The 54,945-nt window shown below is 66.0% G+C and carries 57 protein-coding genes and 1 pseudogene (2 of these 58 running past the window's edge); 28 read left to right on the forward strand and 30 right to left on the reverse strand.

Annotated features, from left to right (window positions below):
• The 7 genes from BVC93_RS17460 to BVC93_RS17490 form a co-directional block, all read right to left on the reverse strand.
• A protein-coding gene (locus tag BVC93_RS17460) for an ABC transporter permease (protein WP_197687500.1) crosses the window boundary here: on the reverse strand, positions 1-851 show its 5' portion. Its footprint begins 82 nt before the window's first position; 851 of the gene's 933 nt are visible here — the first part of the coding sequence; it begins with the start codon at positions 849-851; the stop codon falls past the left edge of the window.
• The gene (locus BVC93_RS17465) at positions 848-1,993 is read right to left on the reverse strand and encodes an ABC transporter substrate-binding protein (RefSeq protein ID WP_083738575.1); all 1,146 of its coding nucleotides are present in this window, start codon (positions 1,991-1,993) and stop codon (positions 848-850) included. The genes BVC93_RS17460 and BVC93_RS17465 overlap by 4 nt, the downstream gene beginning before the upstream one ends.
• A 24-nt stretch (positions 1,994-2,017) precedes the next feature.
• Complete coding sequence (locus BVC93_RS17470) at positions 2,018-3,169, reverse strand: ABC transporter ATP-binding protein (protein WP_083738576.1); 1,152 nt, start codon at positions 3,167-3,169, stop codon at positions 2,018-2,020.
• Positions 3,166-4,818 (reverse strand): amidohydrolase, encoded by a 1,653-nt coding sequence (locus BVC93_RS17475; protein ID WP_083738577.1) that lies wholly within the window; start codon positions 4,816-4,818, stop codon positions 3,166-3,168. Before BVC93_RS17475 ends, BVC93_RS17470 begins: the two co-directional genes overlap by 4 nt.
• Positions 4,819-4,820: 2 nt before the next feature.
• Positions 4,821-5,465 (reverse strand): helix-turn-helix domain-containing protein, encoded by a 645-nt coding sequence (locus BVC93_RS17480; RefSeq protein ID WP_192860022.1) that lies wholly within the window; start codon positions 5,463-5,465, stop codon positions 4,821-4,823.
• A 478-nt stretch (positions 5,466-5,943) separates the two neighbouring features.
• The gene (locus BVC93_RS17485; RefSeq protein WP_083738579.1) at positions 5,944-6,444 is read right to left on the reverse strand and encodes a lipocalin-like domain-containing protein; all 501 of its coding nucleotides are present in this window, start codon (positions 6,442-6,444) and stop codon (positions 5,944-5,946) included.
• A 90-nt stretch (positions 6,445-6,534) separates the two neighbouring features.
• Positions 6,535-6,858 (reverse strand): EthD family reductase, encoded by a 324-nt coding sequence (locus BVC93_RS17490; RefSeq protein ID WP_083738580.1) that lies wholly within the window; start codon positions 6,856-6,858, stop codon positions 6,535-6,537.
• 198 nt (positions 6,859-7,056) lie between these two features.
• On the opposite strand from BVC93_RS17490, the gene BVC93_RS17495 reads away from it, so the two are divergent.
• The 3 genes from BVC93_RS17495 (at position 7,057) to BVC93_RS17505 (ending at position 9,681) form a co-directional block, all read left to right on the forward strand.
• Positions 7,057-8,475, forward strand: a complete 1,419-nt coding sequence (locus BVC93_RS17495; RefSeq protein ID WP_157516974.1) for a hypothetical protein — start codon at positions 7,057-7,059, stop codon at positions 8,473-8,475.
• A gap of 82 nt (positions 8,476-8,557) precedes the next feature.
• Positions 8,558-9,319 (forward strand): hypothetical protein, encoded by a 762-nt coding sequence (locus tag BVC93_RS17500; protein ID WP_236950007.1) that lies wholly within the window; start codon positions 8,558-8,560, stop codon positions 9,317-9,319.
• A complete protein-coding gene (locus tag BVC93_RS17505) occupies positions 9,316-9,681 on the forward strand; it encodes a hypothetical protein (RefSeq protein ID WP_083738583.1) in 366 nt (121 codons plus the stop codon). Before BVC93_RS17500 ends, BVC93_RS17505 begins: the two co-directional genes overlap by 4 nt.
• On the opposite strand, the gene BVC93_RS17510 is transcribed toward BVC93_RS17505, so the two are convergent.
• Together BVC93_RS17510 and BVC93_RS33175 are read right to left on the reverse strand one after the other, a co-directional pair.
• Positions 9,678-10,406, reverse strand: a complete 729-nt coding sequence (locus tag BVC93_RS17510) for a hypothetical protein (RefSeq protein WP_083738584.1) — start codon at positions 10,404-10,406, stop codon at positions 9,678-9,680. The genes BVC93_RS17505 and BVC93_RS17510 overlap by 4 nt on opposite strands.
• The gene (locus BVC93_RS33175) at positions 10,331-10,786 is read right to left on the reverse strand and encodes a hypothetical protein (RefSeq protein ID WP_157516975.1); all 456 of its coding nucleotides are present in this window, start codon (positions 10,784-10,786) and stop codon (positions 10,331-10,333) included. Before BVC93_RS33175 ends, BVC93_RS17510 begins: the two co-directional genes overlap by 76 nt.
• 161 nt (positions 10,787-10,947) lie before the next feature.
• On the opposite strand from BVC93_RS33175, the gene BVC93_RS17520 reads away from it, so the two are divergent.
• Positions 10,948-12,237 (forward strand): ClC family H(+)/Cl(-) exchange transporter, encoded by a 1,290-nt coding sequence (locus BVC93_RS17520; RefSeq protein ID WP_083738586.1) that lies wholly within the window; start codon positions 10,948-10,950, stop codon positions 12,235-12,237.
• A gap of 7 nt (positions 12,238-12,244) precedes the next feature.
• On the opposite strand, the gene BVC93_RS17525 is transcribed toward BVC93_RS17520, so the two are convergent.
• Complete coding sequence (locus BVC93_RS17525) at positions 12,245-12,469, reverse strand: hypothetical protein (protein WP_083738587.1); 225 nt, start codon at positions 12,467-12,469, stop codon at positions 12,245-12,247.
• A gap of 237 nt (positions 12,470-12,706) precedes the next feature.
• On the opposite strand from BVC93_RS17525, the gene BVC93_RS17530 reads away from it, so the two are divergent.
• The 3 genes from BVC93_RS17530 (at position 12,707) to BVC93_RS17540 (ending at position 15,149) form a co-directional block, all read left to right on the forward strand.
• Entirely contained in the window at positions 12,707-13,594 is an 888-nt protein-coding gene (locus BVC93_RS17530) for a metal-dependent hydrolase (protein WP_236950008.1), read from the forward strand.
• Positions 13,587-14,723 carry a PDR/VanB family oxidoreductase gene (locus BVC93_RS17535; protein WP_083738589.1) on the forward strand — a complete coding sequence of 379 codons (1,137 nt, stop codon included), beginning with the start codon at positions 13,587-13,589 and terminating at the stop codon, positions 14,721-14,723. The genes BVC93_RS17530 and BVC93_RS17535 overlap by 8 nt, the downstream gene beginning before the upstream one ends.
• Positions 14,724-14,864: 141 nt before the next feature.
• A complete protein-coding gene (locus BVC93_RS17540; protein ID WP_083738590.1) occupies positions 14,865-15,149 on the forward strand; it encodes a hypothetical protein in 285 nt (94 codons plus the stop codon).
• 174 nt (positions 15,150-15,323) lie between these two features.
• Here BVC93_RS17540 and BVC93_RS17545 read toward each other — a convergent pair whose 3' ends face one another.
• Together BVC93_RS17545 and BVC93_RS17550 are read right to left on the reverse strand one after the other, a co-directional pair.
• Positions 15,324-15,623: a DUF732 domain-containing protein gene (locus BVC93_RS17545; RefSeq protein ID WP_083738591.1), complete on the reverse strand. Its 300-nt coding sequence runs from the start codon at positions 15,621-15,623 to the stop codon at positions 15,324-15,326.
• Between the two features lie 136 nt (positions 15,624-15,759).
• A complete protein-coding gene (locus tag BVC93_RS17550) occupies positions 15,760-17,292 on the reverse strand; it encodes a helix-turn-helix domain-containing protein (protein WP_192860023.1) in 1,533 nt (510 codons plus the stop codon).
• A gap of 137 nt (positions 17,293-17,429) precedes the next feature.
• Here BVC93_RS17550 and BVC93_RS17555 point away from each other — a divergent pair, with 137 nt between their 5' ends.
• Complete coding sequence (locus tag BVC93_RS17555; protein WP_083738593.1) at positions 17,430-18,836, forward strand: cytosine permease; 1,407 nt, start codon at positions 17,430-17,432, stop codon at positions 18,834-18,836.
• A complete protein-coding gene (locus BVC93_RS17560) occupies positions 18,833-20,353 on the forward strand; it encodes an amidohydrolase family protein (RefSeq protein WP_083738594.1) in 1,521 nt (506 codons plus the stop codon). Before BVC93_RS17555 ends, BVC93_RS17560 begins: the two co-directional genes overlap by 4 nt.
• Before the next feature lie 13 nt (positions 20,354-20,366).
• On the opposite strand, the gene BVC93_RS17565 is transcribed toward BVC93_RS17560, so the two are convergent.
• Positions 20,367-21,380 carry a CobW family GTP-binding protein gene (locus BVC93_RS17565; RefSeq protein WP_083738595.1) on the reverse strand — a complete coding sequence of 338 codons (1,014 nt, stop codon included), beginning with the start codon at positions 21,378-21,380 and terminating at the stop codon, positions 20,367-20,369.
• A gap of 65 nt (positions 21,381-21,445) precedes the next feature.
• Between BVC93_RS17565 and BVC93_RS17570 the strand changes: the two genes are divergently transcribed.
• From BVC93_RS17570 to BVC93_RS17580, 3 genes are all read left to right on the forward strand, one after another.
• On the forward strand, positions 21,446-22,258 hold the full coding sequence (locus BVC93_RS17570; RefSeq protein WP_083738596.1) for an acyl-CoA thioesterase domain-containing protein: 813 nt from the start codon (positions 21,446-21,448) through the stop codon (positions 22,256-22,258).
• Positions 22,259-22,326: 68 nt separating this feature from the next.
• On the forward strand, positions 22,327-23,682 hold the full coding sequence (locus BVC93_RS17575; RefSeq protein WP_083738597.1) for an acetamidase/formamidase family protein: 1,356 nt from the start codon (positions 22,327-22,329) through the stop codon (positions 23,680-23,682).
• 43 nt (positions 23,683-23,725) lie between these two features.
• Positions 23,726-24,580: a peptidoglycan recognition protein family protein gene (locus BVC93_RS17580; RefSeq protein ID WP_083738598.1), complete on the forward strand. Its 855-nt coding sequence runs from the start codon at positions 23,726-23,728 to the stop codon at positions 24,578-24,580.
• A gap of 70 nt (positions 24,581-24,650) precedes the next feature.
• Here the strand turns inward: BVC93_RS17580 and BVC93_RS17585 are convergent, their stop codons facing one another.
• The 3 genes from BVC93_RS17585 to BVC93_RS17595 form a co-directional block, all read right to left on the reverse strand.
• On the reverse strand, positions 24,651-25,421 hold the full coding sequence (locus BVC93_RS17585) for a DUF3060 domain-containing protein (RefSeq protein WP_083738599.1): 771 nt from the start codon (positions 25,419-25,421) through the stop codon (positions 24,651-24,653).
• Between the two features lie 39 nt (positions 25,422-25,460).
• Positions 25,461-25,760 carry a hypothetical protein gene (locus BVC93_RS17590; RefSeq protein ID WP_083741120.1) on the reverse strand — a complete coding sequence of 100 codons (300 nt, stop codon included), beginning with the start codon at positions 25,758-25,760 and terminating at the stop codon, positions 25,461-25,463.
• Between the two features lie 143 nt (positions 25,761-25,903).
• Positions 25,904-27,268 (reverse strand): PE-PPE domain-containing protein, encoded by a 1,365-nt coding sequence (locus BVC93_RS17595; RefSeq protein WP_083738600.1) that lies wholly within the window; start codon positions 27,266-27,268, stop codon positions 25,904-25,906.
• A 730-nt stretch (positions 27,269-27,998) separates the two neighbouring features.
• Between BVC93_RS17595 and BVC93_RS17600 the strand changes: the two genes are divergently transcribed.
• Entirely contained in the window at positions 27,999-29,201 is a 1,203-nt protein-coding gene (locus BVC93_RS17600; RefSeq protein WP_083738601.1) for a YncE family protein, read from the forward strand.
• A gap of 16 nt (positions 29,202-29,217) precedes the next feature.
• Here BVC93_RS17600 and BVC93_RS17605 read toward each other — a convergent pair whose 3' ends face one another.
• Together BVC93_RS17605 and BVC93_RS17610 are read right to left on the reverse strand one after the other, a co-directional pair.
• Entirely contained in the window at positions 29,218-29,517 is a 300-nt protein-coding gene (locus BVC93_RS17605) for a hypothetical protein (protein ID WP_083738602.1), read from the reverse strand.
• A 67-nt stretch (positions 29,518-29,584) separates the two neighbouring features.
• Positions 29,585-30,784, reverse strand: a complete 1,200-nt coding sequence (locus BVC93_RS17610; RefSeq protein WP_083741121.1) for a lipid-transfer protein — start codon at positions 30,782-30,784, stop codon at positions 29,585-29,587.
• 69 nt (positions 30,785-30,853) lie between these two features.
• Between BVC93_RS17610 and BVC93_RS17615 the strand changes: the two genes are divergently transcribed.
• A complete protein-coding gene (locus BVC93_RS17615; RefSeq protein ID WP_083738603.1) occupies positions 30,854-31,915 on the forward strand; it encodes an NAD(P)H-dependent amine dehydrogenase family protein in 1,062 nt (353 codons plus the stop codon).
• Between the two features lie 33 nt (positions 31,916-31,948).
• On the opposite strand, the gene BVC93_RS17620 is transcribed toward BVC93_RS17615, so the two are convergent.
• Entirely contained in the window at positions 31,949-32,194 is a 246-nt protein-coding gene (locus tag BVC93_RS17620) for a UsfY protein (protein ID WP_236950009.1), read from the reverse strand.
• A 122-nt stretch (positions 32,195-32,316) separates the two neighbouring features.
• Between BVC93_RS17620 and BVC93_RS17625 the strand changes: the two genes are divergently transcribed.
• Positions 32,317-33,180: a patatin-like phospholipase family protein gene (locus BVC93_RS17625; RefSeq protein WP_157516976.1), complete on the forward strand. Its 864-nt coding sequence runs from the start codon at positions 32,317-32,319 to the stop codon at positions 33,178-33,180.
• On the opposite strand, the gene BVC93_RS17630 is transcribed toward BVC93_RS17625, so the two are convergent.
• Positions 33,157-34,119 carry a patatin-like phospholipase family protein gene (locus BVC93_RS17630; RefSeq protein ID WP_083738606.1) on the reverse strand — a complete coding sequence of 321 codons (963 nt, stop codon included), beginning with the start codon at positions 34,117-34,119 and terminating at the stop codon, positions 33,157-33,159. The genes BVC93_RS17625 and BVC93_RS17630 overlap by 24 nt on opposite strands.
• A gap of 52 nt (positions 34,120-34,171) precedes the next feature.
• Between BVC93_RS17630 and BVC93_RS17635 the strand changes: the two genes are divergently transcribed.
• The gene (locus BVC93_RS17635; protein WP_236950010.1) at positions 34,172-34,453 is read left to right on the forward strand and encodes a VOC family protein; all 282 of its coding nucleotides are present in this window, start codon (positions 34,172-34,174) and stop codon (positions 34,451-34,453) included.
• A gap of 69 nt (positions 34,454-34,522) precedes the next feature.
• On the opposite strand, the gene BVC93_RS17640 is transcribed toward BVC93_RS17635, so the two are convergent.
• Positions 34,523-36,199, reverse strand: a complete 1,677-nt coding sequence (locus BVC93_RS17640; RefSeq protein ID WP_083738607.1) for a CocE/NonD family hydrolase — start codon at positions 36,197-36,199, stop codon at positions 34,523-34,525.
• Positions 36,200-36,261: 62 nt separating this feature from the next.
• Here BVC93_RS17640 and BVC93_RS17645 point away from each other — a divergent pair, with 62 nt between their 5' ends.
• Positions 36,262-36,861 (forward strand): TetR/AcrR family transcriptional regulator, encoded by a 600-nt coding sequence (locus BVC93_RS17645; protein ID WP_083741122.1) that lies wholly within the window; start codon positions 36,262-36,264, stop codon positions 36,859-36,861.
• Positions 36,862-36,887: 26 nt separating this feature from the next.
• Here BVC93_RS17645 and lpqV read toward each other — a convergent pair whose 3' ends face one another.
• On the reverse strand, positions 36,888-37,298 hold the full coding sequence (gene lpqV, locus BVC93_RS17650) for a lipoprotein LpqV (protein ID WP_083738608.1): 411 nt from the start codon (positions 37,296-37,298) through the stop codon (positions 36,888-36,890).
• Positions 37,299-37,416: 118 nt separating this feature from the next.
• On the opposite strand from lpqV, the gene BVC93_RS17655 reads away from it, so the two are divergent.
• Together BVC93_RS17655 and BVC93_RS17660 are read left to right on the forward strand one after the other, a co-directional pair.
• Positions 37,417-37,968 carry a cysteine dioxygenase gene (locus tag BVC93_RS17655; RefSeq protein ID WP_083738609.1) on the forward strand — a complete coding sequence of 184 codons (552 nt, stop codon included), beginning with the start codon at positions 37,417-37,419 and terminating at the stop codon, positions 37,966-37,968.
• Entirely contained in the window at positions 37,965-38,342 is a 378-nt protein-coding gene (locus BVC93_RS17660) for a rhodanese-like domain-containing protein (RefSeq protein WP_083738610.1), read from the forward strand. Before BVC93_RS17655 ends, BVC93_RS17660 begins: the two co-directional genes overlap by 4 nt.
• Positions 38,343-38,558: 216 nt before the next feature.
• Here the strand turns inward: BVC93_RS17660 and BVC93_RS17665 are convergent.
• The 3 genes and pseudogenes from BVC93_RS17665 to BVC93_RS17675 form a co-directional block, all read right to left on the reverse strand.
• Positions 38,559-40,252, reverse strand: a pseudogene (locus tag BVC93_RS17665) (alpha/beta hydrolase).
• Positions 40,253-40,261: 9 nt separating this feature from the next.
• Entirely contained in the window at positions 40,262-41,035 is a 774-nt protein-coding gene (locus BVC93_RS17670; protein WP_083738611.1) for an enoyl-CoA hydratase, read from the reverse strand.
• Positions 41,036-41,042: 7 nt separating this feature from the next.
• Positions 41,043-42,101 (reverse strand): enoyl-CoA hydratase/isomerase family protein, encoded by a 1,059-nt coding sequence (locus BVC93_RS17675; protein WP_083738612.1) that lies wholly within the window; start codon positions 42,099-42,101, stop codon positions 41,043-41,045.
• 216 nt (positions 42,102-42,317) lie between these two features.
• Between BVC93_RS17675 and BVC93_RS17680 the strand changes: the two genes are divergently transcribed.
• Complete coding sequence (locus BVC93_RS17680) at positions 42,318-43,154, forward strand: Bax inhibitor-1/YccA family protein (RefSeq protein ID WP_083738613.1); 837 nt, start codon at positions 42,318-42,320, stop codon at positions 43,152-43,154.
• A 60-nt stretch (positions 43,155-43,214) separates the two neighbouring features.
• Here the strand turns inward: BVC93_RS17680 and purT are convergent, their stop codons facing one another.
• Genes purT through BVC93_RS17695 form a run of 3 tightly spaced genes read right to left on the reverse strand, consistent with a single transcriptional unit; the run spans position 43,215 to position 46,664 of the window.
• On the reverse strand, positions 43,215-44,417 hold the full coding sequence (purT, locus tag BVC93_RS17685) for a formate-dependent phosphoribosylglycinamide formyltransferase (RefSeq protein WP_083738614.1): 1,203 nt from the start codon (positions 44,415-44,417) through the stop codon (positions 43,215-43,217).
• 37 nt (positions 44,418-44,454) lie between these two features.
• Complete coding sequence (locus BVC93_RS17690) at positions 44,455-45,672, reverse strand: acetyl-CoA C-acetyltransferase (RefSeq protein WP_083741123.1); 1,218 nt, start codon at positions 45,670-45,672, stop codon at positions 44,455-44,457.
• A 38-nt stretch (positions 45,673-45,710) separates the two neighbouring features.
• Positions 45,711-46,664 carry an SGNH/GDSL hydrolase family protein gene (locus BVC93_RS17695; RefSeq protein WP_083738615.1) on the reverse strand — a complete coding sequence of 318 codons (954 nt, stop codon included), beginning with the start codon at positions 46,662-46,664 and terminating at the stop codon, positions 45,711-45,713.
• Between the two features lie 175 nt (positions 46,665-46,839).
• On the opposite strand from BVC93_RS17695, the gene BVC93_RS17700 reads away from it, so the two are divergent.
• From BVC93_RS17700 to BVC93_RS17720, 5 genes are all read left to right on the forward strand, one after another.
• Positions 46,840-47,892, forward strand: a complete 1,053-nt coding sequence (locus BVC93_RS17700) for an alpha/beta hydrolase fold domain-containing protein (RefSeq protein WP_083738616.1) — start codon at positions 46,840-46,842, stop codon at positions 47,890-47,892.
• Between the two features lie 31 nt (positions 47,893-47,923).
• A complete protein-coding gene (locus BVC93_RS17705) occupies positions 47,924-49,318 on the forward strand; it encodes a cystathionine beta-synthase (RefSeq protein ID WP_083738617.1) in 1,395 nt (464 codons plus the stop codon).
• A 199-nt stretch (positions 49,319-49,517) separates the two neighbouring features.
• Positions 49,518-50,189 carry an RDD family protein gene (locus BVC93_RS17710; protein WP_083738618.1) on the forward strand — a complete coding sequence of 224 codons (672 nt, stop codon included), beginning with the start codon at positions 49,518-49,520 and terminating at the stop codon, positions 50,187-50,189.
• A 50-nt stretch (positions 50,190-50,239) separates the two neighbouring features.
• The gene (locus BVC93_RS17715; protein ID WP_083738619.1) at positions 50,240-50,845 is read left to right on the forward strand and encodes an RDD family protein; all 606 of its coding nucleotides are present in this window, start codon (positions 50,240-50,242) and stop codon (positions 50,843-50,845) included.
• Positions 50,846-50,894: 49 nt separating this feature from the next.
• Positions 50,895-52,070: a cystathionine gamma-synthase gene (locus tag BVC93_RS17720; RefSeq protein ID WP_083738620.1), complete on the forward strand. Its 1,176-nt coding sequence runs from the start codon at positions 50,895-50,897 to the stop codon at positions 52,068-52,070.
• On the opposite strand, the gene greA is transcribed toward BVC93_RS17720, so the two are convergent.
• A complete protein-coding gene (gene greA / locus BVC93_RS17725; RefSeq protein WP_083738621.1) occupies positions 52,067-52,561 on the reverse strand; it encodes a transcription elongation factor GreA in 495 nt (164 codons plus the stop codon). The genes BVC93_RS17720 and greA overlap by 4 nt on opposite strands.
• A 232-nt stretch (positions 52,562-52,793) precedes the next feature.
• Entirely contained in the window at positions 52,794-53,228 is a 435-nt protein-coding gene (locus tag BVC93_RS17730; RefSeq protein WP_083738622.1) for a DUF4307 domain-containing protein, read from the reverse strand.
• A gap of 118 nt (positions 53,229-53,346) precedes the next feature.
• On the opposite strand from BVC93_RS17730, the gene mca reads away from it, so the two are divergent.
• The 3 genes from mca to BVC93_RS17745 all read left to right on the forward strand — a co-directional run.
• Complete coding sequence (gene mca / locus BVC93_RS17735; protein ID WP_083738623.1) at positions 53,347-54,213, forward strand: mycothiol conjugate amidase Mca; 867 nt, start codon at positions 53,347-53,349, stop codon at positions 54,211-54,213.
• The gene (locus tag BVC93_RS17740) at positions 54,210-54,470 is read left to right on the forward strand and encodes a hypothetical protein (protein WP_083738624.1); all 261 of its coding nucleotides are present in this window, start codon (positions 54,210-54,212) and stop codon (positions 54,468-54,470) included. The genes mca and BVC93_RS17740 overlap by 4 nt, the downstream gene beginning before the upstream one ends.
• Positions 54,471-54,614: 144 nt before the next feature.
• Positions 54,615-54,945: the 5' portion of a nuclear transport factor 2 family protein gene (locus BVC93_RS17745; RefSeq protein ID WP_083738625.1), read on the forward strand. Its footprint extends 38 nt past the window's final position; 331 of the gene's 369 nt are visible here — the first part of the coding sequence; it begins with the start codon at positions 54,615-54,617; its stop codon lies off the right edge, out of view.

Below are 54,945 nucleotides of genomic sequence, written 5' to 3' on the forward strand. Positions count from 1 at the left end.
ACCGCGCTGGTGCCGAAGATCGCCATCATCAACAACACCGCCATCGCGGAACCGAGCGCCCAGTTCTGAGCACTCTGGAACTGTGCGGCCACCATCTGCCCGACCATGCTGCCGCTGGCACCGCCCAGCACGGTGGGCGTGATGTAGTCGCCCATCAACGGCACGAACACCAGCAGCATCCCGGCGGTCACACCGGGCACTGCCAATGGAAACGTGATGTGCCAGAACGTACTCCACGCCGTTCCACCGAGATCGCGACTGGCTTCCAGCAGCTTGGGATCCATCCGCTCCAGGGCCACGTACAGAGGCAGGATCATCAGCGGCAGGTAGTTGTACACCACGCCCAGCTGCACCGCCGCCGAGGTGTACAGCACGTGCATCGGCCCGTCTGTCAGGTGTATCGCCTGCAGAATCTCCGATATGAAACCGGTTGGGCTCAAGGAGATCTGCCACCCGATGGTGCGCACCAGGAAGTTTGTCCAGTAGGGGATGAGGACCAGGGCCAGCACCACACCGCGCCACTTCGCCGTCAGCTTCTGAGCCATCCAATAGGCCATCGGAAAGGCGATCAGCAAGCACAGCACGGTCCCGAGGGCCGCGATCTTCAACGTGCGGACGAAGATTGCGAAGAACGCCGGCGAGGCGGCCTCGCCGTAGCGGTCGAAGGACAGGATGTCGTTGGCGTGCGTGGTGTAGATGCCCGGCTTGTAGCCAAAGCTGTACCAGACCACCAGGCCGAATGGCAGGATGAAGAACAGCAGGATCCAGGCGCCCAGCGGCAGGGCGCCGAGGCCGCCCGGCAGCCGCAGCCGACGCCGCGGCGCGGCCACCGGACCGTCCACCACGGTCACTGGCCCGCCGCTGCCTTGAGCTCGTCGTAAATGGCGATGATGGTGCCGTCCATCGACGTCATCTGGCTGTAGACCAGTTTGGACATGACCTCATCGCTGATGAACACCAAATCAGGGCGTTCGATACCGGCTTCGGTGGCGGCCTGCTCCACTCCGTCGATACCGGTGTTGTAGCCGATGTAGGTGAGCTCTTTCAAGGACACAGCAGGGTCGAGAACGTAGTTGATGAACTGATAGGCAGCCTCCTCATTGGGTGCTCCCTTGACGATCGCCCAGTTGTCCTGCCACAGGTTGGCCCCTTCGGAGGGCCAGACCCACTTGTACCGCTCGGGTTCGGGATTGCCGAGAATCCCCAGCCGGGCGTCACCGTTCCAGCAGTGGATCAGTGCGCGTGCCGAGGTGGAGATCGAGCTGTTGGTCGAGGACTCGAAGGCCTGGACATGTGGTGCGATCTTGTCGAGGATGAACGTCCGGTAGGCCTCGATGTTCGCTGGATCGGTGGTGTTCGGATCGATCCCGTTGGCGTAGAAGTACGTGAACGCCACCTCGCCTTGATCCTCGAGAAGCGACAGGCTGCCGGAGGCTTCCTTCTGCGCCGCGTCCAGGAAATCGGCCCACGAGGTGAGTTCACGCGTGATGACGGTGGTGTCGTAGACGTAACCCGTTGAGCCCCAGTCTTTGCACACGCTGTACTTGTTGCCCGGATCGAACGGAGTGTCGACCACGCTGGCGTTGAGGTTCTTCATGTTGGGAAGCTTGGCGTGGTCGAGTTCGGTGAGCAGGTCAGCGGTGGCCATCTGTTGGATCGCCGAGTGGGTGGGCACGCAGATGTCGTAACCCGACGTGCCTTTGGCCGCACTGAGTTTGGCGATCATCTCCGGATTGGAGCCGTAGGAGTCCAAAGTGATCGACGGGCCGTTGGCGGCGGTGAATTCCTTGAGTACCTCGGGGTCGTCGTACTCACCCCAGGTGTAGATGTTCAGGGTGCCCGCGGAGGAGTTGCCGCCGCCGGAAGACGAGGAGCACGAGGCCAGGAAGGCGCCTGCGCCCAGTGCGGCGGTGCCTCCCAGAAATGCGCGGCGGCTGATCGAGTTCTTCAGCGCGGCGGGAACGAGAGCACGTACCGGTTGTTGCTTCGTCATGAGCTGTCTTTCCGTTGGCAGGGGTCAGGAGGTGAAGATTCGGACCGCATCGGCAGACCAGGAGCAGGTCACCGTCGATCCGAGTTCGGTGGGCGGGTTGGCGGCGCGGGGTAGGCGGGCCAGGATCTGGTTGTCACCGGCGGTCTGGACCACCAGCTGCAGACTGTGGCCGAGTTCGGACACCCCCAGCAGTGTCCCGGAGACGGAGTTCACCGGGGTGTCGGCACCAGTGGCCTCGGGCGCCTGCGCGAGGCTGACGCCGATCGACTCCGGCCTGATGGCCGCGGTGACCTCGGCGCCGGCCGAGGCCGGCTGCTCGCCCTTGACCGGCCGCGAGGAGTACAGGGACAAGCCCGCGGTGCGGACGCTGACGCCGGCACTGTCGAAGGACGAGATGGTGGCGGGGAACGAGTTCTGGCGGCCGATGAAGCCCGCGACGAAGGCTGATTCGGGGGCGTCGTACACCTGGGAGGCGGTGCCGATCTGTTCGATTCGACCGTCCTTCATCACGGCAACCCGATCGCTCATCGACAGCGCTTCCTCCTGGTCGTGCGTGACGAAGACGAAGGTGGTGCCGAGTTCGCGTTGCAGCAGCTTCAGCTCCACCTGCATCTCCTCTCGCAGCTTGCGGTCGAGGGCACTCATCGGTTCGTCGAGGAGCAGTACTGCCGGGCGGTTCACCAGTGCCCGCGCCAGGGCGATGCGTTGCTGTTGACCGCCGGAGAGCTGGGCGGGCTTACGGCTGGCGTATGCCGTCATCCGCACCATGTCGAGTGCTCGGCTCACCCGTTGGGCCATATCGCTTTTCGATACACCGGAGCGGCGCAACCCGTATGCGACGTTGTCGGCGACCTTCATGTGCGGGAACAGGGCGTAAGCCTGGAAGACGGTGTTGACCGGGCGCTTGTGCGGGGGCAGGTTCTCGACGTTACGGCCGGAGATCTGGATGGACCCGTCGTCGGGGAACTCGAACCCGCCGATCATCCGCAGCGTTGTGGTCTTGCCGCACCCGCTGGGGCCGAGCAGGCTCAGGAACTCACCGGGGTGTACCTGCAGGCTCAGATTGTCCACCGCGATCGCACCGGCGTATGTCTTGGTGAGGGAACGCAATTCGACCGAGGCCGGCGCCGAGGTGGGAAGCGCGGTGTCTTCGGCGGTCACATCGGTGGCGCTCATGCCGGCACCAAGGCCGGGTCGGCCTGGTAGACGATCTCGCCGCCGATGATCGTGTAGGCGACCGTGGCCGCGCCGATCTCGGCGACCGGTGCGGCGAAGATATCCCGGTCGAGAATGACGATATCGCCCGCCTTGCCGATCTCGATGCTGCCCGAGCGGTCCTCGTCGTGGTTGAGGTAGGCGGTGCCGAGGGTGTGGGCGATCAAGGCGTCCGCCAGGGACAGGGCCTGTTCACCAAGGAAGGGCAAGGCGGATGCTCCGCTGGCGCCGAAGGGGGCGCGGTTGACGGTGGTGTGGATGATCTCCAGAGGGTTGGCGGTGCTAACCGGCCAGTCGCTGCCCGACGCCAGCTGTGCGCCGGCGCGGTGCAGCGAGCCGAAGGGGTACTGCCAGGCGGCCCGCCGGCGGCCCAGGAACGGGATGGTCAGGACGTCCATCTGGTCCTCGTGGCGGGCCCAGAGCGGCTGCATGTTGGCCACCACGTCGAGTTCGGCGAAGCGCGCGATGTCGTCGGGGTGTACCACCTGGATATGAGCCAGGGTGTGGCGAAGATCTTGGTTGCCGTTGGCCTTTCGGGCAGCCTCGATGGCATCGAGGGACTCGCGGACCGCCCGGTCGCCGAGTGCGTGGTAGTGCAACTGGAAACCCAGGGCGTCCAGTTGCACCGAGATGTCCTTGAGGCTGGTGGGGTCCACGAAGCTCTTGCCCATGTTCTCTCCTGGGCATCCGCAGGCATCCAGGTACGGCTCGAGCATGCCGGCGGTGAAGTTCTCGGCCACGCCGTCCTGCATGATCTTGACCGTGGTGGCGGCGAACCCGCCGGCCAGCGCACGCGTGCGCTTGTCCACCAACTCCGGGATCTGCTCGAGCCCGCGGTTGCGGTCCCACCACAGCGCCCCGACGACGTGCGCCTTCAGCTCGCCCGAGGCGGTGGCCCGCAGGTAGGAGTCGAGCGGATCCGGGACGTCGTTGGTGGCGCCGACGATGGCGTCCTGCCAGGCGGTGACGCCCCAGGAGAACAGTCTCTGCTGGGCGATCCGCAGAGCCTCGTCCAGATCATCCTGGGTGGGCTGCGGAATGTGCTGGGCGACAAGGCCCATTGCCCCCTCCTGCAGCGTGCCCATGGCGTGACCGTCGGCGTCTCGCTCGATTCGACCGTCGAACGGGTCCGGTGTCGAATCGTCGATTCCGGCGATCTCGAGTGCCTTGGTGTTCGCCCAACCTCCGTGGCCGTCGCGGTTGGGGAAGTACGCTGGTCGATCGGGAACCACGGCGTCCAAGGCTGCTGCCGTCGGGAGTCCGCCAGGGAAGGAGTCCATCGACCAGCCGCCCCCGGTGACCCATTCCAGGTCGGGATTGTCCGCCGCGTACTCCGCGATGCGGGTGAGATATCCGTCGGCGGTGGTGTAGGGCGTCAGGTCGCAGGCGATCATGTCGAGGCCGGCGTGGTACGGATGGATGTGGCAGTCCTGGAATCCGGGCGACACCAGGCCGCCGGCAGCGTCGATCTCGACGGCGTCGGTGGCGGTGAGCGCCTCGGGGCCGATCGCGGCGATGATGCCGTCGGTGATGAGCACGGGTTCCTCGACGATGCCGGCGGGTGTGAAGAGGTGGCCTCCGGTGATCAGCAGGTGGTGAGGTGTGGCCATGGTCAGTCCTTCATCTGGTGTGCGGGTGCGGTACTGAGTGGGTTCGGATCGAGGGGCGGGGTGAAATGCGAGGTGATCCACATCGCCTGTGCTGCAACGGTTCCGACATTCACGGCTCGGTGCGGAACGGAGGACAGGTACTCGACGCTGTCGCGGGGTCCCAACGTCATGGTGTCGGGCCCGATCGAGAACTCGATGTGGCCGGTGAGCACGTAGAAGAGCTCGTGGGCGTTGTCGTGGGCGTAGGGCTCGGGACCGGTTGACCCGCCTACCTCGAACGTGCCTTCGTACACCTCCAGCTGATGGATGGGGGGCCGGGACAACAGGAGCTTCTGCAATCCACCGTCACTGGAGAACACCGGACGTTCGTGAGCACGCAAAACTGGCCGTGCAGAGGGTGTTTCGTCAGCCAGCAGCTCAGCCACCGACACCCCCACTGCAGCGGAGATGCGCTTGAGTGCACCGACGGAGACACCGCACTTGCCGTTCTCCAGCTGGCTGATGAAGCCCGCGCTGACACCGCCGCGAGCGGCGGCGTCGCGCGTGGACATTCTGGCGCGTTCCCGGGCTGCCCGGAGTCGTTCGCCGAGGACGGCGCGTGCAGCGTTGTCCACGTCGGTGACAGCAATAGCGGATTCAGAAGACATGTTCTCTGTTCGCTCACGGGTGCTTAACAAATTGCTTAGTGGCGAAACGTAGACCCGCTGAACCATGTGTGCAAGACGTGGCGCACAGAAGGGGCAACTCTTAACACGGGCGTGATACCGCGCAGGTTGATATCGCCGAGGAAGCCGCCGCCTACACCCACCTGCCGGACTGGGTTATCCAAAGGTGGATTGCACACGGTGGCGGCGGGGTACACAGCTGCGCAGGCACTGGGTAGGAGGGGCAGCGGTGAAATCAACTGTCGAACGTGGTACAGCTCGCTGTCCTCGCTGCGGTCATTCGGCTGAATATGCCTTCGCGACAGGTGGATCCGGTTCCCTGTGGTACGAGGTGCTGTGCAGCGATTGTGGCCATACACACAGCGAGCTCACGGGCACTCTCGACGCTGTTGCGTGAATTCGCCGGGCGACGTTCGCCAAGTGTGTTGGAGTCCCGGAACGCGGTGCGCCGTGGGATGACTCAGCGCACCCTCTCGAAGACGATGGTGATCTTCGTCCCGTCCGGGCGGGTGAAATTCTCCGTCATCCGGTCGCCGTCGACAATGATGCGCAAATCATCGGTGGTTCTGACGTCGCCCACCCAGTTCGGGAAGGTGGAACCCTCGACGTAGTTACCGCTGAACTGACCGTCGGCGTCCACGGTGTAGGTGCCGAACAAGCCGATGCTCCCGGCCATGGCTGCCCGGTTCTCCGCATCGGTGCCCTCACCGCGGGCCCCGGATGCGAAACGTGGGACGGATGAGTCCGTCAGCACCTCGACGAACCGCATGTCCGCAGTGAAGCTGAGCATGCCGTTGGGCCGGTCGCCGTATGCCGGGGCAGTCACCCCATCGCGTTCGGTCTCCGCCGAGACCATCCGCCAGGTTCCCAGCACCTGGTTGGGTCCGGCCGCAGCCTCTGCAGAGAAGCCGATCGCGGTCAGGGTGATCATGACGGCGGCGATGAGGGCACGCAGGAGCATGACCTCGAGTGTGCCGCTGCTTCACCGGCTTGTGCCTGGGACAAACAGTCCCTTGCTAATTCCGGCCTCGGGCGCAACCCGTCGCCTGGATCAGGAGTTGGCGGCAATCTCGATGTCGGAGAACAGAACTCGTACACCGCCGGTGGACAACCGGGCCATGGCCTCGAAGAACGCTCCCGCCTCAGGGGTCGTCACGGCGGCGCTCGCGGCGTCGTAGTCGGCGTAGTACAGGTCGATCATGCGGTAGGCGGGGGTGGGACTGCCATCTTCTTTGGGCCAGACCCGCGAGGTCTCGATGCGTAGATAACCCGGAATGGCGCGAGCGGCGTCGAGTTGCTCTGCCTGATAGGCGGCGTCGAAGGCCGCGGGATCGGTGGGGTTGTCGTAGATGACGGTGATCTTCGTTTCGGCCACGCTCGGATCCTCCCAGGTCCTGTACGACTTTGCGTGTCGAACAGCGTGTCACGCGGCGGCGACCATTGCCTCCGAAACGGGCAGCTGATCCGGGGACACCGACACCCGAAGACCCTTGAATCCAATTTCTTCGTGAAAACGCGTGTGGATGGATACGGTTCTGGGAACAAGGCGCGCGGGTCGGACAAGGGAGTTGGGATGCGGGCAGGCGTTGGTTCGGTGGCGGTAACGGGCGTGGCGATTGTCAGCGTGGGGGTCATCGCCGCTACGCCGATCGAGCCGCCACTGCCCGACAAGGTCGAGCCCGCGGTCCAGCTGGCGGCCGACTCCGACTGGTCGGTGATCTTCAACAACGCAGGTCAGAACGCCGGGAGCTTGGTCAACTCGGCCTTCAACCCGGCGTTCCCGATTCTTCAACAGAGCATCGCGAACCAGATCCGCTACCTCGGCGAACTGCCTGACATCGCCGGTATCGCCGAACAGATCGCCATCAATGTTGCCCGCGGCTTCACCGCCCCTGGCTCACCGTCCACCGACACCCTCGATGGCCAGCACACCTTCCTGTACAACGCGCTGCCTTTCATCACCTCGATCCCCGGGGTCGATCTGTTCTTCCAGATCTCGCCGACCGGGCAGATGCTGCTCGACTTCTCCGCCTCACCGCTCAGTGGTGTGCTGCTGGGGCTGGCGGGACCGATCGCCGGTCCCCTCGCGGTGATGGGTATGAACTTCCAGTCGATCATCGAGGACCTCACGGCCGCGAACCCGGATGCGGCGCGGGCGCTGAGCACCTTCGTCAACACCCCGGCACAGATGGTCGACGCGTTCCTCAACGGCGATGTGCACGTCGACATCACAGCACTGGCTGAGGCGTTCGGGCCCGCCATCGGTGTGTCGTTCCCGGAAGGCACCAAGGTGGGTATCACCTTCGGCGGCCTCTTCAGTCCGGGCGGCTCGATCTTCAACGCCCTCGACATGGATTACGAACGGGACATCCTCGGGCTGCCCCTCATCCGGTTCAATCTCGCCACCGGTAACGGGCCCGGGTTCATCGGATCGCTGATCGAGATGAACAAGATCATCGCCAAGGCCATCGGTTGGGATGGCAGCGGCAACCCGTTGGATACCTCCGACCAGCAGCGCAACCGCAGCACTCTGGCCGCAGTCGACGAGATTCCGGACTCCGGTGCACAGCTGGTGAGTCTCGACGCTCCTGCCGCCACGGCTGAGGCCGAGGTCACCCCGGTGGTCGAGGCCGACGTCGTTCTCGACGAGGACGCCGGCGAAGCGGACGACGTGAAACCCGCCAAGAATCAGTGGAATCCGGGCCAGGACCTGGTGGACGGCCTGCGCTCCGCGGTGGACGACTTCGGCAAGATCATGACCAACGGGTTCGCCAAGTCGGCGAAGAAGGTCTCTGCCGACAAGGACGAGACCGACTCGGACGCCGGGGACTCCAAGACCGACGACGCGGCGGACGAGAAGGAGTCGGCCAAGAAGGACGCGGCCGAGAAGAAGGTCGACAGGAAAGACGCCGCCGAGAAGAAATCTGACACCTCGGGCAAGGCAGACAAATCCGACTCCTCCTCCAGCGACAAAAGCGACGCCGCCGCCTGAGCCGCACGAATAGGGCTTGACGCCTCGGCGCGTCAGGCCGGCATCATGCCGCTGGCTGCGAGAAGATACCAATGTGGCTGATGTGACAAATGTGACTACGGTGAAGTCGGACCCCGACAAGATCGAGGAGCAGACGGAGCCTGAGGCGACCTCCGAGGTGACGGCCGAGGCTGCTCCCGCGCAAGAACCGCAGCCTGCGTCGGCCAGCCCGGCGCCGCAGCAGCGGGTCTGGAAGATGCCCACACCTCCGGCCCACCGCGTCGACCAGTTCGGCCGCGCCGCCGTCAAGGTGTTGACCGCGCTCGGAACGGCCATTGCCGCCGTCGCCCGCTTTGTCGGGCATGGCATTGCGCGGCTGTGGCATGCGGTCGAGGCAATTCCAGCGTCGCTGCAGCTGTTCTGCGCCGCGGTGCTGGCCCTGCTGTTCGGCCTCGCCGGCGCCATCGCCCTGGACAACGCGCTGGGTTTGATGTGCACCGTGGTGGTGATTCCGGTAAGTGCACTGGCGCTCGGCGCGCTGGGGCAGCGTTGGTACGGCGGGAACCGGATCGAATCGGCGGGCCGTCCCGCCGAACCCGCGCACTCGGATCTGCAGCGGTCGGTCGAGTACGTCGACAAGAAACTCGCGGTGGCTCTCAACTCGTTCGGCACCGAACGTCACCAGCAGGCGGTCATCGCCCTGTTCCAGGCCAAAACCGCCGTGGAACTCACGCTGGGGACCGAACAGGACGGTGCCGGAGCCATCGACATCCCGGTGCCCGCCGATGATCTGCGACCGCGTATCCGGGTCGGTTCGGCGTCGAAATCGCTGTTGCGGGAGAGTAATTCGATGGCGGCCTCGTGAGTGGGCCGACGCTGACGGGCCACGTCGCTCTCATCGAGGACGACTACACCCTGGTGATCAACCGTGGGGCCGAAGCGGGGGTGAGGCCCGGAATGGTGTTCGCGGTGTGCGCCGACTCCGGCCAGGTGATCACCGATCCCGAATCCGGCGCCGAGTTGGGCTTCCTGCGCCGCGAGGAACTGCAGGTCCGAGTGTTCGACGTCCAACCGTTGTTCGCCAGGGCACACACGTTCGTCCGGACCGACGACTTCCACGGCCTGCTGCATTTCCCGTTCACCGAGCATGTCGTGACCGTGAACGTCGGTGACAGCGTGACCCTGGTTCGCGGTGGACCCGCAGCGCTTCAGACCGGCAGCGGTTAGGCGGCAGCCTCGCTGTCCGACGCCGGCTCAGCTGCCGGAGACTCGGCTTTCTCCTCGTTGGCGGCGCTGTCGCTCGGCTGCTCGGCAGTCTGCGAGTCGGTCTCCGTCGCCGGCTCTTCGGCGGTGTCCAAGTCCTCGGTGACGGGTTCTTCCGCGTCCTCGGCAGGTGCGTCCTGCTCCAATTCCTCTGCTTCGGTGTCGGATTCAGTGGATTCAACAGCCTGGCGCCCGGACTCTGGATCGGGCTCGGTAAGGGACACGGCCGCAGGGTCCTCGGTCGCCACCTCGGTATCGGCCGCCACCTCGGTATCAACGGTGACCGTCACGGCCGACTCGGCCATCGTCGACTCCACCGCGGGACTGTCGACGTCGGCGAAGGTGGGCGGCACGGGCGGATCAGTGGCCAGCGCGGTGCTGATACCCAGCTGGGCTGACTCGATGCCGTCGATGATCGACCTGGCTCCGTCGCCCAGCGAGACCACGAAGTTCCGCGTCCCGTCCACGGCCGCATCGACGATGTTGGTGAGATTCAAGGTCAATACCGCGGCCACGAAGTCCTGGGTGCCCTGGATCAGTGCGGTGGTGACTCCTCCGCCCGCGGTGAGAAAGCCGTTGACCACGTCGATGAACGCTTGCGGCAGCGCCTCGGTCAATGCCACATCCACCAGCAGGGCCTTCTGATAACGCCAGATCCAGGAGTCCAACAGCGGCTGGCCGACGGCCACGACGGAATCGCGGACCGCCTCGGTGAACGTGTCGAATGCCCCACGAAGTCGAGGGCGACCAGTTGCTCGATGATCTCCACGGTGACTCCGGGAATGGCGATCAGCGACTCAGCCAGGCCGATGCCCGCTTGGGCGAAGCCACCCAGGTACACCACCCAGTTCTCGGCCCAGTTGACCACCATCTGTCGCACGATGGGCAGTGACAGGATGTACGGCCAGTCGACCGCCGCCAACTCGACAGGGGGTGCCGAAACCGCTATCGGCGTCGTCACGCGCAACTCCGGTACCGGGTTGGAGGGCGTGATGGGTGCGAACGCCACTGCGCCCGCGCCGACAAACGCCACGCCTGTGGCGAGCCACGACCGTGCTGCGACATCCATGATCAATCCCCTGGGCTGGAAGTGATGTTGCCTGACCACCGGGAACTGTAGTGGCAGGCTCGGCTGGCCGAGAGGTAACCGCACTGACAGACTGAACACCCGACCTCCGAAGGAGATGACCCCGCCGTGCGCAGCAGAAGCGAGCCACCCCGTCCCGGTACATGACTCATCCCGACGTCGGAAAATCAGCACTGCTCTATCTGACAGCGGTGTTCTCGGGCGCACTCATCGGGTTCCTCGGCGGCGCCTTCCGCTGGTGCCTGCAGACTGCGGACCGACTGCGCGGTGAACTGGTCGAATGGTCGCAGGCCGCGCCGGGCCCCGGGTGGCTGGTCCCCATCGCGGTCGCGGCCATCGGTGCCGCATTGGCCGCGCTGATCGTCCGATGGGTGCCGCTGGCCTCCGGTAGCGGCATCCCGCACGTCGAGGCCGTCTACCGCGGCGACGCGAGCGCCCCCAACTTCCTGGTGCTGCCGGCCAGGTTCATCGGCGGTGTGCTGTCGATCGGCTCGGGGCTGGTGTTGGGCCGCGAGGGCCCCACCGTGCACATGGGTGCGGTGATCGGCGCCGAGTCAGCACGGCGGGTCCGCCTGTCCGACAAGGATGTTCGGCTGATGCAGACGGCAGTCGGTGGGGCAGGACTGGCCGTCGCATTCAATGCCCCGATTGCTGGGACGTTGTTCGCTCTGGAAGAGGTCACCAAGTCCTTCCGGTTGGAACCAGTGCTGGCAACGTTGTTCGCCGCAGCCTCGGCGGTGACCTGCACCCGCTGGATGCTGGGCAACAATCCTGATTTCGCCGTGGGCGCGGTGCCCACCCCGGATCTCGCGTGGCTGCCACTGTTCGTGGTGTTCGGGTTACTCACCGGGCTGCTGGGTGCGGCCTACAACCGAAATGTGTTGTGGTTTGTCGATCACATCGGTGGTGTGCGGCGTATTCCAGTGGTGGCCAAGGCGGCGGCCATCGGTGCCGTGATCGGGCTGACCATGTTCATCTCCCCGCTGGCGGTCGGCGGCGGGGACCAGCTGACCCAGACGATCCTCAGCGGCCAGCAGCTGGCCGTTCCGGTGATCATCGGCTACCTGTTGGTGCGTTTTGTCGCGGGGCCGCTGTCGTATGCCGCTGCTGTTCCCGGCGGCTTGTTCGCACCCTTGCTGGCCTTGGGTGCGCTGTGGGGGCTGCTGTTCGTCAGTGGGTTCAACGCAGTGTGGGGCACCGACGTCGGAGCACTGGCCCTCCCGATGGCGTTGGTGGGGATGGCCGCCTTCTTCGGCGCGACTGTGCGGGCTCCACTGACCGGAATCGTGATCGTCATCGAGATGACAGCCACCACGTCGGTGGCCGTGCCGATGCTGGCGGCCACCGCCGCTGCGGTGCTGGTGTCGTACCTGACTGCGACCCCGCCCATCTACGACAGCCTCGGCGAGCGGATGGCTCCGGAGCCGCGATAGCCGCCTGTCACAGGCGGTACATCTCCCGTGCCATCGCCGCCGCTTCGAAACAGTCCGGGCGGCGACGGGGTTGGACGCGCCTGCGCGAGCGCCACTCGGTCCACAACACGGCGACCCAGCGCAAAACGCGTGCTTGCGGAGCCGATGGGGCGATCAGGACCGTGCCGGTGGGAGCGGTGACGGTGCCCAGTGCGCGGTAGCCGCGGGGCATCGTGGCGGTGTTCTCGTTCATGCGATTCAGCGTCGTCGGCGACGTGACGGCGGGCTTGGAGCCTTCGTGGAGATTGCAGAGAGACTCGGTGGAGGTGGGGCCGTCACAAAGTTGTCACTGTCGCTGAAAACTGTTCTACCTGGACATTCGGCACGTTGGATGGCAGTGCCCCCGTTGAACCACGGCAGAGTGGGTATGCGCCATCGACGTTCAAGCCAGGCGACGTCTTCCGCAGAGAGGAAAGGAGCCGATCCCTCGATGGATCCGGCCGATCGAATTGCACCTGAAGAGGTGGCTCTGCGTCCGCGACAGGTTCACTTCAACCTGGACGACGCCCCGCTGCACTGGATCCCGGGTGATCCGTACGGCTCTCACACTGTCACCGCTCTGAACCTGTTCCTGCCGTCCGCGGAGCGCTGGTTCAGCGCGCTGCTGTCCGACGCGCTCGAATACGTGCGGGCAGATCATCTTCGTGAGGAGATCGTCGGTTTCATCGGGCAGGAGGCCGTGCACGCGCAGACCCATGACCGCGTCCTCGTCGACTATCTGCTGCGCCACGGCATCGACCCTGCCCGATTCCTGGCCCAACTCGAGTGGGTGGCCGGACAGTACGACCAGCAGATGGCCAAGGTTCCGAATCGGCACCGGCGCAAGGCGCTGGCGTCAGGCACGCACGCGTTGTGTGCTGCCGAGCACTTCACCGGCGTCCTCGGACACTGGGCGCTGAACAACTCCTGGGATGCGATGGGAGTGGATCCCACGCTCGCGGATCTGTATCGGTGGCATGGCGCGGAGGAGGTGGAGCACCGCCATGTGTCCTACAACGTCGCCAAGTACTTCCACATGGACTTCGTGGCACAAGCGGTGTCCGGACTGATCGTCACCTTCGCGTTGGTGGGAATTGTGCTGCGCGGCACCAAGTTTCTGGTGCATGCCGACCCTGACCTGCCCAATCTCGGCTACCCCCGGCTGCTGTGGAAACTGCGGGCATCCGGAAAGCGCGGCGCCATCCCTACCGGCGGCATGATCGCCAGGGCGGCCGGGCGACTGTTCAAACCCGGTTACAACCCGACGGACGAGGGCGACACCGCGCAGGCGGTCGCGTACCTGGCGACCTCCCCGGCGGCGCGCGCTGTCCATGGTTGAGCCCAAGCGATTCCTGCACCGACTGCTCAAGCCCTACGCCGGCGAACCACCGCCGGGCCTGTACCGAACCCGTCGGCCGGACGCGCTGATCCGGATCGCCGGAGTGGCGGTACCGCACTTCATCTCGGTGGTCACCCGTCTTGGCGGCGACGCGGACCTTCCCGATCTTCCGACGACCGTCAGTAGACGTCGGGTGCGGGTGTCCGGTCGTCGTCAGGTGGCCCGCGACCAGGACGTCGTGCAACTCACGCTCGTCTCGCTGGATGGGTCTGCGCTGAGCCAGTGGCATCCGGGTGCCCACATCGACGTGCACCTGCCGTCTGGACGCGCACGGCAGTACTCGCTGTGCGGAGATCCGCAGCGCGCGCAGGAGTATCGCATCGCGGTCCGGTTGATCGGTAGCGCCGGAGGATCCGCCGAGGCGCACGCGCTGGCCGTCGGCGACGTGGTCGAAGTCAGCGAACCCCGCAACGCGTTCCTGCTGTCACTTCCCGGAACTGCCTCCCGCGCAGAGAGTTTGCGCTTCATTGCGGGCGGAATCGGGATCACGGCCATTCTGCCGATGGTGCGTCTGGCCGATCGGTTGGGCCTGTCCTGGTCGTTGTACTACACCGGCCGCAACCGGGACAGTCTGCCGTTCCTGGACGAACTGCTCGGGTTCGGTGACAACGTGTGCGTCCGCACCGACGACCAGTCCGGCCTGCCCACCGCGGACGACCTCCTGGTTGACATCGACAGTCGCACCGCCGTCTACGTCTGTGGCCCACCTGCGATGACCGACCTGGTGCAGCGCGCCATTCCCGTCGACTCGGGAATCGAGGTGCACGTCGAGAGGTTCTCACCGCTTCCGGTGGTCGACGGTGTGCCCTTCCGCATGGTGCTCGGAGACGGCCATGTGGTGCCGGTGGCCTCAGATCAGAGCGCACTGGCAGCGCTGCGGGAGATCAGGCCGGACGTCGGCTATTCATGCCAGCAGGGCTTCTGCGGCAGTTGCGTACAACGGGTGTTGGAGGGCGACGTGGATCACCGCGACACCCTGCTCACCGACCAGCAGCGGCAGGACGGTCAGATGCTGGTCTGTGTGTCCCGCGCGAAAAGCAATGGTGCCCAGCTAATTCTGGATATCTGAGAGATCCTCACGAACGCCGAATCTTGGGGTAAGTGATGGGGTTACACGTGTCGCGCAACTCTACGACCGGCGACGTGAACTCAGTCCGTTCCCATAGCGGTCTCTGATTGCTTCCTTAGCAATCGACAGCACAGTGGAGGCATGTCCCATTTGACCGAGGTCCGCAGCCACCGGGCAGCGTCGACCGGAAACCCCCGGCGCACGGCCACTGCGTTTCGATTGTCCCTTGCCGGCGCCGTCGTCGTCGCACTGCTGGGCGTGGCCGCTGCCACCGGACAGTGGTCCATGTCCACCGTGTCGGCTCTCCTCGGATTCGCCACCGCTGTGATGATCATCGCCACCGTCTTCGTGGGGTGGGAACGTCAGGTCGATGCCGCCGAATCGGACGGTCTGGTCAAGCATTACGACCAGCACGTCCACGACTGAGGGCATTCCTACCCGAAGCCACCGCCGCCGCGTGACAACAGCGGCGTGCCGACCCGGTGGTTCTGCTGGTGGCCCGGACGACGTACCGCGCTACTGGGGCAACGCGGATCGTGCCGCCTGTTCGGCGTCAATGCCGTAGCAAAGTGCCGACATTTCGGTATCGGTTACCGGCGGCTAGGCCGGGCAGTACACCTGAGTTGCGGCGCTCACGAATGACTCACTTTGCTCGACAGTCCAGTTGGCGGGACCGCTGATCTCGATGGCGATCTGCTCGGGTGCTTGGCCCGCTGCTGCGTAGTCGCAGATGGCGTGGGCCAAGACGATGGCGTTCTCTGCCGACGAGTAGGGGATGGCCTCCCCGTCGATCCTGCTGATGAACATGTCGTCGTTGGCATCGGCCAACGCCGGTGTGGCCGTTCCCAAGGCCAGGCCGACTGCGGACACGCCTGCGGCGAGAATGATTCTGCCGTACATGTCAGCCCCTCTCATTTGTTTGCTGACAGCGATACGCTATGCCATCGTTGAACAATCGCACATCACTTTCGTCAAAGTTTGCGCAACCGTCACTGCATTGTCGTCAGCAAAACCCAATGAGTTTCACGGTTGTGATTCAGCCTAGTCGTAATCGCACCGCCGCCAGCTCCACGGCCACCACCAGCGCACCCGTTGCTCCCGAGGCGTCGCCAACCGGGCGTCCCAGCAGGCTCTCGATGCGGTGTAGACGTTGGTACATCGTCTGGCGGTGAATGTTGAGTTCCCGGGCTGCGGCCACCCGTGAACCGGTGCGGAACAGGGTCGCCAGGGTCGTGATCAACTCTGCGGACCGTTCGGTGGTCAGCAGCGGTCCCAGCACCGCACGCACGAAGCGGTCCACGGCACTGGCGTCCAGTTGGGACAGCAGATGGTCGATGGCCACGTCCCGGGCCAGGCCCACGAATTCGGTCTCGGTGGCCAGATGGGCAGCCGTCGCAGCAGTGGACATAGCCTCCGCCAGGGCGGGAAGTTCCCGCGTGGGTTCGGCAACGCCGATGCGCAAGGCGCGCGGCAGGGGCGACGAATACAGCTGGGCCACCACCTCGTCAGCCAGTGACCCGGCCTGACGGCGAGCATCGAAACGCACGATCGACCGGTACCTGCCATCCCGGATCTCCGAGAGCACCGGCCGGTCATCTCGATGCAACACCGCCGCGAGTTCGGCGACCTGCAGCGGGCCGTCGACCGACAGCGCCACCACCCCGATGTACCAGCCACCCGGAGCAAACCCCAGCTCACCGGTGGCACGCCGCAACGCTGCCTCGGTGTCGGCCCGCAGCGCGGGCGGCCGGGAAGTGTCCTCGGCCAATGTCAGCAACCGGAACACTTCGCGCAGGTGCTGATCGGAACGTGTCAGTGGACGCCAACGCAGCAGCGCCAGTGCCAGCGACTCCGGTGCCCGCCGGCACACCGCGGTCACCATCTGCAGATCCACACCCGCACGCGGCAGCACCTCCAGCGTCGCAATGGTCACGCCCGCGGACTCGATGGTTGCCACGTGTGCGTACGCGCGCGGGCGTGCGCCATCCACCTCGGCGGAGGCCAGCACCGCGCCCGAGGCGGAGCGCACCGCGATGGAACAGCCGCTGAGGTCGCGCAGTGCCGACACCATGTCGTCGAGATCGCCCTGTGCGGCCAACACCCCGGCCAGAAGGTGCGTCACCTCGTCGTTGAAGTGCAGCGCTCGCACCGACTCATTCACCAGACGGCTGTTGATGGCCCTGGTGACCTCGACGAACCGCACCACCTCGGTGAGCTCGATGAGGGGAAACCCACGCACAGTGGCCCGCTCCGCCAGCGCGACCGGAATGGTGCCCACCCGCGGTCTTTCCACCGCCAGCCCGGCGGCGCCGGCATCGGCCAGCGAGTCGACGTAGGCGTGCAGCTGCTCGGCCGTGGAGTCGCGCAAGATGACGCCCGCAACCAGAAGCAACTCGCCACCGGTGAGCAGCTCGGCGATGTCGAGCACCTCACTGGTGTGCACCCAGCGGATCTCGGTGTCCAGGCGGTCCCATCCGGCCAGCACCTGGGGGCGGGCGGCAAACAGAGCGGGGTCGTCGAGCACATCACGCAGGCTCAGCGACGATTGAGGGGTCGGTGCGGGAATCACGGCCACCTACTCGACTAAAGGTATATAAAACATCGAAATCTATAGACGAAATGTCTATCACCGAATCGTGGATGGTGCTCTGAGGATGTAATCAACGCACCGACGCGGCCTACTCCTTTTCACGGACAGGAACCCACATGTCAGCTGTCTCCACGGGGGAATCCACACCCGAGGCTCTCGAATCCGAGCTCGCGGTCATCCCCGAATCCGGCCGGACCACCGATGTCCGCGGCCAGTTCTGGATCTGGGCGGGCGCCAACATCGCCCCCATCAACTGGGTGCTGGGTGCGCTCGGCGTGTCCATGGGCCTTGGCCTGTTCGAGACCATCGCCGTTCTGGCCGTCGGCAACGCCGTCGGCATGTCGCTGTTCGGCATCTTCGTGGTGATCGGTCAGCGCACCGGCGTCACCGGAATGGTGCTCTCACGCGCGGTGTTCGGCCGCCGCGGCGCCTACGTCCCGGCCGCCGTGCAGTCGATCGTCTGCATGGGCTGGTGCGCGGTCAATACCTGGATCGTGCTCGATCTGGTGATGGCGCTGTTGGGGCGTATCGGCTTGGTGGACCCGGAGAACAGCTCGGCGGCACCGAGAATCGCAGTGGCCGCCGTCATCATGGTGATCCAGGTGGTGATCGCGTGGTTCGGCTACCGCGTGATCTCGGCATTCGAACGGTGGACGGTGCCGCCGACAGTGCTGGTGCTGGTGGCGATGACGTTGGTGGCGTGGTTCGGCCTCGACGTCCAGTGGGGCTACACCGGTGACCCGGCACTGACCTCCGCAGAACACATCGCCGCGCTCACCGCTGTCATGACGGCCATCGGAATCGGTTGGGGCATCACCTGGTTGGGCTACGCCGGTGACTACTCACGGTTCGTTTCCACCTCGGTGCCGGCCCGCAAACTGTTCCTGGCCAGTGCGCTGGGGCAGTTCATCCCGGTGGTGTGGCTGGGTGCCCTTGGCGCCACGCTGGCCACCTTGAGCTCGTCCACCGATCCCGGCGAGATCATCGTCGACGCCTACGGTGTGCTGGCCATCCCGGTGTTGCTGTTGGTGGTCCACGGTCCGCTGGCCACCAACATCCTCAACATCTACACGTGCACGGTGTCCACCCAGGCCCTCGACATCCGTATCGACCGCCGCATCCTCAACATCGTGATCGGTGTGGTCGCCATGGGCGTGGTGGTGGTGTTCGTGCTCAACGGTGACTTCGCAGCTACCATCGACGCCTGGCTGGTCGGCATCGTCGGATGGGTATCACCGTGGGCCGCAGTGGTTCTGGTGCACTGGTTCGTGATCGCCCGCCAGCAGGTGGACGCGCAGGCGCTGGTTGCCCCGGCCGATGCCGGGCTGGTGCCGGCTGTGCGACCCGCCGCACTGATCGCCCTGGGCATCGGCATCGTGTGCACGTGGCTGTTCATGTACGGCCTGCTGCCAATGCTCCAGGGGCCGGTAGCCATGGCGATGGGTGGCATCGATTTGTCCTGGCTGGCCGGCGGAACCGCGGCCGCACTGAGCTACCTGGCACTGGACAAGGTGATTCGATGAACTACCTGATCAACCACGCGACCGTCCTGACGATGGACGGAGCTACCGGCGCCACTCCGGTGACCCGGTCCATCCGGATCGTCGACGGCGAGATCACCGCCGTTGCGGCAACACTCGATACCGAACCGGGTGACACCGTGATCGACGGCAGGGACCGGCTGGTGGTACCGGGTTACGTCAACGCGCACACTCATTCCTGGGAGGCGCTGTTCCGGGCCCGGATGGACAATCTTCCCCTGGAACACTGGATGCTGTTGAGCTACCCGGTGCTGGGGCTGGCGCCGTTGTCACCGGATCTGATCCGGCTGCGGTCACAGTTGGTGGCCATCGAGTCGCTGCGCAACGGTGTCACCACTTTGGTGGACGACGTGCTCGAGATCCCGGGGCAGAACGAGGATCAACTGGCAGCGGTGTTCGAGGCATACGGCGACAGCGGTATCCGGGCCAACATCTCCGGGCACGTCATGGACCGGCCGTTCGTTGACCACTTCCCATTCCTGGGTGACGTGCTGGACTCCGACCTGCGCCGGCAACTCGATGCGCTGGCCGTGGTAGGCCAGGACGAGTACCTGGCCTACGCCAGGTCGTCGGCCCAGAGGTACTCCGATTACGCCGGTGGGCGACTGCGCTTCATGGTGGGACCCTCTGCACCACAACGGTGTTCGCCGGAACTGCTGACCGGGATCGACGCCCTGGCCGCGGAGTTCGACCTCGAGTTCCACATCCACGTCCTCGAGACCCGCACCCAGGCGGTGACTGCGGGCGAGTTCTACGGCAAGACCATGGTCGAATACCTGCATGCCCTCGGCGTGCTCAACGAGCGTGTCACCATGGCGCACGGCATCTGGATGACAGACTCCGACATCGACGTGCTGGCCGACACCGGGGCCTCGGTGTCTCACAACCCCATCTCCAATCTCAAACTCGGTTCCGGGATCGCGCCGTGGCGCAAGTACCTCGATGCCGGGGTGAACCTGGGAATCGGCACCGACGGGATGTCCAGCAGTGACACCGCCAGGATGTCCGAGGCGGTCAAGGCGGCTGCCCTGCTGCACAAGGTCACCGGCCCGGACTACCGTCAATGGCCGACGGCGGCCGAGGTGCTGACCGCGGGCACCCTGGGCGGCGCACGGTCGGCCAGGCTGGGAGACGCCGTGGGCAGCATCGAAGTGGGCAAACGCGCCGACCTGGTGTTCTACGACATGACCTCGCTGGCGTTCACGCCGCGCAACAACCCGGAACTGCACCTGGTGTACTCGGAGAACGGGTCCTCCATCAACACCGTGATGGTGGACGGTCGAATCGTGATGCAGGACAACACCTTGACCATGATCGACGAGCGGGCTGTGCTCGATGAACTGCAAGCCCGTGGGCCCGAACTGCGAAGCTGGCAGGCAGAGTTGGAGACGCTGAACCGGGCGCTGCTGCCTGCCTTCGACCGGCAGTACGCACAGGTGATGGACCGGCGCACCACCATGGATCGCTACAGCGGCCGCGGGGAGTGCTGGCTCAACTGAAGCCGGGGAACCGTCAACGCAGGTGTCGTTGCAACCGACGTGCCGCGGCCGCGGACGGCGGCACGCTGGTGGGACGCAGGGCTGTCGACAGGCTGGCGTGCACGGCGTCGGTGTCCAGATGCATGCCGATGGCCACCAGGCAGTTGGCGGGGGTGCGCGAGGACGCACGGGCGACGTACACGGCCGACCCGACGACGTTGACGTCGAGCTTGCGGGCGGCCGAGCGCTGCCGCACCGCCACCGTGCCCTTCAACCGGTAGACCCCCGGTGGCGGGTTTTCCAGAAGCTCCACCAGCGCCAGCGGGTCGACGTCACCGGCTGTGGTCACCGTCACCGAGTCGGCGTGGACATGGTGGTGGGCCACCTCCTCGGTCTCGGCTTCGAACAGCGCGTCACGGAAAGACAACTGGCCGAATTCGTCCTGAGCCGAAGCCACGTCGTAGAGCAGCGACGGATCGATCCGGCCGCCGATGGCGCCCACCACCTGGGCGCGTGGATTACGTTGGTGAACGCGGTTTTCCACCTGGCGGATCACCTTGTCCCGCTCGGATTCGGCGATCTGGTCCAGCTTGTTGACCACCACCAGGGTGGCCGCCCCGTAACGCGCGGGCGGGATGCCGCCGTCGTCCACGCGGTCGAAGTGGGTCACCGCGTCCACCACGTCGACCACCCCACCGTCGCGCACCCCGGCCACGCCGCTGAAACCGACCATCCGCGCGATGGACACCGGGTCGGCCAGGCCGCTGGCCTCGATGATGATGGCATCCAGGCGTAGCTTCGGGTCGGCCAGGCGGGCCAGCGCCGCGTCCAGTTCGCCGTCATCGGGCAGACAACAGATGCAGCCTCCCGCGATGGATGCGGGCTCGTCGACCTGACCGCTGACCAGGCCGGCATCGATGTTGATGTCACCGAAGTCGTTGATCACCACGCCGATCCGCGCATGTGGGGTCCGTAGCACGTGGTTGAGCAGACTGGTTTTGCCTGCTCCCAGGTAACCCGTGACGGCGATGACGGGGATTGGTTGCACGACCGCGCACCTTACCGTCGTGCACCGACCCGCGACAGGTTGAGCCACTGTGCGACGATGCGAAAATGAGCCAGCGTCGCTTCCACTTCCTCCGACTCGACGAGGACCGCTACCAGCCCACCGAGTACGCGCAGAGCCATTGGGGCCCCGACCACCTCAATGGCCCCGCCGTGGTCGGACTGGCGGCGCACGCCCTGGAGACGCTGTACGGCCTCGACGAGTTCCTCCCGGCGCGGCTGACAGTCGACCTGTTCAAAGCCGCCCGCGGGGTGCCCACCACCGCGAAAGCCGAGCTGATCCGTGACGGCCGCCGGGTGCGCAACTCAGAGTGCGAACTGGTGCAAGACGGCGTCACCGTGGCCCGTGCGGTGCTGGTGCAGTACCGCCGCGCCGAGGCGCCCCGGGGTGCCGAGTGGGTGCGGCCCTTCGGGCCCAGCATGCCGGCGCAGCTCGACGAGACCCGCGGCATCAACATCGGCAGCGCCGGGAAGGGGTGGACGACGGCCATCGCCGACCACCAGAATGCGGAGCGCAAACGCAGCTTCAGCCGCACCATCGATGTGGTGGACTCCCACGAAAGCACACCGTTCGTGCGGGCGGCGATGGTCGCCGAGGGCACCAGCCTGGTGACCAACCTGGGTACCGCAGGCGTGGGGTACATCAACGGCGACCTGACGGTGGCGTTGTCGCGGTTGCCGGTCGACGAATGGATCGGGCTGGAGGCGGATTCGCACTGGGCCGCCGAGGGCATCTCGGTAGGCGCGGCCACGTTGTTCGACCGCGACGGAGCCTTCGGCACCGGACTGGTGACTGCCGTGAGCAATCCGGCCGCGCAGATCGACTTCGGCAACGATCCCTTCCCGTCGCGCACCCGCTGAGGTGCGGGTTTTCCCGGGCGCAACATCGTCTGGGTAACTTCGGCTGGACCGACGATCCGGGAGGTCCGATGAACGAATTCGCCCGTAGCGCAGCCGTTACGCTGATCAACGGAATCGGCAGACGAGATTTTGTCCGAGCTGTCGCGGCCGTGGGAGCCGGTGCGTCCGTGGTGACGGCGTGTGGTTCCGGCGGCAGCAGCCCCGCGCCGTCGCGCCCGTCCACCGGGGCAGCTGAGGGGTTCACCGTTCTGCAGCCCGGTCAGGGTGATGTCAGCGGAGATCACTACCTGCAGTCGCTGCCGGACGAGGTGCTGTGGGGCTATGTCCCCAATGTGCATGCCACACCGGTGATCACGATGGGTTCGGGAGAGACTGTCACCATCGACGCCGTGTCCCACGAGGGCATCCTGGAAGACCAGGGTCGCAACCCGCTGGAGTACTTCGGTGCTCAGGGTGTCGCCGAATCCGATGTGCTGCAGGACGCCATCGATATCGCCGCCGACTACACCCGCACTCCACGCGATTTCGACAAGGACGGCCCCCACGTGGTCACCGGCCCGGTGTTCGTCGAGGGAGCGATGCCGGGTGATGTCCTGAAAATCGAGACGCTACAAGCTGTTCCGCGGGTGCCCTACGGTGTGGTGTCCAGCAGGCACGGCAAGGGGGCGTTGGCCCGCAGTGCCGACGGAGGTGCTGCTGCCGGAATCAGCCCCGACGAGGTGATGCCGCCGATCAGCACCGATGGCAGACCCAACCCGGATCCCACTCAGTACGGCAATGTGTCGACGTTCACCGCCGTCGACGACGGCCAGGGTGTGATGGCCTACGGCAACACCACGGTGCGGTTCCCACTGCAACCGTTCATGGGGATGATGGGTGTGGCGTTCTCTGAGGACCCCGATCCCATTGCGGCCAGCGCGAATTCGATACCACCCACCGTGGGTGGCGGAAACATCGACATCAAGTTGCTGGGCGAAGGGTCGACGTTCTATCTGCCGGTGTTCGCCGAAGGCGCGCTGTTCTACGTCGGCGACCCGCACATGGCGATGGGCGACGGCGAGGTGGCTCTGACGGCCATGGAAGGGTCTTTGCGTGGCACCTACCGGTTGTCGGTGTGCAAACCGGGGTCCGGGGAGGCGCCCTCGGTGGCCTACCAGTACCCCTTCGCCGAGACTGCCGACGCCTGGGTGCCCATCGGGTTGTCCGACCCCGACGGCTCGATCAACGGGCAGGGCAGTGACCTCGACATCGCGATGCGCCGTGCCGTGGTCAACGCGCTGGATTTCCTGGAGACCGACCAGGGCATGGACCGCGCCACCGCCTACGCCTACCTTTCGGCGGCCGCGGACTTCTCGGTGTCGCAGGTGGTGGATCGCACCGTCGGCGTGCACGGACAGATATACAAGTCGCACTTCGCCGCCTGAAATCGGGCCGCCGGAGCGGCATCCGTCGGTAGGGTGGGCGCACGTGGCCGTGACAACACGCTGGACGGGTGACCCGATCTGGCTGGCTGAGGTGTTGCGGGCCGAAGGTGTGGACCTGGTGGAATACCCCGGTTGGCGGAGCCGGGGCCACGGCGATTTCAAGGACATCCGTGGAGTGATGGTGCACCACACCGGCTCCGACACCGCCACGGCCGCATCCATCGCCGAGGGCAGGCCCGACCTCGACGGCCCGCTGTCGCAGTTGCACATCGCCCGCGACGGCACCGTCACGGTGGTGGCCGCCGGAGTGGCTTGGCACGCCGGGGTGGGGATGTACCCGTGGCTGCCGACCAATATGGGCAACTGGCACACCATCGGTATCGAATGCGCCAACAGCGGCACGTCCCCGTCGGCGCCGCACCGACGCAACTGGCCCGACGCCCAGTACGTCGCGCTGGTGCGGAGTTGCGCGGCCCTCAACCGCAAACTGGGACAGAGTTCGGCGCGCACCATCGGGCACAAGGAGTACGCGGGCCGCGCACAGGGCAAATGGGATCCCGGGGCCATCGACATGGACACGCTGCGCACCGATATCGCTGATCGCATCGGCACCCGTGACGACCCGGCCTCTACGCCCCGACCACCGGTGCCGGTGGGGGAGTACGCCGACATTCTGCTGTTCCGTGGCTCCACGGGCCCGCAGGTCGCCGAGTTGCAGCGCAGGCTCAAACATGCCTACGCGCAGTACGCGGGTGAGCTGGAGATCGACGGGGTATTCGGGCCGCACACCGAGGCTGTCGTCCGCGAATTCCAGCGTCGTACAAAGGGTCTCAAGGTCGATGGGGTGGTGGGCCCGGCGACGGCGGCAGCACTGCGGCTGCGGTTCAGCCGTCTCTAGCCGGGTCTGCTCGGCGCCTCCGGCTCTGCCTCCCGTTTCGCCGACCCCAGCGGTCGCCGTCGTTGCCCGGTCAACCGCCGCGTTGGACCGAGTTCCCGCCGCCGGATTCGGTGATCTCAGGGTCCCCGTCGCGGTAGGTGACGATGTTGTCGAAGCCTGACACCGTGATGGCCCCGGAACCGGCGATCCGTACTTCGTTGCGCACGCCCGACACCCTGACCTCGGCGCACAGCCCGGTCAGCTCGACAGCATTGTCGACGCCGCTGACGTTGACGTCGCCACCTGCACACTCGATGGTCCGGTTGTTGTCCACACCGGACACCGTGATGCTCTCACCGGGGCCGACGGGGGCCTGCGGCACGGCAGGCGTCCCCACCCCCGGGACGTCGGGGATGACGATCGGCGGGATCTCGATGTCGATGGCGGGCACCGTCGATTGCGGGGATTCGAACGACTCCACGAACGACGACACGTTGTTGAACTGGTTCATGAACCAGATGGCACCGCCGGCGGCGACCGCGCCCACGATGAGGACCACGCCCACCCCCACCATGGTGGCCACCTTGAACCCCGAACCCGAGCCGGGTGGCGGCGGCGGGGGGTACGCAGGCCCGTAGCCGGCGGGTGGCGGCATGGGTGGCAGCGGCCCGGACATGGGCGGTGGCGGCGGGTACGGATCAGTGGAGTAGGGCTGCGTCGAGTAGCCCCGGTAGGCGCTCGTCGGCGGCGGGTACGCGTCCGGACCCGGTGCCTCGGTGCCCAGCTCCGACGCACGCGCCCGGTCGCTGAGCGGGCGTTCCAGGTCCCGAATCCGGGCCTCCGGGTCGTCCTGTGGATCCATGCGCCGATGGTCCCACACAGCGGCCCGGCCGGACCGAGTTCAGCGCGTGCAGTTCAGCGAGACGGTGATGGTCTTTCGCTCGACATCGAAGACATTGTTGTCATCGTCGTCGAAGTCGACGAAAGACCGCTGCACCCGTGGGTTACGCACCGAGGTCACCTCGCAGTCGTCGAGCGTAGCGCTGCCCACCCGGTCGAGCTTGACATCGAATCCCTGGGCCCTGAGCAGACCGATGGTGGTGGATGCCGAATCCGCGGCCAGGGCCCCGGGAGCCGACAACAGTCCGGCGGCGGCAGCGGCTGCGGCCAGGCCTGCGACAGTGAGGATGTGCTTGTTCATGGTGAAATCCTTTGTGGTGGAGCCGGTGTCGGCTGGTTGTTGGTGACACCAATGCTGTCGAACCAGAAAGGACCGCACTTGGAGGCAGTGTGGAGATTGCCTGGAGATCGGAGGTAGGGAATCAATCGCGCGCGGAGGCGATGTCACCCAATGCCGTGTTCGTCGGCCGTGGGAGCAGACGCCTCGGTCGGGGAGCCCTGCGCGGGCTCGTCGGTGTGGCCGTTGTCGTCATCGCCTGAATCCGTTGGCGCCGTCGCTTCGGCCTCGGCGTCAGCCGCCGGGGTGTCCTCGTCGAGCAGGTCGTCGTTGTCTTTCGCATCGGCCTTGGCTCGGTCGTTGCGTGTGCGATGGTGCGGGTTGTCGAGTTCGTCGTCTGCACCGTCGTTCCGGTGGCGGTCGACGGCCGACGATGCTTCTGCTTGCTCCGCCGGCGCATCTGGCTCCAAAGGCTCTGGTGGCGTAGAGATTGTCGCGCGGGCATTTTTGATCCCGGTGTCGAATGCGCCGGCCAGGTCAGTGGTCAGCTGGACCGGATCGATGCGTGGAAACAGGCCGAACCCGGAAGGACGGCCGTACTCGGTGTCGCGGTCATAGCCCAGTTCCACGAGTACCCGCAGTGTCGGTTCTATCAGTGCGACAAGTGGTTCGGTGATCGCGGTGGCACCGTGGTCGATGCCGAGTTGACGCAGGGGCTGTACCAGGGGCAGTTGCCTGGTGGGAATGGTGATGTAGGTGGTGTCGCCATAGACCTGCTGGTTGTTGGGGTCCTGCATGGCCGCCAGCAACTCGGCCTCGGTGTACCCGTTGTGCCCCAGGAGATAGTCGCCGTGGATGTCGATGCCGATGACGGAGTTCAACAGGGCGAAGAGGTTCAGGGGGTACTTGGGGAAGTCGGCGGCGATGTCGTACTGAAAGGCGATGTCCGTGGTGGGGATGCCCGCTTCGGTGGGTGTGCCGCCGCTGCCGGTGAACTCCAGCACCGGAATGGTCAGTCCGGCGAATCGTGCCAGCAGACCTCCGTTGGGGCGGTTGGGGTTTCCGATCATCACGATCTGGACATCGGTCGGCATATCAGTGGGGTGGGTGGCGAGTCTGCGCTTGACGAAGGTCACCACCGTCGCGCTCTGCGAGCTGCCGAACAGCACCACCCGCTCCTCGGGATCCGCGGCATGCGCGTTGCGCAAGGCGGTCTCGAGGCTGAGGACGCCGTCGGACACCGACCGGTCGTAAGTCAGCGCGTCCGTGCCGCCCCACTGCGGAAACGGCCAGAACTGCGCCGGGTACACCACGCCGTCGACGTCGCAGTCGCCGACGGCACAGGAGGTGAATGGGGCGAGGAATTCCGTGTGGACATGCGGCAGATAGTCGCCGAGTTGTTCGGGATCGGGTTGGTCGGTGCCGCCCATGACCAAGGCCGTCACGGCGGCCGCGCCGGGCGCAACCAGCGCGGGTGCCAGCGCTACGGCGGCCACACTCACCACCGCCGTGGCGATTCCTCGTCTCACCATCACGTCCCTCCCGGTCGACGTCGCAACATCGTGCCAGGAGAGGCCGGGAAGAGGCCCGGTTTCCGCATGGTTGATGGCTGAGATCGTTTGCCAGTAGCCGACTCTGCCCTACGGATTCAGTCACTGCTCACCGTCGGGAGCGCCAGTGCGGGGCGGGTGGACACCGAACTGCAGGGCTCGATCGCGCCGGCAGCGCTTTGACCAGGGGGTGGGCATCGCGGCGGGCCGCCGGAGCGGCTCCGGTTGACGGTGCGGATTCCGTAGCGCGCACTTGTTCCGTAGTGTGCAAGCTCAGCGAACAAATGTTGCACTGTCAAGATCATTGTGCCGCCGCACGAGCCGTGTTAGCGCCATGTTTCGCGGGCTGGTTGTGCGCCAGCGGAGGCGCGCCGAAAAGCGGGGGTGTGATTTGGACCTCATTTTGTTCGCCGGGCTAAGAATTTGATAATTAAGGAAACTCCAAGAATTCAAATTCGTCGATTAGCGGAGTTTCTCTCATGGGCAGTTGGAGAACTTATGTCGGTTAGCTGACAGCAAACAACACGATTGTATAACGAAGCTGACTGAGCAGGTGCTGAAGCTAACCGTCCGTGTCGGTCGATGGTTTTGACCGGAATTGGAATTGCACTCTTTTTCGCCGCTACACTCGACCGGGGTCAGCGCTACATGGCGCTGAGAATGGGCGGGAACGCGTCTGTACCGCGACCGTCAGCAAGGGAGGATCGACACCATGGCAAACAAAGTGGCGAATGTGGACGATGTGACTGATGCGATCAAGGGTGTCGCGGTGATCGACCGTTCGCAGGGCCCTGGCCACGGTCTGTCAGGTATTGCAGCTGTCTCAACCAACCTGCTGCGCAGCCATCTGCACCGTGTGCCCGCGGTGGCATCCGAAGTTGCCGAGCCTCTCGCCGGTGCGGCCCCGTTGCCCGGCGTCGACGCGCCGTCGGCCTTCGCTGCGATGGGCATGTCCGCGGTGGGATCGGGAACTGTCACCGCGATGGCTGTCGATCCGTTCGACGGCAGGCTCTACGTCGCCGATTTCTCCGACGACGCCGTGGTGGTCCTGGACGGCTACACGCTGCGGACCTCTGCCGTCATCACCGATGTCCCCGAGCCGTACGCGCTGACCGTCGCACGGGGACGCGCGTACGTCAGCGCACTCGACTGCGGCAACGACGTGGTGGCCGTTCTGGACGGCGATTCCGTGGTGGACAGTCATCCCCTCAGCGACACTGTGCAGGACGTGGTGACCGACCGCGAAGGCCGCTCGGTGTACGTCGCCCGCAGCAGTGACACCGGTGTCGACGTCGTCGTCATCGACACCGAGACCCGCAGCCTCCGCACGGTCGAGTTGTTCAGCCGGGCAGGCGAAGTGGCCAACACCTTGCGTCTGAGCGGCGACGGACGCTTCCTCGTTCTCGCCACCACCGACCAGCTCGGCGGGCGGCTGGTGATCATCAGCACCGCAGAACTGCGGGTGATCGACACCTTGACCGTGGTCGAGCCGGTGCGCAGCCTGGCGGTCAGCCACGACGGTGCCACCTTGTGGGTGGCCACCGACGATGAGGCCGCGGGCGGACTGGTCGATGCGCTGGACGTGCGCTCACACCGGCTGTTGGGCACGGTCGCCGTCGACAGCGCAGTTCGTCAGCTGATGCTCAGCGCCCTCGGTGACCGGGTGTACGCCGTCACCGAAGACGCCATCAAGGTGGTGTGCACCCACACCCACAAGGTGGTCGACGTCATCACCACCGACTTCGCGCCATCCTGCATCACCGAGAGCGGCGACGGCAGCCGCCTCTACGTGGCCGGTTTCGACGGCCGGGTGGCGCTGTATTCAGTGGAGTCCACCACGCCCTCGGTGCTGGCCCGGATGGCCACGCCCGAGGCGCTGGCCGGGCCCGCTGTCCGGGAGTTGCAGCGGGCCTGACCGGACCGCAGGCAGGTCACGTGCAGTTCAGCGAGACCGAGATGGTCTGGCTGGTGATCACCCGAACGGCGCCGGGTTCGTCATCGCCCACCACGCCGACGTATTCACTGTTGGTCTGAGGATTGCGCACATTGGTCACGATGCAATCCGACAGTGGTCCGGCGCCTACGCGGTCGATGTTGACGGTGTAGCCCTGCGCCTCGAGGTTGGCGATGGTCTCCGCGGCCGTCATGTCGGCGACCGCCAGGCCGGCCGGCGCCGCCAGCAGGGCCGTGGTTGCCGCCCCCAGTGCCGCGATTGCTCTTGCGGTCCGCATAACCGTCTCCTCTTGCTGCACCCCGGCCCTCACTACTGAAGGTACATCGCCGCGGCGCAGGAAAACGCTACCGCTCTGCGCGCTGGTAGGCCGTGACGACGGCGGCCCCGCCGAGCCCGATGTTGTGCTGTAACGCCGCCGTCACTCCGGAGACCTGCCGTTTGTCGGCGGTACCGCGCAGCTGCCAGGTCAGCTCCGCGCACTGCGCCAAGCCTGTGGCCCCCAGCGGGTGGCCTTTGGAGATCAACCCGCCCGACGGATTGACCACCCAGCGCCCGCCGTAGGTGGTGTCGCCGTTGTCGATCAACGCAGGGGCCTCGCCCGGGCCGCACAGCCCCAACGCCTCATACAGCAGCAGTTCGTTGGCCGAGAAGCAGTCATGCAGCTCGATCACCTGGAAATCTTCGGCGCCCAGTCCCGATTGATCGTAAACCCGTTGAGCTGCTTGCATATTCATGTCATAGCCGATGATGTTGGCCGCGCTGCCGTCGAAGGTGCTGGCGAAGTCGGTGGTCATGGCCTGCCCCACGATCTCCACCGCCTGCCCAGCCAGATCATGCGTGGCGACAAAATTCTCGCTGGCGAGGACGGCTGCCCCGGATCCGTCCGAGGTGGGGGAGCACTGCAGTTTGGTCAGCGGATCAGAGATCATTCGGGCGCCCAGGATGTCGTCGAGGGTGTACTCGTCCTGGAACTGGGCATAGGGGTTGTTCACCGAGTGCTTGTGGTTCTTGTAGCCGATCTTCGCGAAGTGCTCGGCGGTGGTGCCGTACTTCTTCATGTGCTCGCGGCCGGCTGCGCCGAACATCCACGGCGCCACCGGAAATGCCATTTCATCGATCTCGTTCAAGGCCACGATGTGGCGCATCAAGGGATTTTCGCGCTCGCCCTGATCATCGCGGGCGCCGCCCAACGAGCCCGGCTGCATCTTCTCGAAGCCGAGCGCCAGGGTGCATTCCGCCAACCCGCCGCGGATCGTTTGCGCAGCCAGGTACAGCGCGGTGGACCCGGTGGAGCAGTTGTTGTTCACGTTGACGACGGGGATGCCGGTCATGCCCAGCTCGTAGAGTGCGCGCTGCCCGGACGTCGAGTCACCGGCGCAGTAGCCGACGTATCCCTGCTCGATCTCGGTGTAGGCGACACCGGCGTCCTCGAGGGCCATGGTGCCTGACTCCTTGGCCATCTGCGGGTAGTCCCAGCCCTGGCGGCGACCGGGCTTCTCGAACTTCGTCATACCGACGCCGATGACGAACACTTTGTTGGGCATGGCCAGAAACATACAGATCGCGGGCGGTTTGGTGTAGACCTAATTAGAACGTGTTCTAGGAGGTTCGCGATGGTGTTGAAGGTCGTGCAATGGGCCACCGGCGGCGTCGGCGTCGCCGCCATCAAGGGCATTCTGGAGCACCCCGACCTCGAACTCGTCGGCTGCTGGGTGCACTCGCAGGCAAAAGTGGGCAAGGATGTCGGTGAACTCATCGGCGTCGGGCGGGTGGGCGTCATGGCCACCAACCGCATCGACGACATCCTGGCACTGGACGCCGACGCGGTGATCTACGCGCCGCTGCTGCCCAATCCCGACGAGGTGGCCACGCTGCTGAGGTCCGGCAAGAACGTGGTGACGCCGGTGGGCTGGGTGTACCCGAGTGCACGGCAGGGGGCGGACCTGCGCGCGGCGGGTGAAGAAGGCAACGCCACCCTGCACGGCACCGGTATTGCCCCCGGCGGTATCAGCGAGAAGTTTCCGCTGCTTCTCTCGGTGATGTCCACCGGGGTGACTTATGTTCGGGCCGAGGAGTTTTCCGACCTGCGAACCTATCTGGCTCCTGACGTGGTACGGCATGTGATGGGCTTCGGAGATACTCCGGAGAAGGCCCTGTCCGGGCCCATGCAGAAACTGCTCGACGGCGGGTTCATCCAGTCGGTGCGGATGATCGTCGACGAGATGGGTTTCGACGCTGATCCGAAAGTGCGTGCCACTCAAGAGATAGCGGTAGCCACAGCCCCAATCGATTCGCCCATCGGGGTCATCGAGCCCGGTCAGGTGGCGGGCCGCAAGTTTCACTGGGAGGCGCTCGTCGGCGACCAGTCAGTCGTTCGGGTAACCGTGAATTGGCTGATGGGTGAGCAGAACCTGGATCCCGCATGGGATTTCGGCGCGGAAGGACAGCGCTACGAGATGGAGATCCAGGGCAACCCCGACTTCACCGTGGTCATCAAGGGATTCCAGTCGGAATACGGCGCGGACGAGGATGGCGTCGAGTCCGGCGTGGTGGCCACAGCCGCACACTGTGTGAACTCCGTGCCCGGGGTGTGCGCCGCCAAGCCTGGCATCGCCACGTATCTAGACCTGCCGTTGTTCTCGGCGAAGGCCGCTGCGCACCTGGCGCGAGGGTGACACCTGATTCGGCGGGTGTTTCGCTGAGTACGATCAGCTACTGGGGGTCTGCCAGTCGGCGTCCGGGTGGGCGTCGACATACTGCGCCTCCAGACGGCGCACCCGCCTGCGTTCCCGGCTCAGCCAGCTGAATCCGGCGATCATCAGCACCGCAGCAACCAGCGCCATGACCACGCCGACCGTGGTCTGCGCGACGGCAAACGCGAACAGCGCACCGAACACCGCCGCGGCACCTACGCCGATCGCGATCAACGCGGGAAACGCCTTGGTGTTCTTCATGTTCTGACCTGCGTGCTTCCGTGTCGTCCGCAGATGGTCTACGGGGTCGCTGGCCTTGTCACCCATAGGGCAGGCGTACCCGGCGGCCACTGGTTCAAACGGTGCGGGCAGACTCTGAAACCGTGACGAATGGACTGGTACTGGCGGGCGGAGGACTGGCCGGCATCGCCTGGGAGACCGGAGTGTTGCTCGGGATCGCCGACGAGGCCCCTGACGTCGCTGCCGCGGTGCTGGACTGCGACGTCTTGGTGGGCACTTCGGCGGGCTCGGCGGTGGCCGCACAGATCAGCAGCGGGGTCTCGCTGCAGGACCTGTTCGAGCGGCAACTGACAGGCGCGGTCCACGAGATCGATCCCGGTGTCAGCATCGACGACATCACGGCGCTGTTGATGTCGGCATTGTCGGACCCTGCGGCCACTGTGCAGCAGCGGATGCAACGCATCGGTGCCCTGGCTGCCACTGCGGAAACGGTGCCTCAGGACCTCCGCCGCACGGTGATCTCCGATCGGCTCCCGTCGCACGACTGGCCCCAGCGGACACTGCGGGTGACGGGCATCGACATCGAGACCGGCGAGCTGGCGGTGTTCGACCGCAGCGCCGGTGTCTCACTGGTGGACGCGGTCGCCGCCAGTTGTGCGGTGCCCGGAGCATGGCCGCCGGTGACGATCGCGGGCAGGCGCTACATGGACGGTGGGGTGGGCAGTGCGGTGAACCTGGCGGTGGCAGCCGATTGTGACGCCGTGCTGGTCCTGGTGCCATCGCCGCAGAACTCGCCGTCGCCGTTCAGCGCGGGTGTGGCCGCCGAGGTAGCGGCTTTTCCGGCGGAGAGCCTGGCGGTGTTCGCTGACGACGCTGCGGTCGCCGCTTTCGGCAGCAATCCGCTGGACCCTCGGTGCCGCCGCCCGTCGGCGTTGGCGGGTCGGGTGCAGGGGCGGCAGGTGGCGGCCGCTGTGGCACAGTTCCTACGGCGTCTCGGGTGGCGGTAACGCGTCGAACGCCGCTGCCGCGAGTTCCTGGCCGATGTCGATCACCTCGGCCGCGCGGTGGAACTCCAAGCTGCGACACGCATTTCGCGGCACCTCGATCAGCAGGTCGGGTGGATACGCAGCCAGCGTGTGGCGGGCCAACGCAGCCTGGGCGATGTCGATGGTCCGGTTCATCACCTCGAAGCTGCCGAGCTTCGGCGCCGGCGACTCCTTCGAGGCGTCCACCAGTTCGTCGTCGCTGGACGTGGTGAAACGACTGAGCACCGACCGCGCCGACGGGGTGTCGAGCACCGAACGGGCAGCCTTGGTGTCCAGCAGTGCCGACGTGCTGCGCCACATCCGGTTCATCCACTCGGTGCCTGCCCGGGATCCGACGTCGGCGCCGGGCGGGCGAGGATCGTTGCCGGACAGGCTGATCGCCACGGTCAGGTCGGCGTTGACAGCGGCGATGGGCGCCATGGGGAGGGGATCGAGAATGCCGCCGTCAGCGAGCAGACGCCCGTGCAGCACGTGCGGGGAGATGATCCCGGGGATGGCGATGGAGGCCCGGATCGCCGCGTCCACCGGCCCGCGCTGCAGCCACACGGACCGGCCCGCGATCAGGTCCGTCGACACCGCCGTGTACGGGATGGGCAGTTGCTCGATGGTGACGTCGCCCAGGATCTCGCGCACCGAATCGAGGATCTTCTCGGCGCGCAGCACTCCGGCGGCGCTGATCGACGGGTCCAGCAGGCGAAGCACCGCGCGTTGGGTCAACGACAGCGCCCAGTCGGTGTAGTCGTCGAGCTTGCCGGCCGCGTAGACGCCGCCCACCAGCGCACCCATCGAGGACCCCGAAATGCCGACGATCTCGTGTCCGCGTTCGAGCAGTTCGTTGATCACCCCGATGTGGGCGTAACCCCGAGCCCCACCACTGCCAAGGCACAGCGCCATCCGCATGGCTACATTGTGTCGTGGTTGGCCTCGACGGTGACGGGTAACCCTGGTGTCTGTGATCGGAAAAGTGCGTTCTGTGGTGCTCGACTGCAAGAGTCCGCGACTGCTCGCCGCCTTTTACGCCGAAGTCCTCGGAGGTGCTGTCGAGATCTCCGACGAGACCTGGGTGGTGCTCAACACACCCGACGGGCTCCGGCTGGCATTCCAATTGGCCCCCGAACACGAACCGCCTGTGTTTCCCGACCGGCGCGGCACTCAGCAGTTCCACTTGGACATCGAGGTGCGCGATGTCGAGGAAGCGCAGGCGAAAGTGCTGGCGCTCGGGCATCTCGGGTGACCGACGCAGAGGACGAGACCGACTTCCGGGTCTTCCGAGACCCGGCCGGGCACACGTTCTGCCTGGTGTTCAACCTTTGATCACCGGCAGCAGAAGCCGCGGCTGGCGGTTCTGTCCCCAGTGCAGTGTGCACGTGCCGCGAGGGCCGCGGGCGTAGCGGGCGGGAAGTTGGCCGGTCAGCGGGTTGACCGGCCACAGCCAACGGCCCGCGACCACCACTCGCAACTGGTCGCCCGCGCGGAACAGCGTGGACGACGGCCCCAGCGCTATGTCGACCTGCACCACCTCACCCGGCTGCAGCGGCTTCGGGGTCTGATAGCTGGGCACCGGTTCGGACGGGGTGGAGGCTTCGGTGTCAAGGGTCCGCATCGACGCCTTCAGCCAGCCCGTGGTCACTCGGTCGCGGCCGAAGCCGTAGGACCCTTCGAACGGCACATACTTTGACCCGCACCACTTTTCCACTCCGACGAACAGATCCACGTCGTCGGCGCCGACCATCGACACGAACAACCGCAACGCCATGGGCCCGGTCAGTTCGGTGTCGGCGGGCACCGTCCACCCGAACCGGACGCCTCCTCGTCGGGTGTGGAAATCCAGAGATCCCTGCGTCGGCCCTGGTTCGGCGGTCAGCCCCTCGGCTCCCAGGTACAGCGGTGTCCACTGTGTGGAGGGCAGTGGCCAGTCGTCCTCGGCGCGCACCTCGACGATCTCGTCTCGGCTGGCCCGCACCTCCACCCGCACCGGCGGTAGCGGCTTCTCGGCGCCGTCGCGCAGATGCCGGTTCAGGAACGCCAGCTGCGCGGCCCGCGCCTCCTCGGAGTAGAACGTCATCCACTTGCCGCCGCGGTGGGTGTACAGGTGTTTGTGGCAGGAGCTGATGTGCTGGAAGCCGCGGATCGACCCGCGGCTGTGTAAGTTGTTGTCCGACAAGCTGCCACAGATCAGTGCGGGCACGTCGATCGCCGTCAGGTCCGGTGTCAACGACTCCCAGAACCCGTCGCGCACCGGATGCTCGGTGTTGCGTTGCGCGATGTCGAAGGTGGCCCGGTTGCCCTTCAGCCCGCGGGCCCACATCGTGACGAATCCGATCTCCTGGATACCGCCGGGGCGAAGCAGATCGCGGTAGGGGTCGGTCATTCCTTCCCAGGGCACGATGGCTCTCAGGTGGGGTGGCCGCTGGGCGGCTGTATTCCATTGTGAGATGGCGAGATACGAAACCCCGAGCATCCCGACCGCGCCGGTGCTCCAGGGCTGGGCGGCGGCCCACTCCACCAGGTCGTAGCCGTCCTGACCCTCCTGGACCGTCAACAATGCACCGGTGCCCTCGGAGGTGCCCGCCCCGCGCAGATCGCAGTTGACCACCGCGAAACCCTTGGCGGTCCACCACGCCGGATCCGGGGCCTCCCACGTGGTCAGTGAGGAGAACCGGACGTGGCCTGGTTGGCGAAGAATGCGGTACTGAAAGGGAATTCGGCCTTTCGCCGGCAACTTGTCCTTGCCGTACGGGTGGGCGCACAAGAGTACCGGGAACGGACCCTCGCCCGTCGGGCGACAGACGTTCACCCGCAGTACCGTCCCATCGCGGGTGGGGACGGCGACGTTGTTGTCGGTGACGACGCAACCCGTGGGCGGCTCGTAGACCTCGACGGTGGGTCGCACCAGCCGGTGCAGACGATGCAGCGCGTAGCGCACGGCACCCGGGCGGCGCCACGGGCGGTCAGGGGCGGCGGCATCGACGGTGGGCATAGTCTCACGCTACGATGAAACAAGTTTCAACGCAACGGGAAATTCGCGCTATGATGCGAGACATGGCGAAGAAGCCGACCACCCCGGGGCCCAGGGATGAACGAGGAGTACTCGCGGCGCGCATCGTCAGTGCCGCCCGCGACGCCTTCGCCGACACCGGCTGGGCAGGCACCACCATCCGCTCGGTGGCACGGGCGGCCGACGTCGACCCCGCGCTGGTCTATCACTACTTCGGGTCCAAGGAAGGGTTGCTGGACGCGGCCACCACGCCGGAGCCCAGGTTCCTCGAACGGGTGGCGGCCACCTGGACGGTGCCCGAACCGGAACTGGGTCGGGCACTGGTGGAAGCGCTACTGGCCAACTGGGCCGACCCCGAGATCGGGCCCTTCCTGAAGGCAATGCTGCAGACCGCCGCCCACGAGCCGAATACCAGGGAGAAGCTGCGCATGGTGGTCGAGCGCAGCCTGATGGGGGTGTCCCAGCTCGGCGCCGACGAACGTGACCGGCTGGTCCGCAGCGGATTGATCTCGTCGCAGCTCATGGGTTTTGCGTTGATGCGCTACGTCTGGAAGATCGAACCCGTCGCGTCCATGTCCGACACCGAGGTGGCGGCGGCCTTGGCTCCCACCCTGCAGCGCTACATCGACGGTGATCTCCGGTGATTCGCTCAGCGTGATTCCAACTCGGTTCAGCCGCATTCGCCGTTGGCGGCGGCCTCCACTGCCATCACCGCACCGGCCTGTTGCGCCTGCGTCAGTGACGCCCACGTAGTGCCGAACGTACCGGGACCAACGGCGCCGGGCGCCTGTAACTGCGCCAAATAGGGCTCGATCAGCAGCAGTCGATCACCCGGTTGAGCATCCATCCACAACTTCGCTGCACGGCAGGCCTGGCCGTACTGCGATTCTTCTGCATCGGCTGGGACGTCGACCGCAGTGGTGACGCCGCCGGGGGACACACCGGGCGGTGCCGCCGACGTCGGACGTTCCGTCGTGGGCGAGTTCGTCGTTGGCACGGGCGGTGGTGGCGATACCGGCTCGGGCGAGCTGCAGCCGGTGACGACGACGGCGGCCGCGGTAGCCCAGTAGAGGCTGCGCATGACCGCCAATCTATGCAACACTGGCGGCGTGATGAAGCGCATCGGCCACCGGGAGTGTTGTCAGGCTCGTTGAGCCAGACCCTGCCCTGCCCGCTTCACCCTTCGGAGTTTCCTTGTCATGACTGCTGTTCTCCCGTCCTTGCGTGCGTCCGACATCCCGTCCGTCTCCGGTCCCACCCGACTGCGCCTGCCGGATCTGCTGCACGCCACCGACCACACCGCCAACGACGTGCTCGACGGCCGCTACGACCACCTGCTGCCCGCCGGCGGCGTGCCCACCGACCGGCGCTGGTTCACCCGGGTGCACGGTGACGACGAGCTCGATATCTGGCTGATCAGCTGGGTTCGCGGCCACGCCACCGAACTGCACGACCATGGCAGCTCACTCGGCGCGCTCACCCTGCTCTCCGGCGCACTCGACGAATTCCGTTGGGACGGAGACCAACTCCGCCGTCGCAGGCTCGAGGCGGGGGACCAGGCGGCGTTTCCGCTGGGTTGGGTGCACGACGTGGTGTGGGCGCCCACCACCCCGGTGACGGTTACCGGACCCACACTCTCGGTGCACGCCTACTCGCCGCCGCTGAGCGCGATGTCCTATTACCAGGTGACGGACCGCAGCACGCTGCGGCGCCAGCGCACCGAACTCACCGACCACCCGGAGAAGGAATGAGCCGCAGTCGTATCGATGCGCTGCTGGATCAGGCCCGCGCCAAGCTGACCCGGCTAGACGCCGCCGATCTGCCCGCCGCACTGGACCGTGGAGCGGTGCTGGTCGACATCCGCCCCGCGGCCCAACGTGCCGCCGAGGGTGGTGTGCCTGCCGCACTGGTCATCGAGCGCAACGTCCTCGAATGGCGGTGTGATCCCACCTCGGACGCCAAGATCCCGGAAGCCACCGGCGACGATGTCGAATGGGTGATCCTGTGCTCCGAGGGGTACACCTCCAGCCTGGCCGCTGCCGCGCTGCAGGACCTCGGGCTGTACAAATCCACCGACGTCATCGGCGGCTATCACGCCCTGGTGGCTGACGGCAGTCTGGTCTGACGCTCAGAAGTCGCCTCAGCCGTCCTGTACCCCACATCGGTCGCAGCATCTGTTTGCGCTGCTTCTCAGCGGGGCTTGGCCGCCCCTCGCTGCGCTCGGGGTTCCGTCCTGCACCCCGCATCGGTCGCAGCATCTGTTTGCGCTGTTTCTCAGCGGGGCTTGGCCGCCCCTCGCTGCGCTCGGGGTTCCGTCCTGCACCCCACATCGGTCGCAGTGCTACTCATCCGAGTGCATCATCGGCCGCAGCTTGGCGGTCTTCTCCGGTGTCCACCCCGGCGGTTGCAACACCGCGGCCCAGCCGTCAACGACGCTCTGCACGTAGCGATGGCCATGGCCGTCGGGCACGTCGACGGCAACTGCCATGTCGGCGGACACCTGCAGGAACGTCACGACCGGAATCCAATGCACGCTGGGCAGCACATCGTAGCCACGAGGCTCCTTGAGCCAATCCGGCTCGGCGAACAGCAGATCCGGGTTCCACCAGGCGATCGGATCCGAGGCGTGCTGGAGATACACCACGCGCGGCGTGCTCCACGGGGCATCCGGCCGGTTGAGATCCTCAGGGCGCGCGGCGAATCGAACGTTGGCGCCGTCGTCATAGATCGGCAGCCATTCCGGCGAACCCGGGTCACGGGTGCGGGTGAGGTCGGTCCACATGGTGTTGTTGAACGTCGGGCCGGAAAACAGGGCACCGTCGGTGCGCGCGATGATGTTGTTCAAGCTCAGGAACGGCGCCTCACCACCAAAGGATCCCAGGCTCTCACCGAACACCACGAGCTTCGGGCGTTCTGCTTCCGGCATCTCCCGGATCAGTTCGTCGACAGCCTCGAACAACGCCTGACCGGCCTGACGGGCATTCTCCTTGTCCACCAGAAAGGACAGCCAGCTCGGCAGGAAGGAGTACTGCATGGACACGATCGCGGTGTCGCCGTTGTACATGTACTCCAACGCCGACGCCTCGGCTTCGTTGATCCAGCCGGTGCCGGTGGTGGTGGCCACCGCCACCACCGCACGGTCGAGCCCGCCGGTGCGCTGGAGTTCTCGGGCCGCCAATTCGGCGGTTTCGTGGATGCCGTCGGCGGAGTTCAACCCCGCGTAGGCGCGGATAGGTTCGGTGGCCGGGGCGCCGTTGAATTCGGTGAGCTGCTCCACCGTCGGTCCGCCACTGACGAACATCCGACCCTGGTGGCCCAGGGAGGACCAGCTGTCCAGCGACTCGGGGCCGCCGGACCTCAACGTGGAGGTAGGCGCCGGGTTGTCCGGGCTCTCCTCGTTGTTGACGGCTTCGAAGGTGTTGTTCAACGTGCTCATCGCGAACCGGACCACGATGCCGTTGAGCAGTGCGATGGTCAGCGACACCAGCAACAGCACCACCACCGTAGCCGAAACCCGCGGTGGGGCAATGCGATTGAGACCCCTCTCGAGGAAACGCACCAGGCGTCTGATCAGCTGACCCATCTCGACGAACAAGAACAACACCACGATCGAGATCACCGCGGTCAACGGATGGTCCAGCCGGTCCAGCCGCGCCACCCCGAACATGTCGCGGACGTCGTCCTGCCAGTGGTGGAACCAGACGATCATCACCACCTGGCCGATGACACCCACCACCAGCAGCGCCAGCCACGCCCACCGAGGCGCTGCGGGACTGGTCTCCTTGGAGCGCATGAACCGCACGAGCCAGACGGCGAACACGCCCAGCCCATAGCCGATGGCACCGCACGCACCGCTGACAATGCCCTGGAACAGCGGACCGCGGGGCAGCAGGGACGGCGTCAGTGACGCCAGATCATCACCAGGCCGCCGGCAGTGCCGAAGAACGTGTAGTGCCTCAGCCACCAAGACTTTTTGCTGACTTCGTGGCCCTGGTGTTCTTCAGGCTTTTCGTCAGCCGCTACGGTCGCTGTCACGCATGGATATTAGCGGTGTGTGAAGTTCGCGGCGCGCTTCTCTGCGAACGCGTTCATGCCTTCGGTCTGATCCTCGGTGGCGAATGCCGAATGGAACAGCCGCCGTTCGAAGAGGATGCCTTCGGCCAGGGTGACCTCGAAGGAGCGGTTGACCGCTTCTTTGGCCAGCTGCGCCGCGGGCAGCGACATCTGGGAGATGGTGGTGGCCACCGCCTTGGCCTCGGTCAGTAGATCGGCTGCGGGCACCACGCGGGACACCAGCCCGGCGCGGTCGGCTTCTTCGGCTCCGATGGTCCGCCCGGTCAAGATCAGGTCCATGGCCTTCGCCTTGCCGATGGCCCGGGTCAGCCGCTGGCTGCCGCCCATCCCGGGCAGTACTCCCAGCTTGATCTCCGGCTGGCCGAATTTTGCGGTGTCGGAGGCGATCAGGATGTCGCACATCATCGCCAGTTCGCACCCGCCGCCCAGCGCGTATCCGGAAACCGCGGCGATGGTGGGGGTGCGGACTGCGGCGAACTTCGCCCAGCCGGCGAAGAAGTCCGAGCCGAACATCTCGCCGAAGGACTTGTCGGCCATCTCCTTGATGTCGGCACCTGCTGCGAAGGCCTTCTCGCTGCCCGTGACGATGATGGCGCCGATACCTTCGTCGCTGTCCAGTTCGGCTGCGGCGGTGGTGACTTCGTCCATCACCTGGGTGTTGAGGGCGTTGAGGGCCTTGGGCCGATTCAACGTGATGGTGGCGACGCGCTCGTCACGGTCGACGAGGATGGTCTGATAAGTCATGACTCTCCTAGAAACTCAGGTCGGGATCGGCGGGCAGGAAGTAGGCGGCGATGTCCGCTTCGGTGACGTCGGCGAACGACGCGGGTGACCACTGCGGGTTGCGGTCCTTGTCCACCAGTTGGGCGCGGATGCCTTCGACAAAATCGTGGGACCGCAGCGACGCGCAGGACACGCGGTACTCCTGGACGAGGGCGTCCTCCAGCGTTTCGTGATCAGCGGCCAGACGGATCGCTTCACGGGTGACGGACACGGCGATGGGTGACCGCCCGCCGATGACGTCGGCGGCTTTCCTGGCTTCTTCGGCGCTGTGCCCGCGCAGGGCGGACAGGATGTCCGGCAAGGACAACGGGGCGGCCGCTGTGCCGAAGCATTCGTCGATCCAGTGCCGTTGTGCGGCAAGCGTGCTGGGTGGGGGCTGCACGGCGTGCTTGGCCAACGCGGCCTCGACGCCATCACTTGCGATGGCGGCCTTGAAGGCCGGGAGTGCGTCGTGCGGCACGAAGTGGTCGGCGAATCCCAGCTCGATGGCGTCGGCTCCGGAGAAGGTCGACCCCGTCAACGCGGCGTAGAGACCCACACCGCCGGGAGCCTGCGCCAGGACGTAGGTGCCGCCGACATCGGGGATGAAGCCGATGCCGACCTCGGGCATGGCGAGCTTGGTGGTGTCGGTGACCACGCGGACACTGCCGTGCACGCTCACACCGACTCCGCCGCCCATCACGATGCCGTCCATCACCGCCACGTAGGGCTTGCGATAGCGGCCGATCAGACCGTTGACGGTGTACTCGTCGTAGAAGAACTTGCGGGCCTCGGCGCCGCCGTCGAGCGCGCTGGTGCGTAGCGCCACCACGTCGCCACCGGCGCACAGGCCACGTTCGCCGGCACCGTCGAGCACCACGGTCTCGATCGCCGGGTCGTCCTGCCAGGCCGTCAGGACGCCGGTGAGTGCGTCGATCATGGTCTGGTTCAGCGAGTTGAGGGCCTTGGGCCGGTTCAGCGTCACATAGCCGACGCTGCCTTCGGTCCGGGTGAGGATCTCATCGCTGTTCAGCTTTTCGTCGGTCACGGTTCTACGGCCATCCCATCCGTCGCAGCTGGTTCAGATAGTAGGACATCCTAGTAACCCGACTCACATCACCGCGTCCGGTACCCCGCAGGTAACGTACGCCTGGGGAAAACGCCAAGAAATCGACCCGGTCGGTGGGAACCGATGGCAGGTTTCTGTTCGTTGAGCCAGTGTTCGTGTAAGACTTCCAGGGACCTCACAGGAAAGGAATCGACGGTGCGGGAATCCAGCAATCCGGTATTCCGCTCGCTGCCGAAGCAGCAGGGCGGTTACGCGACTTTTGGCTCCGGTGCTGCCGGCGCCGCGACCGCGCAGGCAGATCAGGCCTATGCGCCCTATCAGGTGCCGCCTCAGACGGGTGTCTCGCGGCCCCTGACCATCGACGACGTTGTGACCAAGACCGGCATCACGCTGGTCGTGCTCTCCGCCGTCGCCGCGGTCTCGTACTTCATGGTCGGTTCCAACCCTGGCCTGGCCATGCCGTTCACCCTCGTGGGCGGCCTCGGCGGCCTGGTGCTGGTGCTGATCGCGACCTTCGGTCGCAAGCAGGACAACCCGGCCATCGTGCTGAGCTACGCAGTGCTCGAGGGCCTGTTCCTCGGCGCCGTGTCGTTCCTGCTGACCTTCAACATCCAGGGTGCCAGCGCCGGTGCGTTGATCTCCCAGGCTGTGCTGGGCACCTTCGGCGTGTTCTTCGGCATGCTGGTCGTCTACAAGACCGGCGCCATCCGCGTCACCCCGAAGTTCACCCGCATGCTGGTCGCCGGCATGATCGGTGTGCTGGTCCTGGCGCTGGGCAACTTCGTCTTCGCGATGTTCACCGACGGTGCGGGCCCGCTGCGTGACGGTGGCCCCATCGCGATCATCTTCTCGCTGGTGTGCATCGGTCTGGCAGCGTTCAGCTTCCTGCTCGACTTCGACGCCGCCGACCAGATGATTCGTGCCGGCGCGCCGGAGAAGGCGGCCTGGGGCGTTGCCCTCGGTCTGACCGTCACCCTGGTGTGGCTGTACATCGAGATCCTGCGTCTGCTCAGCTACTTCCAGAACGACTAGTCCTCACGCAGAAAGGGCGCCCACTGCACGTGGTGGGCGCCCTTTTGTTGTCCTGGTGGCCTACCCGGCCCGCACAACCACCCGGCCTGCGGCCTCCACGGCATTGCGCCGCGCCACGTCGACATCGGCGTCATGGGCCAACGCGACACCCATCCGGCGTTGTGCGAAGCTCTCGGGTTTACCGAACAACCGAATATCCGTGTGCGGCACGCTCAAGGCATTCTCGACCCCCTCGAACACCACGCCGGTGGCGTCGACGCCCCCGTAGATCACCGCGCTGGCGCCGGGTGTCTTCATCGTCGTGTCGACGGGCAAGCCGAGGATGGCGCGGGCATGCAGCTCGAACTCGTTCTGCCACTGCGTGATCATCGTCACCATGCCGGTGTCGTGGGGGCGGGGGCTGACCTCGCTGAACCACACCTGGTCACCCTTGACGAACAGCTCCACGCCGAAGATGCCCTGCCCGCCGAGATTCGCGGTCACCGTGCCCGCGATCTCCTGGGCACGGGCCAGCGCCACCGCGGACATCGGGTGCGGCTGCCAGCTCTCCACGTAGTCGCCGCCGACCTGCTTGTGCCCGATTGGCTCACAGAACTGGGTCTCCACCTGGCCCGACGGACCCAGCGCTCGCACCGTCAACAGCGTTATCTCGTAATCGAAGTCGATGAAGCCCTCGACGATGACCCGGCCGCCGGAGACCCGACCGCCGGACATCGCGTAGTCCCATGCAGCCGGCACGTCATCCGGCCCGTCGATCTTCGACTGGCCCTTTCCGGAGCTGCTCATCACCGGCTTCACCACACACGGGTAGCCGATTCCTCCGTCGATGGCCGCCTGCAGTTCCGCCGGCGAATCGCAGAACTGGTACGGGCTGGTCGGCTGGCCCAGTGTCTCGGCGGCCAGCCGCCGAATGCCCTCACGGTTCATGGTCAGCCGCGCTGCCCGCGCCGTCGGGATCACCTGAACTACCCCCTCGGACTCCAACGCCTCCAGCATCGGCGTGGCGATGGCCTCGATCTCCGGCACCACCAGGTCCGGCTTCTCGGCCTCGATCAGAGCGCGCAACTGGTCCGGATCGGTCATCACGATGGTGTGCGCGTGATGCGCGACCTGATGTCCCGGTGCGTTCGGATAGCGGTCGACGGCGATGGTTTCGACGCCCAGCCGTTGCAGTGCGATCAGCACCTCACGGCCGAGCTCGCCGGAGCCGAGCAGCATCACCCGGGTGGCGTTGGGGGAGAGGGGTGTTCCGATTGTGGTCATCGGGACGGGATTCTAGGCGCCCGCGCGTTGGAGAAACTCAGGAGAGACGCTCCAGCACCATCGCCATACCCTGCCCGCCGCCGACACACATGGTCTCCAAGCCGAACGTCTTGTCGTAGGTGGTGAGGTTGTTGATCAGCGTGGTGGTGATGCGGGCGCCGGTCATGCCGAACGGGTGTCCCAGGGCGATGGCGCCGCCGGAGACGTTCAAACGGTCCTCGTCCATGCCGAGTTCACGCGCCGAGCCCAGCACCTGGACGGCGAAGGCCTCGTTGATCTCGTAGAGATCGATGTCGCTCAACGCCATCCCGGCATTACCCAGCGCCTTCTTGACGGCCTCGATGGGGCCCAGACCCATGATCTCCGGCGACAGGCCGGACACCCCGGTGGACACCACGCGCGCCAGCGGGGTCAGCCCCAGTTCCTTGGCGCGGGTGTCGCTCATGATCACCAGTGCCGCGGCCCCGTCGTTCAGCGGGCAGGCGTTGCCGGCGGTGATGGTGCCGTTGGGGCGGAAGACGGGCTTGAGCTGGCTGATCTTCTCGTAGGTGGTGCCTGCGCGGGGGCCGTCATCGGTGGAGACGACCGTGCCGTCGGGCAGGGTGACGGGGACGATCTCACGCTCGAAGAAACCGCTCTTGATGGCTTCCTCGGCCTTGTTCTGTGACCGCACGCCCCAGTGGTCCTGGTCTTCACGGGTGATGCCGGTGAAGTTGGCGACGTTCTCGGCGGTTTGGCCCATGGCGATGTAGACGTCGGGAACCAGCCCGTCGCTGCGCGGGTCGTGCCATTCCTCGGCGCCGGCGGCCTGCTCGGCGGTGCGCTCCTGGGCCTCGGCGAACATCGGGTTCTTGCTGTTGGGCGCGCCGTCGGCCGCGCCGACACCGAAGCGCGAAACAGCCTCCACACCGGCGGAGATGAACACGTCACCTTCGCCGGCCTTGATGGCGTGGAAGGCCATGCGGGTGGTCTGCAGCGACGACGAGCAGTAGCGATTGACGGTGGTGCCGGGCAGGAAGTCGTAGCCGAGTTCGACGGCCACCGCGCGGCCGATGTTGTAGCCGGCCTCACCGGCCGGCTGGGCGCAGCCCATGATCAGGTCGTCGATGTCGCGCGGGTCCAGCGCAGGTACCTTGTCCAAGACCGCGCGCACCATCTGGGCGGCCAGGTCGTCGGTGCGCATGGTGGCCAGCGACCCCTTCACGGCGCGGCCGATGGGTGAGCGGGCGGTGGCGACGATGACGGCTTCAGGCATTGGGGCCTCCTTGAGCAAGTGCTTGGTTGCTTTCCACGCTAACCTGCGGTGACCACCACCGGCGCGGGCACCCCGGTGGTGCGCCCCGGCCATACCCGGGCGAGCATCCTCAAACGGGTAGCCAGCGACCGATTCTCGGCGCCGCGCGACTCCCAGGGCAGTTCGCCGGTCCACTCGCCCAGCGCATAACAGAGGGCAGGTAACAACTGCTGGGCAGCCAGGTCGTAGCCCGCGGCAGACGGATGGAAGTGGTCTTCGGAGAACAACACCTCCGGTGCCTGCAGGAACTCCGGCGCCAACAGATCGGCCAAGGGAACCGGCAAACCGCCGGAGGCGCGCACCGCGGCGGCCTGGCGGCGGGCCAGGCGCAGGCCCAGCATCCGGGTGATTCCCCGCAGCGGCTGCGGGATGGCAGTGACCACGCCGAAGTCGGGACAGGTTCCCACGACCACCACCGCGCCACTGTCGCGAAGGCGCCGGACGGCGTCTCCCAAGCGCCGCGCCGAGGCGGCGATGCCGTTGACGGCGGTGATGTCGTTGGCGCCGATCATGATCACCGCGGCATCCGGCGGGGGACCGGCTACGAACATCGCATCCACTTGACCGGACAGCCCCTTGGATGTCGCGCCGACAATGGCTTTGGTGCTCAAGCGAATTCGCTGACCGGTCTGCTCGGCCACCCCGCGGGCGAGCCGCACCCCCGGCACCTCGTCGGGCAGTTTGCAGCCGTACCCGGTGGCCGTCGAATCGCCGAACACCATCAGGTGGATGTCGAACGCGACGTCGCGATGCCAGCGCTGCACCGGGCCGCCGCCGCGGACGTAGACCCCGTCGGCGCGGGGCGGGACGTCCCACGACTTCGGGATGACTTCCCTGGCCTTGACGGCCTGTCCGTTGAGAAGGTTGCGGGCGCCCACGTAGCCGGCGGCGCCGGTGGACCCCAGCAATGCGGCAACCGCGAGGGCTGACCGACGCTTGACGCGTGTACCCACGAGGACCGAGTTTAGGTGGCAAAGCAACACAGAAGATGACAGCGACAAGGCCGAAGAGTCACGGTCTGATACCGGAAGCGGTATCAAATCCATCTTTCCCGGCGTTATACAGATCACAGATGTCAAGCTGTACAGCCATGGCACACCGCTACAACGTCGTAGGGGAGGGTTTGAAATGACCGCGGCAAGCAAAGTCTTCAGTGAGCCACGTGTTTCGCTGAGCCAATCCGGCGCGCGCCGGTATCGCAAATTCCCTGTCAGTGACGGTGCGCCGGTCGAGGTCGTCGAGGCCAACACCAGTCTCCGCGCCCGGCTGTTGTCTCTGACCTGCCGGATGACGATCAGGCCCACCCTCGCGGTCGCCAGTTATGTCCCCAACCTGCCGTGGCCGTTCGGCATCGTCGACTTCGCGTCGCGTGCCCTGCTTCCGCAGGCAGGCACAGTGCGGGCCACCATCGGATTGCCCAACGCCGATGCCCAGTTGGTCCGAGCGCCCGGGGTGTTGCCCGCCGACGGCAAGCGCCGCATCGTGCTCTACATGCACGGTGGAGCGTTCCTGACCTGCGGGGTGAACTCGCACAACCGCATCGTCACCACGCTGTCCACCGCGGCGGATGCCCCGGTGCTGGTGGTGAACTACCGGATGATCCCCAAGCACACTGTGGGGCAGGCAATCGACGACTGCCGCGACGCCTACGCGTGGCTGAGGCTGCGCGGGTACGGCCCGGACCAGATCGTGCTGGCCGGCGACTCGGCGGGCGGATACCTGGCGATGGCGCTGGCGCAGCGGCTCCAGGCCGAAGGTGAGAAACCAGCCGCGCTGGTGGCGATCTCGCCGCTGCTGCAGCTGGCCAAGGAGCCCAAGCAGGCTCACCCGAACATCCAGACCGACGCGATGTTCCCGCCCAAGGCGTTCGACGCCCTCGTCGGTCTGGTCGCCCGCGCCGCTGCCAAGCACCTGATCGACGGGGAGCCCGAGCAGATCTACGAGCCGCTGGACCACATCGAACCGGGACTGCCGAGCACCCTGATCCACGTGTCGGGGTCAGAGGTGCTGCTGCACGACGCCCGGCTGGCCGCACGCAGACTGGCGGCGGCGGGCGTACCCACCGAAGTGCGGGTGTGGCGTGGTCAGGTACACGACTTCCAGCTGTTCGCACCGCTGGTCCCGGAGGCTGCGAGATCACTGCGCCAGATCGGGGAGTACATCCGCGAGGCCACCGGATAGCTCTCCTGGTGGGGTAGGCAAAGATGTACATATGCGTATCGCGCGGCACATCAGTGACTTGATCGGCAACACCCCACTGGTCGAACTGACCTCGGTGGTTCCTGAGGGCGCGGGCAGAGTCGTCGCCAAGGTCGAGTACCTGAACCCCGGCGGCAGCTCCAAGGACCGCATCGCGGTCAAGATGATCGACGCCGCCGAGGCCGAGGGGTTGCTCAAGCCCGGCGGCACCATCGTCGAACCCACGTCGGGCAACACCGGCGTAGGACTGGCGCTGGTGGCTCAGCAGCGGGGTTACAAGTGCGTCTTCGTCTGCCCCGACAAGGTGAGCGAGGACAAGCGCAACGTGTTGCGTGCCTACGGCGCCGAGGTGGTGGTGTGCCCCACCGCGGTGGCGCCCGATGACCCGGCGTCGTATTACAGCGTCTCCAACCGGCTGGTACAAGAGATCGACGGCGCGTGGAAACCCGACCAGTACTCCAACCCGCACGGACCCGAAAGTCATTACGAGACAACCGGTCCCGAGATCTGGAATGACACCGACGGCACCATCACCCACTTCGTTGCGGGCGTCGGCACCGGGGGCACCATCACCGGGACGGGCCGATACCTCAAAGAGGTCTCCGGCGGCGCGGTCAAGATCGTCGGCGCCGATCCTGAGGGTTCGGTGTACTCCGGCGGCACGGGTCGCCCGTACCTCGTGGAGGGCGTGGGGGAGGATTTCTGGCCGTCGGCCTACGACCCGTCGATCCCGGACCAGATCATCGCCGTGTCCGACGCCGACTCGTTCGACATGACGCGGCGACTCGCGCGCGAGGAGGCGCTGCTGGTCGGCGGTTCCTGTGGCATGGCGGTGGTGGCCGCCGTGGAGGTGGCCAAGCAGGCCGGGCCCGACTCGCTGGTGGTGGTGCTGTTGCCCGACGGCGGCCGCGGGTACATGTCGAAGATCTTCAACGACTCGTGGATGTCGTCCTACGGTTTCCTGCGCAGTCGTCTCGACGGCTCCACCGAGGAGGTGACGGTGGGGGACCTGCTGCGCGGGAAGTCCGGTGCCTTGCCTGATCTGGTGCACACCCATCCGAGTGAGACCGTGCGTGACGCCATCGAGATCCTGCGCGAGTACGGGGTGTCCCAGATGCCGGTTGTGGGTGCCGAACCGCCGGTGATGGCCGGTGAGGTGGCGGGCAGTGTTTCCGAGCGTGAACTGCTCTCGGCGGTATTCGAGGGACGGGCCAAACTGGCCGACGCAGTTTCTCAGCACATGAGCCCCGCTTTGCCATTGGTGGGCGCCGGTGAACTGGTCAGTGCCGCCGCCAAAGATCTGCGCGAATGGGATGCGGTGATGGTGGTCGAAGACGGTAAACCCGTTGGTGTGCTCACCCGCAGTGACCTGCTCGGATTCCTGTCGGACGGCCAATCCCGGCATTGATCCGGAATTAACTGCCAACAATCGGCAACATCGGTGTGGCAAAGAATGGTCCGGGTCCGACGGGACAGTGTGAATTCATTGCCGTCGGGTCAAATGTCGGTCCGATGAAGTTTGCATTTTGCATCGCTGTGGTGGGCGCTTCTCGGGTACTGTAAGGCCGCTTGAAAGCAGCCCGCGGTCCCCGTGAGTGGAAGGCGCCATGACCGAACAACCGCCAGGTCCTCCGCCCGGCAACTATCCGCCGCCGCAGGGTAGTTTTCCTCCGCCCGGCGGGTTCCCGCCTCCCGCCGGTGCCTTTCCGCCCCCTGGACAGTTCCCGCCTGGTTTTTACCCGCCGCCCGGGTACCTACCGCCCGGATATCCGCACGGCGGCATCGGTGCGCTGCCGACGGCGGCCTACACGCCGTGGATCACCCGGGTGCTGGCATTCCTCATCGACTACATCCCGTACGTCATCATCATCGGGATCGGATGGGGATTCCTGATGGGAACCCAAGAGTGCGTTGACTTCTCGGACACCGACCTCGGTGAGATCCTGGGGGAGTCGTACAACGCCCAGGTGTGCGGGGCGTCCACCATCGGTCAGACGGCGGTCACCCTGGCTGGTCTGCTGGGGCTGACGTACGTGCTGTGGAACTACGGCTATCGGCAGGGCAGCACCGGGTCGAGCATCGGCAAGTCGATCATGAAGTTCAAAGTCGTCAGCGAGAAGACCGGCCAGCCGTTGGGATTCGGCCTCTCCATCGTCCGGCAGCTGGCCCACTTGGTGGACTCGTTGCTCTGTGGCATCGGCTACCTCTTCCCGTTGTGGGACAACAAGCGTCAGACGCTGGCCGACAAGATCATGACCACCGTCTGCCTGCCGATCTGATTCCTCGGCATATCTGTCCGTCCGAACATCGTCTGAGTCAAGGAGCGATCATGACCGAATATCCGCCCCCGCCTCCGCCCGGGAATTACCCGCCCCCGCCGCCGGGTAACTACCCGCCGCCACCACCGCCGGGTGCCGGCTACGGACCGCCGCCCGGGGTCCCTCCGGTTTTGCCGAAGGAGGCCTACACCCCGTGGTTCACCCGCGTGCTGGCGTGGCTGATCGACTGGGTGATCGTGGCGGTCCCCGTCGGCATCGCCCAGGGCATTGCCATCGCCACCGGTGAGAATCAGTGCACCACCGACACCTCCGACGGCTACAGCGCGTACTGCACGTCCGAACCGTCGGCCGTGGGCATCATCATCCTCGCGGTGGTGAGCCTGGCAGCGCTGGCCTTCGTGATCTGGAACTACGGCTACCGTCAGGGCACCACCGGCTCCACCATCGGCAAGTCGGTGATGAAGTTCAAGGTTGTCAGTGAGAAGACCTGGCAGCCCATCGGATTCGGGCTCTCCATCGTGCGGCAGATCGCGCACGTGGTCGACGGCCTGGTGTGCTATCTCGGTTACCTGTGGCCGCTGTGGGACGGTAAGCGGCAGACCTTCGCCGACAAGATCATGACCACTGTCTGCGTGCCCAGCCAGCCCGGTCAGTAAAGAGGTCCCTGCGGGATCCGGCCTTGCTGCGTTGATTACGCTCGGTCAAATGAGCGAGCAGCGCAGCAAGGCCGACGCCCACCGCTGGCAGGGGCTGGCCACCAAGGCCATCCACGCCGGCTACCGCCCCGACCCCGCCACCGGGGCCGTCAACGCACCCATCTACGCCAGTTCGACCTTCGCCCAGGACGGCGTGGGTGGCCTGCGGGGCGGGTTCGAATACGCACGCACAGGCAATCCGACCCGCCAGGCTCTCGAGGCGTCGCTGGCCGCCGTCGAGGACGGCACCTACGGTCGGGCGTTCAGTTCCGGCATGGCGGCCACCGACTGCGCACTGCGCGCCGTGCTGCGCCCGGGTGATCACATCGTCATTCCCGACGACGCCTACGGTGGCACCTTCCGGCTGATCGACAAGGTCTTCGCCCATTGGGGCGTCACGCACACCCCGGTGCCACTGGGTGATCTCGACGCCGTCCGAGCCGCCTGCGCCCCGAACACAAAACTGATCTGGGTGGAGACGCCCACCAACCCGTTGCTGTCCATCGCCGATATCGCCGGGATCGTCGACGTGGCCGCGGGCGTGAAGGCAAAGGTGTTGGTGGACAACACCTTTGCCTCACCTGCTCTGCAGCAACCGCTGAATCTCGGCGCCGACATCGTGTTGCATTCCACCACCAAGTACATCGGCGGGCACTCCGACGTGGTGGGCGGCGCGTTGGTGACCAACTCCGAGGAACTCGACGCAGACTTTGCGTTTCTGCAGAACGGAGCCGGAGCCGTTCCGGGGCCCTTTGACGCTTACCTGACCATGCGTGGGCTCAAGACCCTGGCCCTGCGAATGCAGCGGCACAGCGAAAACGCTTCCGCTGTTGCAGAATTCCTGCACGAGCACCCAGCCGTCAGCACCGTTTTGTACCCGGGTCTGTCCAGCCACCCCGGCCATGACGTGGCAGCCAGGCAGATGACTGGGTTCGGCGGGATGGTGTCGGTACGCATGCGCGGCGGAATCGACGCGGCGCGGGACCTGTGCGCCAGCACCGAGATCTTCATCCTCGCGGAATCACTGGGTGGGGTGGAATCGTTGATCGAGCACCCCGGTGCCATGACACACGCCTCCACTGCAGGATCGCAGCTCGAGGTTCCCGCGGATCTGGTTCGGTTGTCGGTCGGGATCGAGGAGATCGCCGACCTGATCGGAGATCTGGAGCAGGCGCTGAGCCGTTAGGCGTGATACGGCTCGGCGCTGACCAGCGTCACCTTCACCGTGTTGCCGTTGGGCACGGTGTAGGTGCGGGTCTCGCCGACCTTGGCGTCGATGAGGGCGCCGCCCAGCGGTGAGTTGGGCGAGTACACCTCGAGCTTGCCGTCCTGAACGGCCTGCTCACGAGTGCCGATGAGGAACGTCTCGGTGTCCGATTCGTCGCCGTCGTAGTAGACCTTGACCACGGAACCCGGCAGCGCGATACCGGACTGCTTGGGAGCCTCGCCGACCTTGGCGTTGTTCAGCAGCTCCTGCAGCTGCCGGATACGCGCTTCTTCTTGGCCCTGCTGCTCGCGGGCGGCGTGGTAACCGCCGTTCTCACGCAGGTCACCCTCTTCGCGGCGGTCGTTGATCTCGGCGGCGATGACGGGCCGGTTGGCGATCAGCTGGTCCAGTTCGGCCTTGAGCCGGTCATAGGACTCCTGAGTGAGCCAAGTCACCTGGGTATCAGTCATCTCGCGCTCCTGTCATGTGTGTGGTCCGCGATGTCCGCGTTGGGCAGTCTGTGACGGCCGGTGCCGGGAGAGGCTGCCAAGATAGCGGTAGCCGCGTGTATTGCCATCCCACAGCCACGGTGCACGCGCTATAGACGCAATACACGGTCCCAGCAGGAACCGTGTATCAACCGAGCATACCACCGGCGGGCCGGCCGATTTTCATGTTTTGGACGTCTGCAGTTGGGTTTGTTCAGGGCGCGATCAGATAGTCGGGGACGTTGGTGCCGCACCCGTAGACGTCCCCGACCGCGGGCGGTCTGCTGGTCTTCACCAGACCTGTGACCTGCACAGTCGTGTCGGAAGACGGAGGTACCAGCAGCTCACGCCTGCCCGTCTCGCTGCCATCGCGGGAGCGGCCCCTGATGATGCACACGGCGGCTTGGTCGGGGTCTGACCGGGTGACGTTGAAGGTCACCTCCACCGTCTGATCGTCGATCAGTCGGTAGGCCACCATTTCGCCCTTGACGTCGGATTCGTTGATCCGCTGATAGCCGATCACCGCCGCGACTGCGCCGATCGTCACCACCAGCACGGCCAGGACGACCGCCAGCCAGCGGCCGGACCGCCGTGACATGCGCTGACGCCCGTAACGGTCTTCCGGTCGGAGCAGTTGGCCGTCGGCCATCAGTGGATCACCGTGCTTTCGGGTCCCGACCCATGGAATGCGACGATCGGGATGGAAGTATTAAGAAGGAGTGCCGATCGTATCGGCCCCCGGACAAACAGCGAGACGAAGGCGAACGGTGACCCAACTGCGGCTGATGGCGGTGCATGCGCATCCGGACGACGAGTCCTCCAAGGGCGCCGCGACGATGGCCAAGTACGCGGCCGCCGGCCACCGTGTCATGGTGGTTTCGCTGACCGGCGGCGAACGCGGCGACATCCTGAACCCGGCGATGGACCTGCCGGACGTGCATGGACGCATCCATGAGATTCGCCGTGACGAGATGGCGCGGGCAGCCGAGATCCTGGGCGTCGAGCACGAGTGGCTCGGTTTCATCGACTCCGGGCTGCCCGAGGGCGATCCGTTGCCGCCGCTGCCCGAGGACGCGTTTGCCTTGGTGCCGCTGGAACAACCGGTGAGCAAGCTGGTGCGGCTGATCCGTGAGTTCAAGCCGCACGTGATGACCACCTACGACGAGAACGGTGGCTACCCACACCCGGACCACATCCGCTGCCATGAGGTGTCGGTGGCGGCCTACGAGGCGGCGGGCGATTTCTACCTGTATCCCGACGCGGGCCGGCCGTGGGATGTCTCCAAGCTGTACTACAACCACGGCTTCCTGCGGCAACGTATGCAGGTGCTGCAGGACGAGTTCGCCAACCACGGCCAGGAGGGTCCGTTCGCCAAGTGGCTGGAGAACTGGGATCCCGAGGACGATCTGCTGGCCAAGCGGGTCACCACTCGCATCGAGTGCTCCGACTACTTCGAGCAGCGCGACAAGGCGCTGTTGGCACATGCCACGCAGATCGACCCCAACAGCTTCTTCTTCACGACGCCCATGGAATGGCAGAAACGGCTGTGGCCCACCGAGGAGTACGAGCTGGCTCGTTCCCGGGTGCCGGTGACCTTGCCCGAGGATGATCTGTTCGCCGGGATCACGCTGTGAACGAGCTCGTGATCTGGCTGGCCGAGGAGGGGCCTCGCAACACCGGACCCGAGTTCGGCAAGGCCAGCCCGTTCGGCCTGCTGGTGGTGGTGCTGCTGTTGATCGGCACCTTCGCGTTGGTGTGGTCGATGAACCGGCATCTCAAGCGGCTGCCCGAGTCGTTCGATCCTGAGCATCCCGAAGCCGATCAGGCCGTTGACGAGGGCACCGTGGAGGCCGACTCCGCAGCCCCGCCGCGCGAGCCCGGCGGTCAATAGGGTCGATCCCGGCAACTGCTCTGGGCTGTGGCCTGTGAGCCGGGCCCGACGCCGCTCGAAGCGGCCAGGCAGGTGGGCACAGGGCGGTCACTTCGGAGGCGGAACTCGCTGCCGCCCTGGGTGTGTCCGTGTAGCGTGCCGCAGATGAGCCTCGATCCCGCAGCCCTGGTCCAGCGTTATCTCGACACCGTCGTGACGGGATCCGCCGAGGACGTCGCCGCCCTGTACGCCGACGATGCCACGGTGGAGGACCCGGTGGGTGGCGGCGAGGTACACATCGGCAGGAAGGCCATCGCGGGGTTCTACGGGTTGACGGCCAACGCCGACGTGGCCACCGAGTTGCTGCAGTTGCGGGTCGGCGGGCACGAGGCGGCGTTTGTCTTTGCGATCACCGTGACCATGGGAGACACCAAGATTCGCATAGAGCCCATCGAGGTCATGACATTCAACGGGGTCGGCGAGATCACGTCGATGA

It is taken from the genome of Mycobacterium sp. MS1601, assembly GCF_001984215.1.
Classification (GTDB): Bacteria; Actinomycetota; Actinomycetes; order Mycobacteriales; family Mycobacteriaceae; genus Mycobacterium.

What these genes read in the sequence shown, in the direction of transcription:
- BVC93_RS17480 (WP_192860022.1), bottom strand. Translation starts at nt 5,465, where the DNA reads ATGTCTTCTGAATCCGCTATTGCTGTCACCGACGTGGACAACGCTGCA.
- BVC93_RS17605 (WP_083738602.1), bottom strand. Translation starts at nt 29,517, where the DNA reads ATGCGGACCGCAAGAGCAATCGCGGCACTGGGGGCGGCAACCACGGCC.
- purT (WP_083738614.1), bottom strand. Translation starts at nt 44,417, where the DNA reads ATGACCACAATCGGAACACCCCTCTCCCCCAACGCCACCCGGGTGATG.
- BVC93_RS17520 (WP_083738586.1), top strand. Translation starts at nt 10,948, where the DNA reads ATGACTCATCCCGACGTCGGAAAATCAGCACTGCTCTATCTGACAGCG.
- BVC93_RS17575 (WP_083738597.1), top strand. Translation starts at nt 22,327, where the DNA reads ATGAACGAATTCGCCCGTAGCGCAGCCGTTACGCTGATCAACGGAATC.
- BVC93_RS17640 (WP_083738607.1), bottom strand. Translation starts at nt 36,199, where the DNA reads ATGCCCACCGTCGATGCCGCCGCCCCTGACCGCCCGTGGCGCCGCCCG.
- BVC93_RS17660 (WP_083738610.1), top strand. Translation starts at nt 37,965, where the DNA reads ATGAGCCGCAGTCGTATCGATGCGCTGCTGGATCAGGCCCGCGCCAAG.
- greA (WP_083738621.1), bottom strand. Translation starts at nt 52,561, where the DNA reads ATGACTGATACCCAGGTGACTTGGCTCACTCAGGAGTCCTATGACCGG.
- BVC93_RS17530 (WP_236950008.1), top strand. Translation starts at nt 12,707, where the DNA reads ATGGATCCGGCCGATCGAATTGCACCTGAAGAGGTGGCTCTGCGTCCG.
- BVC93_RS17705 (WP_083738617.1), top strand. Translation starts at nt 47,924, where the DNA reads ATGCGTATCGCGCGGCACATCAGTGACTTGATCGGCAACACCCCACTG.
- BVC93_RS17670 (WP_083738611.1), bottom strand. Translation starts at nt 41,035, where the DNA reads ATGACTTATCAGACCATCCTCGTCGACCGTGACGAGCGCGTCGCCACC.
- BVC93_RS17730 (WP_083738622.1), bottom strand. Translation starts at nt 53,228, where the DNA reads ATGGCCGACGGCCAACTGCTCCGACCGGAAGACCGTTACGGGCGTCAG.
- BVC93_RS17465 (WP_083738575.1), bottom strand. Translation starts at nt 1,993, where the DNA reads ATGACGAAGCAACAACCGGTACGTGCTCTCGTTCCCGCCGCGCTGAAG.
- lpqV (WP_083738608.1), bottom strand. Translation starts at nt 37,298, where the DNA reads ATGCGCAGCCTCTACTGGGCTACCGCGGCCGCCGTCGTCGTCACCGGC.
- BVC93_RS17590 (WP_083741120.1), bottom strand. Translation starts at nt 25,760, where the DNA reads ATGAACAAGCACATCCTCACTGTCGCAGGCCTGGCCGCAGCCGCTGCC.
- BVC93_RS17620 (WP_236950009.1), bottom strand. Translation starts at nt 32,194, where the DNA reads ATGAAGAACACCAAGGCGTTTCCCGCGTTGATCGCGATCGGCGTAGGT.
- BVC93_RS17470 (WP_083738576.1), bottom strand. Translation starts at nt 3,169, where the DNA reads ATGAGCGCCACCGATGTGACCGCCGAAGACACCGCGCTTCCCACCTCG.
- BVC93_RS17610 (WP_083741121.1), bottom strand. Translation starts at nt 30,784, where the DNA reads ATGCCCAACAAAGTGTTCGTCATCGGCGTCGGTATGACGAAGTTCGAG.
- BVC93_RS17595 (WP_083738600.1), bottom strand. Translation starts at nt 27,268, where the DNA reads ATGGTGAGACGAGGAATCGCCACGGCGGTGGTGAGTGTGGCCGCCGTA.
- BVC93_RS17540 (WP_083738590.1), top strand. Translation starts at nt 14,865, where the DNA reads ATGTCCCATTTGACCGAGGTCCGCAGCCACCGGGCAGCGTCGACCGGA.
- BVC93_RS17615 (WP_083738603.1), top strand. Translation starts at nt 30,854, where the DNA reads ATGGTGTTGAAGGTCGTGCAATGGGCCACCGGCGGCGTCGGCGTCGCC.
- BVC93_RS17570 (WP_083738596.1), top strand. Translation starts at nt 21,446, where the DNA reads ATGAGCCAGCGTCGCTTCCACTTCCTCCGACTCGACGAGGACCGCTAC.
- BVC93_RS17630 (WP_083738606.1), bottom strand. Translation starts at nt 34,119, where the DNA reads ATGCGGATGGCGCTGTGCCTTGGCAGTGGTGGGGCTCGGGGTTACGCC.
- BVC93_RS17545 (WP_083738591.1), bottom strand. Translation starts at nt 15,623, where the DNA reads ATGTACGGCAGAATCATTCTCGCCGCAGGCGTGTCCGCAGTCGGCCTG.
- BVC93_RS17655 (WP_083738609.1), top strand. Translation starts at nt 37,417, where the DNA reads ATGACTGCTGTTCTCCCGTCCTTGCGTGCGTCCGACATCCCGTCCGTC.
- BVC93_RS17710 (WP_083738618.1), top strand. Translation starts at nt 49,518, where the DNA reads ATGACCGAACAACCGCCAGGTCCTCCGCCCGGCAACTATCCGCCGCCG.
- BVC93_RS17525 (WP_083738587.1), bottom strand. Translation starts at nt 12,469, where the DNA reads ATGAACGAGAACACCGCCACGATGCCCCGCGGCTACCGCGCACTGGGC.
- BVC93_RS17535 (WP_083738589.1), top strand. Translation starts at nt 13,587, where the DNA reads ATGGTTGAGCCCAAGCGATTCCTGCACCGACTGCTCAAGCCCTACGCC.
- BVC93_RS17715 (WP_083738619.1), top strand. Translation starts at nt 50,240, where the DNA reads ATGACCGAATATCCGCCCCCGCCTCCGCCCGGGAATTACCCGCCCCCG.
- BVC93_RS33175 (WP_157516975.1), bottom strand. Translation starts at nt 10,786, where the DNA reads ATGGATGTCGCAGCACGGTCGTGGCTCGCCACAGGCGTGGCGTTTGTC.
- BVC93_RS17720 (WP_083738620.1), top strand. Translation starts at nt 50,895, where the DNA reads ATGAGCGAGCAGCGCAGCAAGGCCGACGCCCACCGCTGGCAGGGGCTG.
- BVC93_RS17485 (WP_083738579.1), bottom strand. Translation starts at nt 6,444, where the DNA reads ATGCTCCTGCGTGCCCTCATCGCCGCCGTCATGATCACCCTGACCGCG.
- BVC93_RS17700 (WP_083738616.1), top strand. Translation starts at nt 46,840, where the DNA reads ATGACCGCGGCAAGCAAAGTCTTCAGTGAGCCACGTGTTTCGCTGAGC.
- BVC93_RS17560 (WP_083738594.1), top strand. Translation starts at nt 18,833, where the DNA reads ATGAACTACCTGATCAACCACGCGACCGTCCTGACGATGGACGGAGCT.
- BVC93_RS17495 (WP_157516974.1), top strand. Translation starts at nt 7,057, where the DNA reads ATGCGGGCAGGCGTTGGTTCGGTGGCGGTAACGGGCGTGGCGATTGTC.
- BVC93_RS17585 (WP_083738599.1), bottom strand. Translation starts at nt 25,421, where the DNA reads ATGGATCCACAGGACGACCCGGAGGCCCGGATTCGGGACCTGGAACGC.
- BVC93_RS17690 (WP_083741123.1), bottom strand. Translation starts at nt 45,672, where the DNA reads ATGCCTGAAGCCGTCATCGTCGCCACCGCCCGCTCACCCATCGGCCGC.
- BVC93_RS17475 (WP_083738577.1), bottom strand. Translation starts at nt 4,818, where the DNA reads ATGGCCACACCTCACCACCTGCTGATCACCGGAGGCCACCTCTTCACA.
- BVC93_RS17645 (WP_083741122.1), top strand. Translation starts at nt 36,262, where the DNA reads ATGGCGAAGAAGCCGACCACCCCGGGGCCCAGGGATGAACGAGGAGTA.
- BVC93_RS17600 (WP_083738601.1), top strand. Translation starts at nt 27,999, where the DNA reads ATGGCAAACAAAGTGGCGAATGTGGACGATGTGACTGATGCGATCAAG.
- BVC93_RS17555 (WP_083738593.1), top strand. Translation starts at nt 17,430, where the DNA reads ATGTCAGCTGTCTCCACGGGGGAATCCACACCCGAGGCTCTCGAATCC.